The organism is Micromonospora sp. PRAS1, from assembly GCF_059553435.1.
The window spans coordinates 1-57671 of the sequence record NZ_JCANNB010000031.1; the positions used below are offsets into that span (position 1 = coordinate 1).

Sequence of the window (57671 nt, forward strand, 5' to 3'; positions counted from 1 at the left end):
CCGGGCTCGGCGGAGTACAACCTGCCGGCGCCGGGGCGGTGGACCGGGGAACTCCGGGTGGACGCCCTGGAGACCGCGCTCGGCACCGTGGTCGCCCGGCACGAGGTGCTGCGGACCCGGCTCGTCGCCGACGCCGACGGCGTCCCGGCGCAGGTGATCGACCCGCCGGGCGCGTTCCGGCTGCCGGTCATCGACGTCAGCGGCGCGGCGGACCCGGCCCTGGCCGCCCGGACGCTTGTCGCCGCCGACGCGGCCCGGCCGTTCGACCTTGCCACGGGCCCGCTCATCCGGGCCACACTGGTGCGGCTGGCCCCCGACGACCACGTGCTCGCGCTCGTGACGCACCACGTCGTTTCCGACCAGTGGTCGACCGGGATCCTGCGACGGGAGCTGGCGGCGCTGTACCGCGGCGACGCGTGTCCGGAACTGCCGGTGCAGTACGCCGACTTCGCCGTCTGGCAGCGGAACTGGCTCACCGGTGGCGTGCTCGAGGACCAACTGGCCTACTGGCGGGCCCAGCTCGCCGGGCTGCCAGCCCTGGAGCTGCCGACCGACCGGCCGCGGCCGCCGGTACGGTCCACGGCGGGCGCGGTGACCCGGTTCGCGGTGCCCGGACCGGTCGCCGCCGGGCTGCGGTCGCTGACCCGCGAGGCCGGTGCGACGATGTCGATGACGCTGCTGGCCGCCTTCTCGATGCTGCTCGGCGCCTACGGCGACACCGAGGACGTCGTGGTCGGCACCCCGGTCGCCAACCGCAACCGAGCCGAGATCGAGGGCCTCATCGGGTTCTTCGTCAACACGCTGGTGATGCGGACCGACCTGTCCGGCGACCCGTCGTTCGCCGAGCTGCTCGGCCGGGTGCGGGCGACCGCCCTGGCCGCGTACGCGCACCAGGATCTGCCATTCGAGCAGGTGGTCGACGCGCTCGTCACCGACCGGGACCGGTCGCGTACGCCGCTGTTCCAGGTGTCCTTCGACTACACCGAGCAGGACGGGCCGGCGGCGCCGCCGGACGAGCGGGACCAGCGCGACGCTGGCGTGCCGGTGAAGTTCGACCTGTCAGCGACCTTCGGGCCGGACGGGGACGGGCTCGCGGGGGAGCTGCGGTACAGCACCGCGCTCTTCGACGCGGCCACGGTCGAGGGGCTCGGCGATCGGCTGGTCGCGCTGCTCGAGCTCGTGGCGGCCGACCCGGCGCGGCGGCTGTCCCGGCTGCCGGTCGGCCCCGTCGACCCGGGTGCCGTCACCGGTTCGGTGCCCGTCGCCGCCGGCGTGCATGAGTTGATCGCCCGGCGGGCCGCCGTGGCCCCCGACGCGCTGGCCGTCGTCGGCGGTGGCCGGTCGCTGAGCTACGGCGGGCTGCTTGCCCGGGCCAACCGCTTGGCCCACCATCTGTGCGCCGCCGGCGTCGGCCCGGAGACGGTCGTCGGTCTGTCGCTGGACCGCGGCGTGGACCTCGCCGTGGCGATCCTCGCCGTCTGGCAGACCGGGGCCGCCTATCTGCCGCTCGACCCGGACTACCCGCCGGAGCGGCTGATGTTCATGGTCGCTGACAGCGGTGTGCGCGTGCTGCTCACCCGCCGGTCCATCGCCGCCAGCCTGGGCACCGGCGCGCCGCCGACGGTCGTGCCGATCGACGACCCGGCCGTCCTCGACGCCCTGCGCGGAGAGCGGACGACCACGCCGGCCGCAGCGGCGGCGGGCGGCCTGGCGTACGTCATCTACACGTCGGGCTCGACCGGCCGGCCCAAGGGCGTGCACGTCGCCCATGACAGCCTGCTGAACCTGGCGGCCGCGATGGACCCGCTGCTCGGGACCGGCACGGCGACGCGTGGGTTGCTCTTCGCCGCGCTGAGCTTCGACGCCTCGGTGTGGGAGCTCGTCATGGCGCTGGCCGCCGGGGGGACCCTCGTCGTGGCCACCGACCGCGAGCGCGCCGAGCCCGGGGCGTTGTCCCGGTTGGTCGCCGCGGCCGGGGTGACGTCGGCGTTCGTGCCGCCCGCGCTGCTGCGGGCGATGCACCCCGGCGAGCTGGCCGGCCTCGGCACCCTGCTGACCGGCGCCGAGCGGGTCGATGCCGCGCTGGCCGACGCGTGGGGCGGGCGGCACCGGCTGCTCAACGCCTACGGCCCGACGGAGGCGACCGTGTGCGCCACGATCGCCGAGCTCGAGCCGGGAGCCGCCGACGCGCCACCGATCGGCAGCCCGCTGCCCAACACCCGGGTCTACGTGCTGGACCGCCGGCTCAACTCGGTGCCCCCCGGCGCGCCGGGGGAGCTGTGGATCGGCGGCGCCGGTGTCGCCCGCGGCTACGGCGGCCGGGCCGCGCTGACCGCCGAGCGGTTCGTCGCCGACCCGTTCGCAGGCACCGGCGCGCGTATGTACCGTACCGGCGACCGGGCACGGTGGCGCCCCGACGGCCGGCTGGACTTCCTCGGCCGCGCCGACGACCAGGTGAAGGTGCGCGGCCTGCGTATCGAGCCGGGCGAGATCCGCGCCGCCCTCATCGCGCACCCCGAGGTGGCCGACGCGGTCGTCACGGTGACCGGCGCGGGCGCGCAGGCGCGCCTGGTCGCCTACGCCGTCCCGACCGACCGGGGCGCCGGGTTGCCCGCGGCCGCGCACCTGCGGGAGCACCTGCGCCTCGGCCTGCCCGAATTCATGGTGCCGTCCCTGTACGTCGAGCTGTCCGTCATCCCGTTGCTGGCCAACGGCAAGCTCGACCGGGCCGCCCTGCCCGAGCCCGACCGGGCGGCGCTCGGGCCGGCCGCGTACGTGCTGCCGTCCGGCCCCGAGGAGCAGCTGCTCGCCGGCATCTGGCGCGAGGTTCTCGGCGCGGACCGGATCGGCGCCGAGGACGATTTCTTTCAGCTGGGCGGGCACTCGATCCTGGTGACCCAGATCGTCGCCCGGGTCCGGGCGGCCGGATACGACCTGAGCGTCGGCGACCTGTACGAGCACCCGACCGTCGCCGGCCTCGCCGGGCTGCTGCGCACACAGGACACCGGTGCGCAGCTCCGCTCGGCCGTGCGGATCCGGGCGGGGCGCACGACCCCGGCGATCTTCGCTGTGCACACCATCACCGGCGAAGTCGCCGCCTACGCCGCACTGGCCGGCGCGCTGCCGGCCGGCGTGCAGTTCTGGGCGTTCCAGGCACGCGGCATCACCGGCGAGGACCGGCCGCTGCGGTCGGTGCCGGAGATGGCCGCCGCCTACGTCGAGGAGATGCTCCAGCTGCAGCCGGAAGGACCCTACCTGCTGGTCGCCCAGTCCGGGGGGTCCTACGTGGCGCTGGAGATGGCCCGCCGCCTCGCCGAACTCGGCCGGGAGGTCGGCGGCGTGCACCTGCTGGGCCCGGCCCGCCAGCGGTTCACGCCCTGGCTGCTCAAGCCGCTGAACCGGGTCGAGCGCACCATCCTGCGCCACCTCGACGAGACCATCGACGCGGCCCCCGGCACGCTGCTGCCCGGGCGCACGCTGCGGCGGCTCCTGCGGTACGGGGCGGCTGCGGACGACCGGCTCGTGGACGGCGTCCGCGAAGGCGACAAGCACGCCCTGCGCATCGTCCGGGGGGTCGCGACCAACGGGCTGGCCTACGCGCATCACGGCAACCTGCTGCACCACCGGCCGAACCCGTACGACGGCCCGGTCGTGCTCTACATGCCGCGCGACGACCCGGAGCAGGACCGGCGCGACACGCTGCGACAGTGGCGGCCCGTGCTGCGCCGGCCGCCGGTCATCGTCGACGTGCCGGGCACCCACGGCACTGTCCTGGAGGGAGCAGCCGCGCGGGCGATCGCAGCATCGCTGACCGAGGGAGGTCACCGTTGACAAGGCATCCGGCGTCTTTCCGAGGCAATTCACGGATGCCTGTGCAACTGTGCGGCGTGCGCAGTTGAACAGGCGCGGTGCCCAGGGCGCGCACCGGCCTCTCGCGCTGCTCGGGCACCACCTGACGACGTTGCCGGGGCCGCATTGCCGGCCGGCCACCTGCTGAAAATTGATCAGTTCTGCAAAACTTGCCGAGATTTCAGGCATCGCCGCGAGCAGGGGTTTTGCGGAAGATCCGCGATCATGGTCCGGCATTTGCCCCAATACTGCAGTCTTGGGCGGTGGTCCACATCGCAGGGCGTGGCTACCATGCACATGGACACCGATCATTCTGACTGTCATCCCGGCGTGTCACGCTGGGCCTGCACGGCCAAGGGCTAGAACTTCGGGGAGTTGCCTTGGAAAGAATGCATGTCTCATTTGCGATGCCCGAACACACAGATGCTCCCAATTGGGAGAATCCAACCACGCCACTCGCTCTGACGCATGATTCGCAGGAGACAGGGTGGGTGCCGGTGCGGTCGCTCTTACCGGCCGACTCGCCTCGCCAGACCATTGAAGATCTCGAACATACCAGAATGCTCGCGAAGATCGACGGCCGGCTCCCGCCGATCATCGTGCACCGGTCGACCATGCGGGTCATCGACGGCACCCACCGCCTCGGAGCCGCACTCCTGCGCGGCGACGAACTCATTGAGGTCAAGTTCTTCGACGGCACCGAGCAGGAAGCCTTCGTGCTCGCCGTGGAGACCAACATCACCCACGGGCTGCCGCTGTCGCTGGCAGACCGCACCCGGGCCGCCGAGCGCATCATCGCGTCGTACCCCAACTGGTCGGACCGCGCGATCGCTGCGGCGGCCGGTCTCGGTGCCCGGACCGTCGGCCACGTCCGCCGCCGGCTGCAGATCGGTGCCGACGCCGCCGAGGTCCGGGCCCGGACCGGGCGCGACGGGCGGGTCCGCCCGGTCGACAATGCCGAGGGGCGCCTGAAGGCGTCGGCGCTCATCAAGGAGCGGCCGGAGGCGTCGCTGCGCGAGATCGCGCGCGAGGTCGGTGTCTCACCCTCCACCGTCCGCGACGTCCGCCGGCGGATCGAGCGGGGCGAGGACCCAGTGCCGGACGTCCGCCGCCGCGCGGCCAAGCACGGCGCCGACGCCGGCGCTGGACCACCGAAAGGCCCCGGGCTGGCGCTCATGCTGCAGGGTCTGCAGACCGACCCGTCGCTTCGGTTCAACGAATCCGGCCGGAACCTGCTGCGCTGGATATTCACCCGGGCCATTCGCTCGCAGGAACGCGTCGACGTCGCCGATAAGGTGCCTCCGCACTGCACATACATTGTGGCAAACGTCGCCCGCGCCTGCGCCGACGAATGGCTCCGGCTCGCCGACGAACTCGAGCAGCGCGGCATCAGCTCCGCCTGAATCCGCGGGTTGGGAGCGATACTGGCCAAGCCCGGAGGATTTTTCATGAAAGGTGGCTGGAGCATCTTGGATCTCAAGTGATGTGGCCGGTGCGTAGCGCTCGTGGGGGAGCGGCGGTAGCCGGTCTTGAGGATTTTCCATCTCTTGAGGCGAGCGGTGGAGCGTTCGACAGCGGCTCGGGTGCGCCTCCGGGCCACCTCGACAATCGCCCGGCGGCCTCGACTGATCGGGATCAACACTGTCAACGGCGTCCTGAAAACGCCTCATGGTGTTTTTTGCCGCATTGACACCTGATGACGGCTAGACTCTGCCACATGACGTCCTCCGACTCCTCGTCAGAAACGAAGAACAGGTCTGTTGTCCTCATTGTCCTCGGAATTGTCGCGGCCGTGGTGGTGCTGCTGGCCGTCGTTTTCGCATTTTCCACCGGCGGCAATCATTCCCAGGTGCCGGGAACGGGCGAGGGCACGGTGACGGCCACGTAGCTGGCACCAGCGCTCCCGGGACGGCCGCCGGCTCGCCCGGCGCCGGCGCCACCAGGGTATGCAGCCGTCCGGCATCCGGTGTGCGACCGGCGGTCGGCACCGCGTAGGCGTGCAGCCGAGGTGGTCGGCGGGGGTCGCCCCGGCCAGCGCCTCCTCTCGGGCCAGCAGCAGGGCGTGCACGCCGTGCCGCCGGGCATCAGCCGGCTCCGTTCTCGTCGTGCCGGGCCGAGCGCCGCAGTTGGACGTGGCTCGCCCCGCCGCCCGAGCGCACCTATTGTCGACCTCATAAGGTGATCATGTCTTAACGGGGTGTGACGAATGGAATTCACGGTTCTCGGCCCGGTGGGCGCCCGGCTTCACGGCCGCGAGGTGGATCTGCCAGCCCCCAAGCTACGTACCGTCCTGGCCGCGCTGCTGCTGGCACGTGGCCGAACCGTAGCCGACGCCGTGCTGGCCGAGCTGCTCTGGGGCGGGCGGGCACCAAGGACGGTCAGCGCCCAGCTCTACACCTACGTCTCCCGGCTGCGGACCAGGCTGGGCCAACCGGTGCGAATCGATCGAGAGGCGGGCGGATACCGGCTGCGGATTGTGGACGGACGACTCGACATTGACGAGTTCACCCGGCTGGCCGCGCGTGGCCGCAACGATCTGCGCATCGGCTGGCCCGAGGCGGGGGCGTGGTCGCTGCGGGCCGCTCTGGCGCTGTGGCGCGAACCGGCGCTCGGCGGCGTGACCGTCCAACTGCGGCAGGCCGAACTCCCGTGGTTGACCGAGGCGCGGATGGCGGCCCTGGAGGACCGGATCGACGCCGACCTCGCGCTCGGTGAGCATCGCGAACTGGTGCCGGAACTCACCGAGCTGGTGACCGGACACCCGCTGCGCGAACGCCTGCGGGCGCAGTGGATGACCGCGCTGTACCGGTGTGGGCGGCAGGCGGACGCGCTGGCCGCGTACCGCGCCGGGCGGGACCTGTTGACCCGCGAGGCCGGCCTCGAGCCGGGACCGATCTTGCGGGCCACCCACCTGGCCGCGCTCAACGGCACCCTCTGAGCGCGCCACCTACTTCGCCTGCAGCGGGTACCCGTAACGCAGCAGCAGCGGCCAGGTGATCGAGGTGACCAGCCGGCGGTCGCGGGACGGCAGCGCCGACCGCCACGCCAGATCCGCGCGGATCGGGATCCGGCCGGTCTGGAACCGCATCGGGTTGCCGGCCACTGTGTGCGCGGCCGGCAGCTCCATGTAGCCGTCCCCGACGAAGTCGAGCGCCTCGGCGGTGGACGGCACCCCGAGGAACTCCGCCAGCCGCCGGGTGGTGCCGGCAGGGTCGGCGGTGAGGTCCTCGTAGCGCATCCGGAGCACCGGCACCCGCTGCCGGCGCAGCAGCTCGGTGCCGACATTGAAGGCGTTCCAGCGCATTGCCATGGTGTGCGGGCGAAACCGCGGCATGTACGAGGTCTTGCCTGGATCGTCCGGGCGGAGCACGGTCTTGGTCCAGGCGTGGCAGACCGCCCGGGCATCCCGGACGCAGTGCAGCACGCGCAGGTCCACGTCGTCGCGCTGGGCAAGGATGTGTCCGAGCGAGGCGTGCTTACTGGAGTCGACCACCACCTGGGCGTCGGCGGCGGCGGCCGCTGCGCGGTAGACGGCCGCGTAGTGGTCGCCGTAGTCGCGCATGGCTTGTGACATCGGGTCGTCGCCGCGCGCGGCCAGCGGCCGCGGCGCACGCCGGGACCGGCGCATCAGCGGCGGGATGTGCCAGACCCGATCGACTTGCCTGGCCAGCCGCAGCATCCGGTCCGGGTCCACACCCGACCAGCCGCCGAAGGCCCGCTCACCGACCTCGGCCCAGAACTGGCAGGCGGAGAAGGCGAGACCGCAGCCGCACCGCTCGTCGAGCTCGATTCCGCGATGCCACAGGTGATTCACCTCGCCGAGCCCGGTCGTCCCGGGCAGGGCCGACATGATCCGGTCGGCCAGCGTGGACCCGCTGCGTCCGATGCCAGCCACCAGCACCACTCGTACCGTCATTTGCTCTTCTCCCGCCGTTGGCGTCGGCGGGCGGTCACGCCACACCGACCAGTTGTTGCAGGGCCTCGGCGATCCGGTGCGCGCCGTCGGTGGCCAGCGCCGCGTTCCGGTCGATCCGCAGGTGAGGGGTGACCGAGCCGGCGCCGGTCTCGGTGGCGTGCCGGGCCCGGCCGCCACCGGTCACGTTGAGCAGCACCCGGTCGGTACGCCGGATCCGCCCGGCGGCCACCGCCTGGCGCAGTACGGCGATCGCCACCGCTGGCGCCGGCTCGATGTCGATGCCCTCCAGCTGCTCGAAGCCCGCCCGCGCCCGGGCCGCATCCGCCGCACCGGCCACCAGCACGTCACCGCGACTGGCGGTCAGGCAGTCGCGGACCCCGCCGGTCACCGCGAACGGGGGGATCCGGTTGGTCAGCTCGGGCGCGAAGACGTCGCGCGTGGCGGCCGTGTCCCATGGGTCAGCCGGGGCGCCGGGGGAGTGCCAGGCCCGGTGCAGCGGGGCGAAGGACGCGTTCTGCGCCAGCAGCAGCCGGGGCGGATCCGTGCCCGCATCGGCAGCCAGCAGGCGCATCGCCGCCTCGTGCGTGGCGACGGCCCCGGTGCCGCTGCCGACCGCCTGGACATAGTGGTCGGGCAGCGTGCCCATCGCCTCGAACGCGGCGAGCAGCACGGTGCCCAGGCCATCGCGCCGGGCCACATTGAGAATGCCGCCCTCACCGTAGAAACCGGGCAGCGCGGAGAGGGCGCCGGCCAGGCGGATGCAATCCGAGTATTCGGCGTGGGTGACCACGATCACGCGTACCGCAGGGTCACCGGTGGCCGGTCCGAGTGCGGCAAGACCGGATTCAGGGATTATCAGTACGGCGGGGGTTCCGCTGCCTGAGCAGCTGGCCAGGAACGCGGACGCGGTATTTCCGGCAGATGCTACGACCAGGTTTCCGAATGATTCGGGAAGTCGGGCCGCGACGGTTCGCGCCTCAAATTCCTTGAACGTTCCGGAGGTGGTGAATGCGCCTTTCTCTGGCCAGTAGCCGCTGAATGCGATCCATAGGTCGGACAGGCCGATATCGAATGCCAGTCGTTCACTGTGAAAGACGACAGGGCGGCCTGTGCCATGTGGAGAGCGGGCCACCGGGAGCCACTTCGCATACCGGCCGATGCCCTCGGCGGCCGGGTCAACGGTGAAACCTTGGTGCGCGTAGTCAGTGTGCAGCAGCGCCGGTGGATGAGTGTCTGGGCAGCTCAGGAGCAGTCCGTCGTCGGCCTGGCGGTGGCCGCAGCCGGCGCAGAGCAGCGTGTAATGGGTTCTGTCCCCCATAGTCTCGTCTCCGCCTGTCGGTTGGAAGAACAGACTCCCGGGCGGGTGTCGAACGGATTTCCGTCGATGGTTCCGCCTTGCGGACGGCCGGGATCCCCGGCCGTCCGGCGACCGATCCCGGGTGCGCCGTCATCGACGTTAGAACTCCGGTGACGTTGTTGTCCACCCTTTCAGTCCAGATTCCATTTGTTTCCCGGCTGTTCGGCAGGTGAGCGTAAAACGGTCGAATCGGGCATCTCCTGACTGTTTCTGCGCGTCGGTTGGACAGTGCAGCACCAGTGACGGGCGAATATAGATTTCTTGGAGGTTGAGTGTGTTCAAGTGACGATGCAATCCATTGACTGGGATCTTTCACGTTGATACGCTCGCTCCGCCAATCAGCCAGGTGAGCCCGACGAGGGAGGATTTCACGTGGCGTTCTTCGGCGGATCTCGTAGCGATCTGCGCGCTCAATATCTGTTGGTCCGGAACCGTTTGGCTATGCGGGCCCAGGCAAGCCGCGGCGACGTCGCCGCCCGCATTCTGGCCCGCCCGCTGACCAGCGATCCGTACCCGCTGTACGAGCAGGCACGCGAGCACGGCGTGGTGAGCCGCAGCAGTCTAGGCCCGCTGTACGTCACCGCCAGCCACCGGGAGGTGAGTCGAGCACTGCGCGATCCGCGGCTCGGGGTGCTGACCTTCCCGTTCCGGCTCACCGACACGGTGCAACCGGTCGAGGACTCGTTCCTGATGAAGAACCCGCCGGACCACACCCGGCTGCGTCGGCTGGTCGCGCCCTGGTTCACCGGGCGTGCGATTCAGCAGCGCCGCGCGGACGTGGCTCGGGTGGTCGACCGTACCCTCGACGAGTTGGCCGGCCGGGACTCGCTCGACGTGGTCCAGGACTTCGCCCTCCCGGTGGCGGTCCGGGTGATCTGCGACCTGATCGGGCTGCCGGAAGGCGAGGAGAAGCGGCTGGCCGGGTGGGGCGCGATGCTTTCGCTCTCCCTGGACCGGGTGCGTACGCTGCGCCAGCGTCGCCGAATGCAGGAGTCGCTGGCCGACCTGGACCGGTTCTTTGCCGAGGTGATCGACTCCGGTCGGGCGCCGGCCGGGTCGGTGCTGGCCGCACTTGTCGAAGCCGCCGGTGACCCGCAGCAGCTGACCCGCCGCGACGTGGTGGCGACCAGCGGCCTGCTGCTGCTCGCCGGCTTCGAGACCGTGGTCGGGCTGATCGGCAGCGCCGCGCTGCGCCTGCTGCGCGAACCCGAACTGCGGCAGCGGGCACTGGCGGATTCGGCCGTGATGACCGGCGTCGTCGAGGAGACCCTGCGCCTGGAGCCGCCCATCCAGTACACGCTCCGGCGGATCAACGAGCCGTACGAGATCGACGGCACCGTGCTGGCGCCCAACACTCAGATCCTGCTGCTGCTTGCCGGTGCCTGCCGAGATCCGGAAAAGTTCGAGCAGCCGCAGCTGTTCCGGGCGGACCGCTCGAACAGCCGCGACCACCTGGCCTTCTCCGGCGGTGTCCACTACTGCATCGGTGCCGGGCTGGCCCGCGTCGAGGCCGAGGTGGCGCTCAGCGGCCTGTTTCACCGCCTGCCGGGACTGCGCCTGGGCAGTGCGCCTGGCTGGTACCCGCTGCGGAACCTGCGCAGCCTACGGACCCTGCCGGTCACCCGGGACGCCGCCGGCCGCCCTGGCGCCCCGCTGGCCACCGCCGGCGAATCGGCGTGACTCCGACAGCACCGAGCCCACGACCGAAGCCCGACGAGAGGGAGATCCTGATGTCCCGTGCCCGGCACCGTACGCCTGTCCACACCGCCGGGAGGCCGGCGTGAAGGTCGACGGAATCTCGCTGGAAGCGGTCGGCAGCTACCTGCCTCCCGCCACACAGCTTTCCGATGTGGTCGAGGCCGGGCTCTTCGAACGCTCGGCGGCGGCCGAGAGCGGCCAGATCAGCGTGCTCATCGCGGGCGACGAGGCGGCACCGGACATGGCTGTCGCTGCCGCCCGGGTAGCGCTGCGGCGGGCGGGCCGTGAGCCGCACGAGGTGGACGCACTGATCCACTGCTCGGTGTTCCAGCAGGGCCCGGAGATGTGGACGCCGCCCGGCTACATCCTGCGTGTGCTCGCCGCCCGCGACATCCCCGCCTTCGAGCTGCGGCAGGGCTGCAACGGCATGCTCGCCGCGCTGGAGACGGCCGTGTTCCGGCTGGTCGCCGACGAGCGCTGCGGCTCGGTCCTGCTGACCACCGCGGAGAACCTCAACTCCCCGCTACTTGACCGCTGGCGGGGCGGGATCATCGGCCTGTTCGGCGCGGACGGCGCTGCCGCGGCGGTGGTCGTCGCCGGGCCGGGATTCGCCTCCGTCGACGCGATCAACTCCGCGGTGTTCAACGAGATCGAGGAGATGGCCCGTGGGGCGGAACCGCTCTTTCCGCCCGGCTCTGCGACCGCCCAGCCGTTCGACTTGGTCGACCGGACCGTGCACTTCGCCCAGACGGTACGCCCGCTGTCGGAGACCGTCGAGGTGATCCGCAAGGGCCAGCTCGCCCTGGCCGAGCAGACCCTGGCCGAGGCGGGTGCCGAGCTGGCCGACATGCGCTGGGTGATCTACGTCAACGGCGCGCGCTGGCTGATGCAGCGCAACCTCACCGAGCCGTTCGGCATCCCGTTTGAGCGCACCTCCTGGGAGATCGGCCGCACGATCGGTCACATGGGCGCCGGAGACCACATGGCGTCGCTGGAACGCCTGGTACTGGACGGGCGGCTCGACGTGGGGGACCGGGTCCTGATCGTCGGCGGCGCGCCCGGCTGGTCGGTCACCACGACCGTGCTCACCATCACCGACGTGCCCGGCTGGGGGGCCGGTCCGTCCGGTCCGCCCGCCGGGCAGCGCTGAGAACGGGGAGACGATGCCGAACGTAGCCACCGAGCCGATCGCGGTGATCGGCATGTCCTGCCGCTTCCCCGGCTCCCCGGACGTCGACGCGTTCTGGGCGGCACTGGTCGCCGGCACCGACGAGGTCACCGAGGTCCCGCCCAGCCGCTTCGACATCGACGCCGTGCACGACCCGCGGCCCGGCACCCCCGGCCGTCTCCTCTCCCGGTACGGCGGCTTCCTGGACGGCGTGGACCGGTTCGACGCGGCGTTCTTCGGTGTCTCCCCGCACGAGGCCGCCCGAATGGACCCGCAGCAGCGGCTGTTGCTGGAGGTGGGCTGGGAGGCGATCGAGGACTCCGGCTTGGGCCCGGCGCAGCTGAGCACGCGGCCCACAGGCGTCTTCGTCGGACAGCTGACCACCAATTACTGGGAATTGCTCAACCGCGCCGGAATCCTCGACATCTACGCCAACCTGGGTACCGCCCGCAGCGCCCTCTCGGGACGGCTGTCGTACGCCTTCGACCTGCACGGCCCCAGCGTCTCGATCGATTCCGCCTGCTCGTCCTCGCTCACCGCGGTGCACCTGGCCTGTCGCAGCCTGGCCGCTGGCGACTGCGACACCGCGCTGGCCGCGGCGGTCAACCTGATTCTGCTGCCCGAGGAGAGCATCACCTTCTCCTCGGCGAACATGCTCGCCGCCGACGGCCGGTGCAAGTTCGCCACCGCGGCCGCCGACGGGTACGTACGCAGCGAGGGGGTGGCCGCGCTAGTGCTCAAGCCGTTGGCCCGCGCGATGGCCGACGGCGACCCGATCCACGCCGTGCTCCGCGGTTCGGCGGTCACCAACGACGGCCGCAGCGGTGGCACCATGATGAGCCCCGGCCGCGAGGGGCAGATCCGGACCCTGCGGGCCGCGTACGCCGACGCTGGCATGTCGCCCGACGAGATCGGATACGTGGAGGCGCACGGCACCGGCACCGCCGCAGGCGACCCGGTCGAGCTGGGCAGTCTCACCGAGGTGTTCGGCACGCCGAGCCGCGCCCGGCCGCTGCTGATCGGCTCGGTCAAGACCAACATCGGGCACACCGAGGCGGCCGCCGGGATGGCCGGCCTGATCAAGGCGATCCTCAGCGTCAAGCACCGGCTCGTCCCGGCCACCCTGCACGACGGCACCCCGACACCGGCGGTGGACTGGGCGAACACGCCGCTCGAGGTGGTCCGCACGACGACCCCCTGGCCGGGCCCGGACGACAAACCGGCCTGCATCGGGGTCAACTCGTTCGGCATCTCCGGCACGAACGCGCACGTCATCGTCGCCGAGCACCGGCCCGCCCCGGCACCGCGTCCGGCGGCTGGCGCCTTCACCGCCGACCCCGATCTCCCGCAGTTGCTGGCGCTCTCCGCGTCCGGCCCGCAGGCCTTGCGCGACACGGCCACGGCCTGGGCGGAGTGCCTTACCGGCGACACGGGCGGTGCCGCGTTCGGCGCGGTCTGCCGCGGTGCGGCCCGCCGGCATCGGCTGGACAGCCGGCTGACCGTGGTGGCCGACTCGGCTGGCGAGGCGGCTGCCGCGCTGCGTGCCTGGACAGCCGATCCGGAGGCCGCAGAGACGGACGTCGAGTCGGCCGAGGACGTCGCCGACCGGCCGCTGCGACCCGTCTTCGTCTTTCCCGGTCAGGGCTCCCAGTGGGCGGGCATGGGGCTGGAGCTCTACGAGTCGTCACCGGCCTTTCGCGACGCGATGGACGAGTGCGACGCCGCCGTCCGTGCCGAAACCGGCTGGTCGGTGCTGGATCGGCTACGTGATCCGGCCGGGCTCAGCGGCATCGATCGGGTGCAGCCCGCGCTCTGGGCGGTCCAGGTCTCGCTCGCCGCGCTCTGGCGAGCCCTCGGTGTGCAACCGGCCGCCGTGGTCGGGCACAGCATGGGTGAGGTCGCCGCTGCCCACGTCGCCGGCCTGCTCGATCTCGCCGACGCCGCCGCGGTGATCTGCCGGCGTAGCGCCCTGATGCGCGGCATCGCCGGCCGGGGCGAGATGGCAAGCGTCGAACTGGCCGCGGACGACGTCGCGAGAGTCCTCGCCGAGCTGGGCGTGCCGGCCGGGATCGCGGTCGAGAACGCGCCCGACCTGACCGTCGTCGCAGGTGACGGCGACGGAGTGCGCCGGGCGATCGAGCGGTTCACCGCCGACGGGGTCTTCGCCCGCCTGGTCAACGTCGACGTCGCCTCGCACAGCCCGGCCGTGGACCCGCTGCTTGACGAGCTCAGGACGGTGCTGGGGACGCTGCGCCCGCACCCGGGGGAGGTCCGGATGGTCTCCACGGTGACCGGTGCCGACGTCGCCGGGCCGGAACTGGGCGCCGGATACTGGGCGGACAACCTGCGCCAGCCGGTCCGGTTCGCCCCGGTGATCGGTGACCTGCTGGCCGCAGGCCACGACACGATCATCGAGGTCAGCCCGCATCCGGTGCTGGTCTCCGCCGCCGGGCGGTGTGCGGCGGCCGGCCGGAGCCGGCCGTTGGTGCTGCCGACGCTGCGCCGCGAGGAGCCGGAACGCCGTACTGTGCTGGAAGGGCTGGGCACGCTCTTCCGGGCTGGCCGGGACGTGCCGCTGGAGGCAGCGACCGGGGACGCCGGGCCCGCGGTCCGGCTGCCCCGGTACCGGTGGCAGCGCCAGAGCCACTGGCTGCCCGCGTCGCCCCGGCAGCCGGCCTCCCGCGACACCGCCGACCACCCGCTACTCGGCGTCGAGACCGGAACCGGTGACCGGGTCTGGACCGGGCGGCTGGACCTGCGGCGCAACGCGTACCTGCTGGACCACCGGGTACAGGGGCACGCGGTGCTGCCGGGGACGGCGTACCTGGAACTGGTCCGCGCCGCGCTTGTGGACGCCGGACTGCGCGACCACACCCTGCGCGACGTCCGCTACCTGCGCGGGCTCTACCTCTCCGCGAGCGAGCGGCCGCAGCTGCGGGTCACCCTCGCCGACGGCCCGGACGGTACCCGGACGGTGCGGGTGCACAGCCGGGTCGAGGCCGAGGAGCCGTGGCTGCTGCACGTCACCGCGGTCGCCGAGGCCGCTGGACCCGCGATGCCCCGGCCGGGGCGCGACGAGGCCCTGGCGAACTGCCCGCAGCAGGGTGGCAGCGAAGAGTTCTACAACCGCTTCGCGGCCTCCGGCAACGTCTGGCGCGGTGCGTTCCGCGCCATCACGCAGCTGCGTGTCGGCGACGACCGGGCAGTGGGCCGGGTCGAGGCCGGACCCGGCGTACGCCCGGACCACCAGCACTTCCACCCCGCCCTGCTGGACGGCTGCGGGCAGGTGCTGGCCGCGACCCTGCCGGACGCCGCACCGGCAGCGCCGTTCATGCTCGACTCGATCGAGCGGATGACCTGGCACCGCGAGCCCACCGGCCCGATGTGGAGCCTGGTCACCCGCCGCCCCGGCACCGCGCCCGGCCTGCTCACCGGCGACGTGCACATCGTCGACGAGGGCGGCCCGCTCGCCGAGTTGACCGGCCTGACGCTGCGCTTCATCGAGGAACCAGCAGCGGTCGCGGCCACTATCGACAGGTACACCGTCGAGTGGCTGCCCGCCCCGCCCGTCACCGCCAACGCCTCCGGCGACCTGGTGATCTTCACCGACCGCCAGGGCATCGGTGTCGACCTGGCCGCCCAGTGGCCCGGCCGGGTGGTGACCGTCCGCGCCGGCCTGGGCTTCCGCCGCCTCGGCCCGGACCGTTACGAGGTCGCTGCCCGTTCCCGCGAGGACCACCAACGGCTGATCCGGGAGATCGCCGCGGACACCACCGCGACCTGGGCAGGGCTCGTACACCTGTGGAGCCTCGACGCACCGCCCGACGACGCCGCGGCACCCGCGCCGGACCCCGCGCTGTCCGGCGCGGTCGGCCTGATCCGGGCGCTCGCCGAACAGGGGCTGCCCGGAGCACCGGCGCTCTGGCTTGTCACCCGGGACGCCCAGCGCGTCGTGGACGGTGACCGGGTCAGCGCCGTGCGGGCCGCCGCCCTCTGGGGGCTGGGCCGTGCGGTGACCATCGAGCATCCCGGGTTGCGTACCCGGCTGCTTGACCTGCCGGTGACCGGGCTCGCCGCCGGCGCCCTGGTGGGCGAGCTGGCCTCGAACGACGACGGCGAGAACCAGGTGGCGTTGCGCGGAGCCAACCGCTACGTCGCCCGGCTGCGTCGCTGCCCTGCGATCACCCGGGTCGATCCGCCGCAGTCGGCCGCCACCGAGGGCGCTGCCCCGACCGAGCCGGGCCAGGTGGCGATCCGGGTCGAGCACGCCGGCCTCAACTTCCGGGACGTGCTGATTCGCAACGGCGTCTACCCCGGGCCGGTTCAGGGCGGCCCGATCGGCTGGGAGTGCGCCGGCACGGTCACCGCCACCGGCCCCGGCGTCACCAAAGCGGCCGTGGGTGACCGGGTGCTGGCCTTCGTCCCGCACAGCATGACCGGCCAGGTCGTCGCCGACGCCAGGCTGGTGTTCCCGATCCCTGCCGGGCTCAGCACCGCCGAGGCGGCCACCCTCCCGATCGCGTACCTGACCGCCTGGCACGGCCTCTGCGAACTGGCCCGACTGGAGCCCGGCGAACGGGTGCTGATCCACAGCGGCACCGGCGGCGTCGGGATGGCGGCGATCCAGGTGGCCCGCGCCCGTGGCGCGGAGGTGTACGCCACCGCCGGCACCCCTGAACGCCGCGCGTTGCTGCGGATGCTCGGTGTCGCGGGTGTCGCCGACTCGCGAGGCGGCCGGTTTGCCGCCGACATCCGGGCGGCGACCCACGGTGCCGGGGTGGACGTGGTGCTCGGCGCGCTGCCCGGTGACGGGATGCAGGCGAGCCTGTCGGTGCTGGCGCCGTACGGGCGGTACGTCGACATCGGCAAGCAGAGCGGGCCTGTCGGTGTGCTCGGTGACAACGTGGCGTACCTGACGCTCGACGTGACCGACATGATCCTGCGCCGGCCCGAGGCCGTGGTTCGGACGTTCAACCGGGTACTGCGGGCGGTCGCGGCCGGGACGCTCACGTCGCTGCCGTACGAGAACGTGCCGGCCGACCGGGCTGACGAGGCCTTCGAGCGGATGGCCCGGGCCCGGCACGTGGGCAAGCTGGTGATCGACTACGGCGCCGGGACACCGGCAGCGGCTCCCGCGGCTGCTCGGCCGGCGGTGATGCTGCGTGGCGACGCGACGTACCTGGTCACCGGCGGCCTCGGTGATCTCGGCCTGCATGTGGCCGGCTGGCTGGCCAAGCACGGCGCCGGACACCTGGTGCTACTCGGCCGCACGGCACCGCCGCCGCGGGACCGGTGGGATGCCCTCGAAGCCGGCGACCCCTGGTTCGAGAAGGTCCGGCTGCTGCGCGGCATCACCGGCGCCACCGTGACCGTGGAGGCGGTCGACGTCGCCGACGAGGCCGCGGTGGCCGCGCTGCTGCGTCGCCGGGAGGCCGCCGCCGAGCCTCCGGTACGCGGCGTGATCCACGCGGCAGGCGTGCTCGGGTACGGCCCGGTGACCGACCTGGGCAACGACGACCTCGCCGCCGTGCTCGGCCCCAAGGCTGCTGGCGCCGCCGTGCTGCATCGCCTCCTCGCCGATCGGCCGCTCGACTTCTTCCTGCTGTTCTCCTCGGCCTCGGGGGTGCTCGCCTCGCCGATGCTCGGCTCGTACGCCGCGGCCAACGCGACCCTCGACGCGCTCGCCCACCACCGCCGGGCGCGCGGACTGCCCGCCACCTCCGTCGACTGGGGCTTCTGGGACGGTGCCGGGATGGCGGCCCGGATCGGCCGCGACCGCGGGCGGTCGCTGAACCCGCAGGGCATGCGGCCGTTCAGCGTCGCCGAGGGACTGGCGACGCTGGGCGCCCTGCTCGCCGGGGAGAGCCCGCAGACCGTGGTCCTGCCGGTGGACTGGGCGGCGTGGCAGCGGGCGTACCCCCAGGCGGCGCTCTCGCCCCTGCTGCGCGAGCTCCTCGGTGGCCCGGCGCTCCCGACGGTCCCGGCGCTCCCAACGGTCCCGGCGCTCCCAACGGTCCCGGCGCTCCCGACGGTCCCGGCGTTCCCGATTGTCCCGGCGCCTCCGACCGTCCCGGCGACGGAGGTCTCGTCCTCCGCCCCGGCGGCGGCCGAGCCGCAACCGGTGTTGGCGACCGTGCCCGAAACCGCCGCGACCGGCCAGGGGCCCGATGCCTTCCTGCGCGAATACCTCGGCGATGTCCTCGGACTACCGCCCGACGGCCTCAACCCGCACCGCCCGCTGAGCCGGCTGGGCCTGGATTCGCTGATGGCGGCCCAGGTGCGCAGCGCTGTCCACCAGCGGTACGGCGTGCTCATCCCGATCACCCGACTGCTCAGCGGTGCCAGCCTGACCGATCTGGTGGCCGACCTGGACGCCGGCACCCGCGGCGACCGACCCGAGACCGCCACGCGATGACCGATACGGAGGAGACGTTGTTCCGGGAAATGCTCAGATCCAAGATTCATCGTGCCACGGTGACGCAGGCAGACCTGCACTACGTCGGCTCCATCACGATCGACCGCACCCTGCTCGACGTGGCCGACCTGCTGCCCGGCGAGAAAGTCGACGTGCTTGACGTGGACAACGGAGCCCGGCTGTCGACGTACGTCCTGGAGGGTCCGCGGGACAGCGGCCTCATCGGGATCAACGGCGCCGCCGCCCACCTGATCTCCCCGGGGCATCTCGTGATCATCGTGGCCTACGCGGTGCTGGCCGATGAGGCGGCGCGGCGGCTGCAACCGCGGATCGTCTTCGTCGACGGCGACAACCGGCTGGTCCAGGCCGGCACCGACCCGGCAAAAGTGCCGGACGGGTACGGACTGCTCCGGGGTGACCTGACTGCCAGCGGTTCGGTGGGTGAGTCGGCATGGCAGTGACCACCGACCCCGGCATGCTGGTCGACCTCGGGGCCGCCGAGCGCACCACCGCCCTGTTCGACTACTTCAGCGCCCGGTTCGCGGAGCGGATCGGCGCCGGCTCGCAGCCCGGTGTCGTCGAGGTCTTCGGATACGACGAGGCGGTCCGCGTCCTCAACGACCACCACACCTTCTCCAACGACTTCTCCGGCCTGATCCCGCCGAACGAGGCCCAGCTGGCCCTCGTCGCTCGGGGCAACCTGGCCGGCACCGACCCGCCCCGGCACGCCCTGCTGCGCGCCCTGGTCAACCAGGCATTCACGCCGCGGATGATCGCGCGCCTGGAGCCGTGGATCGCCGGCCTCGCCGGCGACCTGGTCGACCGGGCGCTGGCCACCGCCGCCGACGGCACGACCGTGGACCTGATCCGGGACGTCGCCAGCCCGCTGAGTGCCACCGTGATCGCCGAGCTGTTCGGGGTGCCCCGCGAGGAACAGCGGATGTTCTGGGGCTGGTCGGACCAACTGCTCGGGGCGCGCCCGGACGGTGCGCTGGGCGTACCGGACGAGGAGGCGATCCGCCGTCGCGCCGCCCTGGTCCAGGAGGCCGGGGGATACCTGCTCGCGCACATTCGCGGTAAGCGGCAGCACGGCGGCGACGACCTGACCACCGCACTGACCAAGGCCGAGGTCGACGGGCAGGCGCTCACCGACGAGGAGATCATGGGGGTGATCGGCATGTTCCTGATCGCCGGGCACCTGCCCACCTCGCTGCTGATCGGCAACACCGTCACCTGCCTGGACGAGCACCCGGAGGCAGCCGCCGCGCTGCGCGCTGACCCGGCCGGGCTGGACACCGCGATCGACGAGGTGCTGCGCTGGCGGCCACCGCTCGTGCGTGACCAGCGGATCACCCGGACCGAGACGAAACTCGGCGACCAACTGGTGCCGCCCCGGACGATGGTGGTGGTCTGGGTGGCTTCGGCCAATCGCGACCCGGAGCACTTCACCGAACCGGCCCGGTTCGATCCGTCCCGCCGCCCGAACCGGCACCTCACCTTCGGTCGCGGTATCCACTTCTGTATCGGCGCGCCGCTGGCCCGGCTGGAGACCTTGATCGCCCTGCGTGCCCTGCTGGAACGCACCGGCGAGATCACCGTCGAGCGTGACGGTGTACGGCTGCACCGGTCGATCGGCATGCTCGGCCCGGTCCGCCTGCCGGTTCGACTGACCGCCGCCACCGGGAAGGCCGCCCCATGAGGATCCTGTCGATGGCGGCTCCGGCCTCCGGCATGTACCTACCGACCGTGCCGCTGGCCTGGGCCCTGCGCGCGTCCGGGCACCAGGTGCTGATGGCCAACAACGGCGACGCCGCGGCCACCACCGCCCGGGCCGGGCTCCCGGTAGTCGCGGTCTGCCCGGACCGGGACGTGTTCACCGAGTTCCTCGCCGCCGGCCCGCCCGCCGGCCCACCCGGCTTCAACCTCGGCCTCTTCGGCGAGGCCATGCTCGAGGACCTGCTCCGGCATGCCCGTGCGTTCCGACCGGACGTGGTCCTGGCCACCCTGGAACAGGGTGCTGGCCCGCTGGTGGCGGCTGCGCTCGGGGTGCCGCTGGTGGAGCAGAGCGTCCGGCTGGCCTGGGCCGGTCCGGACGAGCAGGCCGTCCAGTACCGGGCCGGGGCAGCCGCGCGGCTGGAGCCGGTACGGCGGCGACTCGGGCTGCCCGAGCCGGCCGAGGCGAGCGCGGTCGTCGACGTACGCCCGCCCAGCCTCGGTGGCCGCGACGAGCCGGGCGTGTGGCCGATGCGGTACGTGCCGTACAACCACGGCCTGGTCCTGCCGGAGTGGCTGGCCGAGCCGCCGGTTCGCCCGCGGATCTGCGTCACGCTCGGCAGTTTCCTGCCCGGCCCGGCCGCTGCTCGGCTCGGCGAGCTGATCACAGCTCTGTCCACTCTGGACGCCGAGATCGTGCTGGCCCTCGGCGATGCCGACCTCTCCGCGCTGGGGCGGCTGCCGCCCTCGGTCCGGCCGGCTGGCTGGGTACCGCTCGACGCGCTGCTGCCGTCCTGCGCCGCGATCGTGCACCACGGCGGCGCGGGCACCTCGTTCGCCGCGCTGGTTGCCGGGGTGCCGCAACTGGTGCTGCCGCGCGGCGCCGACCAGCCGGCCAACGCCGCGGTGGTCGACCGGCGTGGGGTCGGTGTGGCGCTCGACCCGCGTACCGCCGACGGCGCCGAGCTGTTGCGTGCCGCGCGTCGCACCCTGGTCGACCCGGACCTGCGCGCGGTCGCTGCCGAGGTGGCCGCCGAGATCGCAGCGCTTCCCTCGCCGGCCTCGGTCGCCTCCCGGATCGCTGGCCTCGGCACGGGGCACCCCTCCGAGGCGGTCGTCACCGTCGCTGGGTGAACGCGCCTCGCACCCGAATCCGCCGTCTCCCGGAACCCCGATTGTGGTGATCTTGATGGTTCAGTCGACCAGCCGCCGTCCCCTGACCGCCGGGCAGTCCGGCATGTGGTTCTTGCAGCAACGGGATCCGCAGAACCCGGTCTTCGTTGGTGGGCAGTACCTCGAGATCGAGGGCGCCGTCCGATCCGATCTGCTGGACGCCGCCGTCGAGCGGGTCGTCGCGGAGAGCGGCGCCCTGCGGTTGCTGTTCGTTGTGGACGGCGACGAGCCGTACCAGGAGGTGGTGGAGCGACCGTGGATCCGCCAGCCGGTGGTCGACCTGAGCGGCCGGCCGGACCCGTGGGCCGAGGCGCGGCGCTGGATGGACGCCGAGATGGCCCGCCCGATCCGGCTGGACCGGGACCGGCTGTTCTTCTCCGCACAGCTGATCCTGGCCCCGGACCGGCACCTGTGGTTCCAGCGTGGTCACCACATCGCCGTGGACGGGTATTCGTCGGCGCTGCTGGCCGGCCGGGTCGCGGAGATCTACACCGCGCTGATCGAGGGGCGACCGGTGGAGGAAGGCAGCCTCGGCAGTTTCGACTGCGTCCTGGAGGACGACGAGGCGTACCGGGCAGCGCCGCAGCGCGAGCAGGACCGCGAGTACTGGCTCGACGTGCTGCGGGACCGTCCCGACGCCCCGGCACTGGGCGGCCCCGTGATCACCCCGTCCCGGACCTTCCACCGGGTCCAACTGGACGTGCCGCAGGAGACCGTCGACGGGCTGACCGGACTGGCCCGCGCGGTACGCACCGGCGCCCCAGCGGCGGCCGGCGCCGCCCTGGCGCTCTACACCTCCCGGGTGACCGGCCTGGACGACGTGCTGCTCGGGCTGCCGGTGGCGGCCCGCAACGGCAAACAGATCCGGCGAACCACCGGGATGTTGGCGAACGTGCTGCCGCTGCGGCTGGCCGTCACCCCCGGCATGCCACTGGGCGACCTGGTCCGCGCGACCGCGGAGCGGATCCGGCTGGCACTGCGGCACCAGCGGTACCGGTTCGAGGACCTGCGCCGCGACCTGCGGCTGCCGATGGGCCAACGGCTGTTCGGGCCGTCGCTGGACATCCTGCGCTTCCAGGACGACCTGCGGTTCGGCCCGCACCGCGCCACCGTGCACATCCTCTCCAACGGCCCAGTCGACGACCTGAACGTCTCGGTCTACAGCGGCGCCCACATCGACGGCTGGCGGGTCTGCCTGGACGCCGACTCGGATGCCTATCGACTCGGCGACGTGCGGATCCACGCCGAGCGGTTGGGCCGGGTGCTCACCGCGATGGCCGAGGCGCAGCCGCAGACCCCGCTCGCCGCGATCGAGTTGACCTCTGCGCAGGAGCGGCAATCGCTCTTCGCGGCCGGGACCGGACCGCGCCGGGCGGTCGACGAGACCGGTGTGGTGGGCATGTTCGAACGGCAGGTGCGGCGCACACCGGAGGCGCCGGCTGTCTCCGCCGACGGCACCACCCTGACGTACGCCCAGCTCAACGCCCGGGCGAACCGGCTGGCCCGCTGGCTGGTGGCCGCTGGCGCAGAACCGGAGCGCTACGTCGCGCTGTCGCTGCCGCGCACCACCGACCTGATGACCGGACTGCTCGGGGTGCTCAAATCGGGTGCCGCGTTTCTGCCGCTCGACCCGGAGCACCCGGCAGACCGGACCAGATACATGTTGGAGCTGGCCGACCCGATTCAGACGCTGACCGAGGAGGTGATCGCCGAGGCGATCGGCGGGGACACACCGGACAGCGATCTGATCGACGCGCAGCGGCGCGCTCCGCTGCGACCGCAACATCCGGCGTACGCGATCTTCACCTCCGGATCCACCGGGCGCCCGAAGGGCGTCGTGGTGCACCACCATGGCCTCGCCGACTTCCTCCAGTGGGCGGTCGGCTTCGTCGGCCCGGCCGACCTGGCCAGGATGCTGGCCAGCACGTCGACCACCTTCGACCCGTGCATCCTGGAGCTGTTCGCCCCGCTGGTCTGCGGCGGCCACGTGGAGCTGCTGTCCGGCCCGCTGGCGCTCGGCGACGCGCCCCGCTCCGGCACGTACGCCACCATCGTCCCCTCGGTCTTCACCGCGCTCACCCGCGACCGTGATCTGGACCTGCGGGTACACACCGTCGGCTCGGTCGGCGAGGTGCTGCCCGCCGAGGTGGTACAGCGGCTGCGCGAGCTGATTCCCGGCTGCCGGGTCGCCAACCTGTACGGCCCGACCGAGTCCACCGTGTACGCCACCGCAGCCGTGAGCGCCGACGGCGTCCCCGGCATCGGCGAACCGCTGCCGAACCTGGACGTCTATGTGCTCGACGGCCACCTACGCCCGGCCCCGCCCGGCGTCGTCGGCGAGCTCTACGTGAGCGGCGACGGTCTGGCCCGCGGCTACCTGAACCGTGTGGGGCTGACCGCGGAGCGCTTCGTGGCCTGCCCGTTCGGCGAACCGGGCCGCCGCATGTACCGCACCGGCGACCAGGCCCGGTGGACCCCGGACGGCCGTTACGAGTACATCGGCCGAGTCGACGACCAGGTGAAGGTCCGCGGCTTCCGGGTCGAGCCCGGCGAGGTCGAGGCGGTGCTGGCCGCCGTGCCCGGGGTCGCCCGCGCGGTGGCCGTGCTCCGCCGCCGCCAACTGGTCGGATACGTCGTGCCCGGGCCCGGCGCGGTCCTCGACCCGGTGGCCGTGCGTGAGCAGGCCGCCCGGCGGCTACCCGGTTACATGGTCCCGGCCGTGGTGACCGTCCTGGACGAACTGCCACTGACCGCCAGCGGCAAGCTGAACCGCCGGCTGCTGCCCGACCCCACCCCGCTCGGCGGCCGTGAGCCGGCCACCGAGCCGGAACGACAGCTCTGCGCCCTGGTCGCCGAGGTGCTGGAGCTGGACCGGGTCGGCGTCGACGACGACTTCTTCGCGCTCGGCGGTAACTCGCTGCTCGCGCTGCGGGTGGTGAACCGGGCCCGGGTGCTGCTCGGTGTCGACATCGAGATGAGCGAAATCTTCGACACCCCGACCGTCGCGGCGCTCGCGGCGACCGCCGCGACGTCCGCCCCGACGCGACCGCGGTTGCGCCGCCGGACGACCACCGCCGAGGAGATCCTCAATTGATCCCGCTCTCCTACGCCCAGCGCCAGCTGTGGTTCGTCAACCGGCTCGGACAGGATGGGGCGGCGTACCACGTCCCGGTGGCGGTGCGGCTCTCCGGCACGCTGCACCGGGAGGCGCTGCGCGAGGCCGTACGGGACCTGGCCGACCGCCACGAGGTGTTGCGGACCGTGCTGCCGGAGCGGGACGGGGTGCCGTACCAGCGGGTGACCACGGCCGACGCGATCGAGGTCCGTGCGGCCACGGTCACCGAGCCCGACCTGGCCGCGGCGATCGACGCCGAGGTGTCCAGGCCGTTCGACCTGACCGCCGAGCTGCCGGCCCGGGCGGTCCTGTTCACCCTCGCCGACGCCGATCATCTGCTGCTGTTCGTGGTGCACCACGCGGCCGCCGACGGCTGGTCGATGGGTCCGTTGGCCCGCGACTTCGCCACCGCGTACGCGGCCCGCGCCGCTGGCACCGACCCGACCTGGCACGAGCTGCCCGTCCAGTACGCCGACTACACCCTCTGGCAGCGTGAGCTGCTCGGCGACCCAGCGGACCCGGCCTCGCGACTGGCCCGGCAGTTGGCGTTCTGGCGCGCCACGCTGACCGGCGCTCCGGTCGAACTGGAGCTGCCCACCGACCGACAGCGCGGCCGGCAACCGTCCGGCGCCGGCGGCTCCGTCCCGCTGCGGATCGGCGCCGACCTGCACCGTGCCCTGGCCGAGCTGGCCCGCCGGCACCGGGCGACCACGTTCATGGTGCTACAGGCGGCGCTCGCCGCGCTGCTGACCCGGCACGGTGCCGGGCCGGACATTGTGCTCGGCAGCCCGATCGCCGGCCGCGTCGACGACGCGCTGCACGACCTGGTCGGCCACTTCGTCAACACGCTGGTGTTCCGGATATCCACCGACGGCGAGCCCAGCTTCGGCGAGTTGCTGGACCGGGTACGCGACGTGGACCGCGCCGTCTACGCCCACGCCGATGTGCCTTTCGAGCTGCTGGTCGAGGAGCTGAACCCGCCGCGCTCGCTCGACCGGCATCCGCTGTTTCAGGTGATGCTGGCGGTGCAGGACCGTGCCGAACACCGCCTCGACCTGCCCGGTGCCACCGGGACCGCGTGGCTGGTCGACACCGGCGCGCTGCCGTACGACCTGGCGATCAACCTCGACGAGTCCTGGTCGCCTGGCCGGGTGCCGGCCGGGATCGAGGGCCGGCTGCGCTACTCGGCGGCGCTCTTCGACGAGCAGACCGCAGCTGCGCTGGCCGGCCGCCTCGTCCGGATGCTGGAGCAGGTGGCCGCCGACCCCGGCCACCGAGTCGGTGAGCTGGACCTGCTCACCGACGCCGAGCGCCGACAGTTGCAGGACTGGCACGGGCCGGTCTCGGACGGGCCGGCGCCGACCGTGGTCGAACTCTTCGCCGCGCAGGCCGTGCGTACCCCCGACGCGGTGGCGGTGCAACACGAGGGCGAGACGCTTACCTACGCTGAGCTGGACGCGTGCTCGGACCGGCTGGCTCGGATACTGGCCGGGTACGGCGCGGGGCCGGAGCGGTTCGTGGCGGTGGCCCTGCCGCGCTCGCCGGACCTGGTGGTGGCGCTGCTGGCGGTACTCAAGTCGGGGGCGGCGTACGTGCCGATCGACCCGGACTACCCCGCCGACCGGGTCGCCTACATGCTCGCCGATTCGGCTCCGCTACTGCTGGTAACCACCGGCGACGCGGTCCCCGGCGCCGGAGTACCCACGCTGCGGATGGAGGCGCTGCCCGAGGCCGGTCCGGTCGCGCTGCCCGCTGTCGGGCCGCAGCACCCGGCGTACGTCATCTACACCTCCGGTAGCACCGGCCGCCCGAAGGGGGTGGTGATCGAGCACCGAGCGCTCGCCGTCTACCTGCGGCACGCCGGGCGGGCGTACCCGGCCGCGTCCGGCATCACTCTGTTCCACGCGTCGGTCTCCTTCGACGCCTCGGTCACCACGCTGTTCACCCCGCTGACCCGAGGGGGCCGGGTTCGGCTGGTCCGCCTGGACGACGGCACCGCCAGGCTGGGGGAGCCGCCTACCTTCGCGAAGATCACCCCGAGCCACCTGCCGCTGCTGGAGGCGCTGCCCGCCACCGCGTCGCCGACCGAACTGCTGATCGTCGGCGGTGAGGCGCTCACCGGTGCGGCGATCGGTCGCTGGCGCGGCGCGCATCCAGGGGTGGTGGTGGTCAACTCGTACGGACCGACCGAGACCACGGTGAACTGCGTCGAGCACCGGCTGGAGCCCGGCGACCCGCTGCCGGACGGCCCGGTGCCGATCGGCCGTCCCTTCCCGGACACCCGCGTGCACGTCCTCGACGAGCACCTGCGACCGGTGCCGCCGGGTGTGCCCGGCGAGCTGTACGTCGGTGGCGCGCTGGTCGCCCGCGGCTACCTGTACGCCCCGAGCCGCACCGCCGAGCGGTTTGTCGCCGATCCGTACGGACCGCCCGGCACACGTATGTACCGCACCGGTGACGTGGTCCGCCGCGACCGCGACGGGGTCCTGGTGTGCGTCGGCCGAGCCGACGAGCAGGTCAAGATCCGTGGCTTCCGGATCGAGCCGGGCGAGATCCGGGCGGCGCTGCTTGCCTGTCCGGGCGTGGCGCACGCCGTCGTCCGGGTCCGGGTGCCCGAGGGAATCCGGGCCGGTGAGGGCCAGATCCTGGCGTACGCCGTGGCCGAGAACGGCACCCCGCTCGACGGGGCGGCACTGCGCGAGCGGCTCGCCGGCACCCTACCGGCGTACATGGTCCCGGCCGTGGTGCTGCCGATCCCCGAACTGCCCCGAACCCCCAGCGGAAAGCTGGATGTGGCCGCGCTGCCGGAACCGGACTTCGCGGTGGCCCGCGGATCGGACCGCCCGTCCGGGCCGGACGAGACGATCGTCGCCGGCATGTTCGGCGACCTGCTCGGGGCTACCGAGGTTGGAGCGGAGGCCGACTTCTTCGCCCTGGGCGGACACTCCCTGCTCGCCACCCGGTTGGTCAACCAGATCCGCGAGGTGCTGCGGGTCGAGCTGCCCCTGCGCGCGGTGTTCGAGGCGCCGACCGTACGCGCGCTGGCCCGCCGCATCACCCGAGCGCCCGGCGCCCGGCCCCCGCTGACCGCCGAGGCCGGTCGCGGTGACAGCGCGCCACTCTCCTTCGCCCAGCAGCGGCTCTGGTTCCTGAGCCGGATGGACGCCGGAAACACCGCCTACAACGTGACCCGGGTGCTGCGGCTGGCCGGGCACGTCGACCCGGCCGCGCTGGCCGCTGCGGTCACTGACGTGGTGGCCCGGCACGAGGCGCTGCGCACTGTCTTCCCGGAGCGGGACGGCACCCCCGTGCAACGGGTGCTGCCGGTCGCCGAGGCGGTGGTCCGGCCGGTGCTCGCCGACACCACGCCCGGGGAACTGCCTGCGGTGCTGACGGCGGCCGCGCGCGTGCCGTTCGACCTGACCGGTGAGGTGCCGCTGCGGGTCCACCTGTTCACCCATGGGCCGGACGAGCACACGCTGCTGCTGATGATGCACCACATCGCCGGGGACGGCTGGTCGATGGCGCCGCTTGCGCGCGATCTGGGCACCGCGTACGCCGCCCGGCTCGACGGTCGGGACCCGGACTGGGCGCCGCTGCCGGTCCAGTACGCCGACTACGCGATCTGGCAGCGCCGCCTGCTCGGCAACGAGGACGACCCGGACAGCGCGATGGCCCGCCAGATCGCACACTGGCGGCGCGCCCTGGACGGCATCCCCGAGGAGCTGACCCTTCCGGCCGACCGGGCGCGGACCGCCGCCGCCACCTTCACCGGCGGCGCCGTCGAGTTCAGCACCGGTCCGGACCTGCACGCCGGCCTGCTTGCCCTGACCCGGCAGCGGCGCGTGAGTCTGTTCATGGTGCTTCAGGCGGCGGTTGCGGGCCTGCTCACCCGGCTGGGGGCGGGTACCGACATTCCGGTCGGCACCCCGGTCGCCGGCCGGACCGACGAGGCGCTCAAGGATCTGGTGGGGTTCTTCGTCAACACGCTTGTGATGCGCACCGACACCGGTGGCGACCCGCGCTTCACCGAGCTGCTGGACCGGGTCCGGGACACCGCCCTGGCCGCGTACGCCAACCAGGACCTGCCGTTCGAGCGGCTGGTGGAGGTGCTCAACCCGGCCCGGCTGCTCTCCCGGCATCCGCTGTTCCAGGTGTTTCTGGCCCTCCAGAACAACGTCACAGCGGACCTGGATTTCCCCGGCCTGACCGTGACACCGGAACCGGACGTGACCGGCACCGCAAAGTTCGACCTGGCGTTCAATCTGCACGAACGGTTCGGCCCGGACGGTGCGCCGGCCGGCCTCGGCGGCTGGGTCGAGTACGGCGACGACCGCTTCGACCGGGCCACCGCCGAGATCCTCGTGCAGCGCCTGACCCGCCTGCTGGCTGCGGTGGTCGCCGACCCCGGGGCCCGGCTGGGTGCACTCGACGTGTTCACTGCGGCCGAGCACACCTGGCTGCCCGGCGTCGCGGCGCCCAGCGGCGCGGTCACCCGTCCCGGCGAGACGCTGACCGCCAGGTTCGCAGCCCGGGTGGACGCTGCCCCGGACGCGGTGGTGGTGCGTTGCGGCGACGAGGCACTGACCGGCCGTGAGCTGTCGACCCGGTCCGCCCGGCTGGCCCTGCTGCTGACCGGTGCCGGTGTCGGCCCGCGCGACCGGGTCGCGGTGTTGGTCGACCGCTCGGTGGACCTGCCGGTGGCGATCCTGGCCGTGCTCAAGGCCGGGGCGACGTACGTACCGCTGCACGAGGCCCACCCGCCGGACCGGCTGCGCTGGGTGCTCGCCGACTCGGGCGCGGTGGCGCTGATCGCCGACCCGGTGAACCGGCGGCGGCTGGGCGACACCGACCTGCCCACGCTGGACCCGACCGAGGCCCACGCCAGCCTGCCCACCGCCCCGGACGTGCCGGTCCACCCGGAGGATCTCGCCTACGTCATGTACACCTCCGGCTCGACGGGCGGTCCCAAGGGCATCGGGGTCCCGCACGCCGAGGTCGTCCGGCTCGCCACCGACCCGTGCTGGCGTCCCGGCCACCACGACCGGGTGCTGATGCACGCCCCCTACGCCTTCGACATCGCCAACTACGAGTTCTGGGTGCCGCTGCTCGGCGGCGGTGAGGTCGTCCTCGCCCCGCCCGGCCGCCTCGACCTGGCCGGCCTCGGCGACCTGATCAGCCGGTACGGTCTGACCTCCGCCCACTTCACCGCCGGCCTGTTCCGGGTCGTCGCCGACGAGAACCCGGCCGGGCTGTCCGGTCTGCGCGAGGTGCTGACCGGCGGCGACGTGGTCTCCCCGGCAGCCGTCGCCCGGGTCCTGGACGCGGTTCCCGGCGTGATCATCCGTCACCTGTACGGCCCGACCGAGGCCACCCTGTGCGCCACCCAGCACGAGGTTCGTGCCCCGTGGACGCCGGACCGGCTGCTGCCGATCGGCCGCCCGCTGACCGACCGCCGCTTCTACCTGCTCGACGCGGCCCTGCGCCCGGTGCCGGTCGGCACGCTCGGCGAGGTCTACCTGGGCGGCACCGGCCTGGCCCGCGGGTACGACGGCCGCCCCGTCGCCACCGCGCAGCATTTCGTCGCCGACCCGTACGCCAGCCCGGGTGCTCGGATGTACCGCACCGGCGACCTTGCCCGCTGGAACCGCGACGGCGTGCTTGAGTTCCACGGCCGCGCCGATGACCAGGTGAAGATCCGCGGATTCCGGGTGGAACCGGCTGAGGTCGCCGCGGTGATCGCCCGGCACCCGGCCGTCGCCGAGGTGGAGGTGGTCACCCGCGTCGACGCGGACGGCGACCGTTACCTGGCCGGCTACGTCGTCCCGGCGGTCGCCGCGGTCGCCGGCGACCGCGGCGAGCGGCGCGTCGCCGAGTGGCGCCAGCTCTACCAGGTGATGTACGACAGCACCGGGCAGGTCCCGTTCGGCGAGGACTTCTCCGGCTGGAACGACAGCTACCGTGGTGGTCCGTTGCCCCTCGACGAGCTGCGAGAATGGCGCGATGCCACGGTCGGGCGGCTGGCCGGGCTGCGCCCGCGCAGGGTGCTGGAGATCGGCGCCGGCAACGGCCTGATTCTTTCGCGGCTGTCGCCGGGTACGGAGACGTACTGGGCGACCGACTTCTCCGCAGCCGCGGTGGACGCCCTGCGCGCCGGCACCGCCGGCGCCGAGCCCGGCCGGTTCGAGCTGCGGGTCCAGGCCGCAGACGACTTCCGCGGGCTGCCGCGTGACCATTTCGACCTGGTCGTGCTCAACTCCGTTACGCAGTACTTTCCGGATGCCGCGTACCTGCGCCGGGTCCTCGACGGTGCGCTCGATGCGCTCGCCCCGGGCGGCGCGCTCTTCGTCGGCGACGTGCGGAACCGAACCTTGGCCCGGACCTTCCACTGCGCGGTGGAGTTGTCCCGGTCGGCGCCCGGCCGGGATCCGGCGGAGCTGCGTCGGGCCGCCGACCGGCGGCTGCTGCGCGACAAGGAGCTGCTGGTCGCGCCGGAGTTCTTCGCTGCCTACGCGGCCGAGGTGGGGGTGAGCGCCGATCTGCGAATCAAGCCGGGCCGGGCGCACAACGAGATGACCCGGCACCGGTACGACGTCCTGCTGCGCCCGACCGCCCCGCCCGTGGGCGAGGCCGCGACCCACGCCTGGGACACGCTGCGCGACGGCCTCGCCGAGGTGCCCGCGCTGCTAACCGCCACCGACGGGCCGCTGCGGCTGACCGGTGTGCCCAACGCCCGGCTCGCCGCCGAACTGGCCGCCGCCCGTGCGCTCGCCGACGGGCGGCCCACGGTCGAGGCGCTGGAGGCGCTGGAGGTCGCACCGTCCGCCCCGGAGCCCGCGCTCTTCCAGGAACTTGCCACGCAACACGGGATGAACGCCCTGGTCACCTACACCTCCGGTGCACCGGACGGCCGTCTCGACGTGGTGTTCACCGCCGGACCGACGCAGGCGGGCGCGTTCGGTCCGTCCGTCCGCCTGGCCCGGGCCGAGACGTACGTCAGCGACCCGGCCCTGCTCGCCGAGGCCGACGACCTGCTCGCCGAAGTGCGTAGCGACCTGCGCGACCGGCTGCCCGACTACATGGTTCCGGCAGCCCTGGCCGCCCTGGACCGGCTGCCGCTGACCCCGAACGGCAAGCTCGACCGGGCCGCCCTGCCGATGCCCGAGTTCACCGCACCCACCGCAGGCCGGGACGCCGCCGACGCCGCCGAGGAGATCCTCTGCGGACTCTTCGCCGACCTCCTCGGCCTTCCCCGGGTCGGCCCGGACGACGATTTCTTCGCCCTCGGCGGCCATTCGCTGCTGGCCACCCGGCTGGTCAACGCGATCCGCGCCGGCCTGGGCGCTGAAGTCCCGCTGCAGGCGGTCTTCGAGGCGCCCACCGCCGCCGGCCTGGCCCGGCACCTGGGTGGCGATGCCTCGGCCCGCGCGCCGCTGGCCCCGGCGCCGCGCCCGGCGTCGATCCCGCTCTCCTACGCGCAGCGGCGCATGTGGTTCCTCAACCTGTTGGAGGGCGCCACCGGTAGCTACCACATCCCGATCGCCGTGCGACTGCGCGGACCACTCGACCCGGCTGCGCTCGCCGCGTCGGTCACCGACCTGGTCGCCCGACACGAGGTGCTCCGGACCGTCTATCCGGACCAGGACGGCGAGCCGACCCAGAAGATCCTGGACCCCGCCCAGGCGCGGGTCGAGGTGCCGGTGTGCGCGGTACCGGAGAACGAGTTGGCCGAGACCGTACGGGCGGTGGCCCGGACGCCGTTCGACCTCACCGTGGACCTGCCGCTGCGGGCCGCCTGCCTGCGTGTGGGCGCGTGCGACCACGTCCTGCTGCTGGTCCTGCACCACATCGCCGGCGACGGTTGGTCGGTCGCCCCGTTGGTACGCGACCTCGGACTCGCCTACGCGGCCCGTGCCGCTGGCCACCCGCCCCGGCTGTCACCGCTGCCGGTCCAGTATGCCGACTACACCCTGTGGCAGCGGCGGACCCTCGGCGACGAGGCCGACCCGGGCAGTCTCGCCGCCCGCCAGCTGGCCCGGTGGGCCGAGCGTCTGGCCGGGCTGCCCGAGGAGATCGCGGCCCCCCGGGACCGGCCCCGTCCAGCCCAGCCCAGCTTCGCCGGCGAGGCGGTGACGTTCCAACTCGGCGCGCCCGAGCATGCCACCCTGCTCCGGCTGGCCCGGGAGACCCGGACGACGCTGTTCATGGTCGCCCACGCCGGTCTGGTCACCCTGCTGCACCGGCTCGGGGCGGGCACCGACATCCCGCTCGGCACCCCGGTCGCCGGTCGGCTCAGCGGCAGCCTCGACGGCCTGGTCGGCTTCTTCGTCAACACCCTGGTCCTCCGGGTCGACCTGGGCGGCGACCCGACCGTGGCGCAGCTGCTGGACCGGATTCGGGCCATTGACCTGGAAGCGTACGCCAACCAGGACGTGCCGTTCGAGCGCCTGGTCGAGCTGCTCAATCCGCCCCGATCACTGGCCCGGCACCCACTGTTCCAGGTGATGCTGGCGCTGCAGAACGGACCGGACGCGGGCGGTTCGATGGCCGGCTCCGCCTGGCAGGCGCTGCGGCTGCCCGATGTCGAGGCCGTACCGCTCCCGGTTGAGCTTGGCCGCGCCAAGTTCGACCTCAATCTGAGCCTCGCTGAGGAGTTCGACGAGCACGGCACGCCGGCCGGGGTGGCCGGACGGTTGGAATACAGCACCGAGCTGTTCGACCGGGCCACCGCCGAGCGCCTGGCGGCACGCTTCGTGGCGGTGCTCACCCAGCTGGCGGCTGCCCCGGACCGCCGCATCAGCGAGATCGACGTGCTCGGCGCGGCCGAACGGGAGTTGGTGCTGGCCCTGTCCCGAGGGCCAGCGAGACCGGTCGAGCCGGGCGACGTCGCCACCCGGGTGGCCGAGCACGCCGCGGCCAGCCCGGACGCGGTGGCGGTATGCAGCGGCGGCGAGCGGCTGACGTACGCCGAACTCGACCACCGCGCCACACGACTCGCCCATCACCTGCGGGGGCGCGGCGCGGCACCGGAACGGTTCGTGGCCCTGGCCCTGACCCGCTCGACCGCTACCGTGGTGGCCCTGCTCGCGGTGCTGCGCAGCGGTGCCGCCTACCTGCCGCTGGACGTCTCCTATCCGCCCGAGCGGCTGGAGTTCATGCTGCGCGACGCCGCGCCCGCGCTGGTGGTCACCGACCGGGGCGCCGTCGGCGGTCTGCCGCCGGTGACCGTGCCGGTGCTGGTCCTGGACGAGCCCGGGACGCACGCCGCGATCGCGGCCGAGCCGGCGACGCCGCTGCCCCCGGTGGACCTCGCGCACGCCGCATACGCCATCTACACCTCCGGCTCCACCGGCACCCCCAAGGGGGTTGTGCTCTCCCGCCGCAACCTGGCCGACCACATCGCCTGGGCGGTCGGCGAACTCACCCCGGCCGGCCTGGCGCGGGTGCTCGCCTCCACCTCGCTCAGCTTCGACGTCTCGGTGTTCGAGCTGTTCGCGCCGCTGGCCGCCGGCGGCACCGTGGAGGTGGTCAGCGACCTGCTGGAACTGGCGGACCGCGGGTTCCGCGGCACGCTGATCAGTGGCGTCCCGTCGGTCCTCGCCCGGCTGGCCGAGGCCGGCGAACTCGACATCCGGGCCGACCTGGTGGCGTTCGCCGGCGAGGCGCTGACCGGCACGGTGGCCGAGCGGGTGCGCGCTGCGGTGCCCGGTGCCCGGATCGGCAACTTCTACGGCCCCACCGAGGCGACCGTGTACGCCACCGCCGCGGTGGCGACGGCCGGCGAGGTACCGGGCATCGGCCGGCCGCTCACCAACACCGAGGCTTACGTGCTGGACGAAATACTGCGTCCGGCCCCGGTCGGCGTGGTCGGCGAGCTGTATCTGGCCGGTACGGGGGTGGCCCGCGGTTACCTGGGTCGGCCAGGTCTGACCGCACACCGCTTCGTGGCCTGTCCGTACGGCCCACCGGGCCGACGCATGTACCGCACCGGCGACCTGGTCCGCTGGACCAGCGGGGGCGAGTTGGAGTATCTGGGCCGTGCCGACGACCAGGTCAAGGTCCGCGGTTTCCGGGTGGAGTTGGGCGAGGTCGAGTCGGTGCTGGCCGCCGCGCCCGGCGTGGCCCGGGCTGTGGTCGTGCTACGCGACCAGCGGCTGGTCGGTTATCTGGTGCCGGAACGCGGTGCCCGGCCGGAACCGGCGCAGGTGCGGGCGGTGGCCGCGGCCCGCCTGCCGGGCTACATGTTGCCGGCGATCCTGCTGGTCTTGGACGAGCTGCCGCTCACCCCGACCGGCAAGCTGGACCGGCGCACCTTGCCCGACCCAGCGATGACGGCGCCCGGCACCGCCCGCCGGGCGCCGGCCACGGCCCGGCAGGAGCTGCTGTGCCGCATCTTCGCGGAGACCGCCGGAGTGCCCGAGGTCGGCGTCGACGACAACTTCTTCGAGCTCGGCGGGCACTCGCTGCTGGCCGTCCGGCTGGTCAGCCGGATCCGCGCGGAACTGGGCGTGGAGCTGCCGATCCGGGCGTTCTTCGAGTCGCCGACCGTGGGTGCGCTGGAGCGGGCGCTCACCGTGGCCGACCCCGGGTTGCCGCCGCTGCGCCCGGCCGCGCGTCCGCAGTACCCGCCGCTGTCGTACGCCCAGTGGCGGATGTGGTTCGGTAACCGGTTCGGGCGGGAGGGTGCGGCATACCACCTGCCGGTCGCTGTGCGGTTGACCGGCACGGTGGACCGGGAGGCGCTAGCCGCGGCGGTGCGGGACGTGGCGGGACGCCACGAGGTGCTGCGGACCGTGCTGCCCCAGCACGGCGGTGTGCCGTACCAGCGGGTGCTGAGCCCGGACGCGGTCGGCCTGCGGGTGGTCGAGGTCGGTGCCGGCGGCCTGCTGCCCGCGGTGCGGGCTGCGGTCGGAGAGAGTTTCGATCTGCGTACGGACGTACCGCTGCGCGTGTCGCTGTTCACGGTCACTCCGCAGGACGCGGTCCTGGTGCTGGTCGTGCACCACGTCGCCATGGACGGCTGGTCGGCGGGTCCGCTGGCGCGGGATCTCGCCGAGGCGTACGCGGCCCGCCGCGACGGCCGGTCACCCGCCTGGCAGCCGCTGCCGGTGCAGTACGCCGACTTCGCGCTCTGGCAGCGCGGCCTGCTGGGCGAGGCCGAGGATCCCGGCTCGCGCCTGTCGCGGCAGTTGGACCACTGGCGGCGGGCCCTGGACGGGCTGCCAGCCGACCTGAACCTGCCAGCCGACCGGCCCCGACCAGCGGTGGCCGACGGCCTCGGCGGCACCCTGCAACTGACGATCGGCGCCGACGTGCACCGCCGGCTCACCACGCTGGGCAGGGCCGAGGAAGTCACCGTCTTCATGGCCCTGCATGCGGCGCTTGCCGCCCTGCTCACCCGGCACGGCGCGGGCACCGACATCGTGCTCGGCAGCCCGGTGGCCGGTCGCGCCGACCGCCGCTTGGAAGACCTGGTCGGCCTCTTCGTCAACACCCTGGTGCTGCGAGTCGACACCGCTGGCAACCCGACCTTCCGGGAACTGCTGCGCCGGGTCCGCGACGCTGACCTGGCCGCGTACGCCCACCCCGACCTGCCGTTCGAACGCCTGGTCGAGGAGCTGAACCCGGTCCGGTCCCTGGGTCGACACCCGTTGTTTCAGGTCATGTTCGCCATGCAGGGCGGCGAGCCGGAGCCGCTGGAACTGGCCGGGCTCACCGTGGCCCCGCTGGAGCTGAATCTGGGCGCCGCCAAGTTCGACCTGGAGTTCAACCTGACCGAACGTTTCACCGCCGGTCGGGAACCGGCCGGTATCACCGGCGTGGTCGTCTACCGGACCGACATGTTCACCCGGGCGACGGTGTGCGGGCTGCTGGACCGGTTGGTGCTGCTGCTCGACGGGTGTACCACCGATCCGGGCGTATCGATCGGGAACCTGGACCTGATCACCAGGGCTGACCGGGAGATCCTGGCCGGGGCCCGCGCTGCCGGCGGCGCGGCCGCGCCCGTCGCGCGGACCCTGCCGGAGCTGTTCGCACAGCAGGTCGCCGCGACACCGGACCGGATCGCGCTGCGCTTTCCGGGTGGCACCATGACCTACCGCGCGCTGGACCGGCGAGCCACCCGGCTGGCCAGGGAACTGGTCCGCCGGGGCGCCGGCCCGGAACAGGTGGTTGCGGTGGCCCTGCCGCGCTCGCCGGAGTTCGTGGTCGCCGTGCTCGGCGTGGTCCGCAGCGGCGCCGCCTACCTGCCACTGGATCCGGACTATCCCGGCGAACGCATCACCATGATGTGGAACGACTCGGGGGCGCGACTGGCGGTGGCCGACGCGCAGACCCGCGACGCCCTACCGGCCGACGCGCAGGTGGTGATCGGCGAGCCCGTCGGCGACCCGGACGGGGCCACGCTGCCCGGCCCGCTGCCGGACCATCCGGCGTACGTCATCTACACCTCCGGATCGACCGGGCGCCCCTCCGGCGTCCAGGTAACCCACAGCGGTCTGGCCGCTCTGGCCGCCGGACAGATCGACCGGTTCCAGGTCACCCCGGACAGCCGGGTGTTGCAGTTCGCCTCGCCGAGCTTCGACGCCTCGCTCTCCGAGATCTGCATGGCGTTGCTGGCCGGCGCCACCTTGGTGCTGGCCCCGGCGGAGCGGTTGCGTCCCGGCGCGCCGCTCGCGGCGTTGGCCGAGCGGGAGGGAATCACCCACCTGACGCTGCCGCCCGCCGCGCTCGCGGTGATGCGGCCGCCGATGCTGGCCGGCGTGCGCACCCTGGTCACGGCGGGGGAGCAGGTCGACGCGGAGTTGGTGCGCCGGTGGGCGCCGGGGCGTCGCCTGATCAACGCGTACGGCCCGACCGAGACGACGGTCTGCGCCACCATGAGCGGCCCGCTCGACCCGGACGGCGGCGGGCCGATCGGCACCCCGATCACCGGCACCAGTGTGCACGTCCTGGATGCCCGACTAGGCCCGGTCCCGCCCGGAGTCGTCGGCGAGCTGTACGTCGCCGGCCCCGGCCTGGCCCGTGGTTACCTGAACCGTCCCGCGCGCACCGCGGCCCGCTTCGTCGCCGACCCGTACGGTGCCCTGGGCAGCCGCCTGTACCGCACCGGCGACCTGGTTCGCTGGGACCGCGACGGCCGGCTGCACTTCGTGGGGCGCACCGACGATCAGGTGAAACTGCGCGGGTTCCGGGTGGAGCCGGGTGAGGTGGCGGCCGTGCTCGGCACCCACCCACAGGTGCGCCTGGCCGCCGCTGTGGTCCGCCACGACCGTGCCGGCGATCCCCGGCTGGTCGCGTACGCCGAGCCGCACCCCGACGTCACACCCAGCCCCGACCTGCTGCGCGCCTTCCTGGCCGAGCGCCTGCCGGGCCACCTCGTGCCGGCGTTCGTGGTGCCGGTGACGCGGATCCCGCGTACCCCGAACGGCAAGCTGGACCGGCGCGCACTACCCGCACCCCTGGTGTCCGGAAAGGATGCCGGTCGCTTGCCCCGCACCGAGCGGGAGAGGCTGCTCAGCGCAGCGTTCAGCGAGATTCTCGGCGAGCCGGTGACCGACATTGACGCTTCCTTCTTCGACCTCGGCGGGCACTCGCTGGCTGCCACCCGGCTGGTCGACCACCTGCGTGAGACTGCGGGCCTGGAGATCGGGCTGCCGCTGCTGTTCGAGCAGCCGACCGTGGCCGGGCTGGCCGCGCGGCTGGACGACGGCACGGCAGTGGACCCGTTCCGGGTGGTGGTGCCGCTGCGCGCCACCGGTCGGGCTCGTCCGCTGTTCTGCCTGCCGCCGGCGATCGGGGTGGGCTGGGCGTTCCGCACGCTGCCCGCGCTGCTCGACGAGGACCAGCCGGTGTACGCCCTGCAGGCCGCCGGCCTGGTCGCCGCACCGGGCGGGCTGCCGGAGTTGATGGAGGGGATCGCCGAGGCGTACCTGGAGCACATCCGGGCGGTACAGCCTTCCGGGCCGTACCGGCTGCTCGGCTGGTCGGCCGGTGGGCTCGCAGCGCACGCCGTGGCGCAGCGCCTACAGGCCGCCGGCGAGCGGGTCGAACTGCTGGCGATCCTGGACGCCTATCCGCTGGCCGGTGCCACCACGCCGGTCGACGCCGATCCGGGCGACTGGGCGGTCCGCTTCCGCCGTGAGTTGGAGACGGCGGGGCCCGGTGCCCGGGAGCAGCTGGCCCGGCTCGGCTTCGTCTACCGCGCTCAGGTGGACGCCGCCCGGCGCTTCGTACCGGGCCTGGTCACCGGCCCGGTGTTGCACGTCGCCGCAGCCAAGACCAGGGCTGACGGCCTACTGCGGGCCGACAGTTGGCTGCCGTACGTGGCCGGCGAGATCGAGTTCTGCGAGATACCCGGCGGCCACGAGGAACTGCTCGAACTGCCCTCGGTAGCCGACCTCGCCGCCCTGCTCGCCGCACGGCTGCGCATCGCTGCGGAGCACACCACTGATGCACAGCGTGCGGACCATCTCACTGAAGAAAGTGGCGACGCATGACCAACCCGTTCGAGGACCCGGACGGCACCTACCTGGTGCTCTGCAACGACGAGGAGCAGTACTCGCTCTGGCCGGTCTTCGCCGAGGTGCCCGACGGCTGGCGGCCGGTACACGGCGAGGACAGCCGGGAGAACTGCCTGCAGTTCATCGAAACCACCTGGACCGACATGCGGCCGCGGAGCCTGCGCCTGACCACCGACGCGCCGTAACCCGTCTCGCAACCGGAGGATATCCGTGTCTTACACCCTCGACCACATCCGGCTCTACTCGGAGGATCTGGCCGGTCAGCGTGACCGGCTGACCGGCGCGTTGGGATTCACTGTGCACGCGGTCGGCGGCGTGCCGGACGGCACTGCGGAAACCCACTCGGTGGCGTTGCGCGCCGGCGACATCCGGCTGGTGGTCACCGAGGTGCTGGCGGAAGACCACCCCGGGTACGCGTACCTGCAGGCGCACGGATCGGGCGTGGCCGATATCGCGCTGGCCACCCCGGACGTGGCGGCGGCCTTCGCGGATGCGGTCGGCCGCGGCGCCCGGCCGGTGGACCCGCCACACGAGCAGGACGGCCTGGTCACCGCCGTGATCGGCGGCGTCGGCGACGTCGTGCACACGCTCGTGCAGCGGCCCGGCGGGCGGCCGGGGGACCTGCTGCCCGGCCTGGTGCCGGTCGCCGAACCGGTGGCGCCAGTCGGCGACGCCGGGCTGACGAAGCTCGATCACCTCGCGGTCTGCCTGGAACCGGGCCAGCTCGAACCCACCGTGGAGCAGTACGAGCGGACCTTGGGCTTCGCGTCGGTCTTCGCCGAGAAGATCGAGGTGGGCACCCAGGCGATGAACTCGACGGTGGTGCAGAGCCCGGACGGCACGGTGACGCTCACGCTGATCGAGCCGGACGCCCAGCGCGCCCCGGGGCAGATCGACGAGTTCCTGAAGAACCACGGCGGGGCGGGCGTGCAGCACGTCGCGTTCAGCACCGACGACATCGTGCGGGCCGTGTCCGGGATGGCTGAGCGCGGCGTGGAGTTCCTGCGTACCCCGGGCGCGTACTACGACCTGCTTACCGAGCGGCTGACCCCGCGCCGGCACAGTGTGTCGGTGCTGCGCGAGCGTCACATCCTGGTCGACCAGGACCACGACGGGCAGCTGTACCAGATCTTCGCCCGGTCGGTGCACTCACGCGGCACGCTCTTCTTCGAGGCGATCGAGCGAGTTGGCGCGCGTACCTTCGGCAGCCGCAACATTCACGCTCTCTACGAGGCGGTGGAGCGCGAGCGGATCCAGTAAGCGTTCCGCGCGGCACCGCAAAGCCCGTCGCGCGCCGCGCGACGGGCTTTGCGGTGCCTACTCCTGACGCCTGGCCAGCACATAGGTGGCGAACGAACTGGCCGCCAGCAGGCCGACCGCGAGCGCCCCGAACGCGGCGATCAGCGGCAACATGTCCCCGGCGGTCCGGTCGCTGCTGAGTAGCACCATCATCGGGGCGACCGGCGGCACGTTGGGTATCAGCACCAGCACACCGATCAGGCCCAGGCCCAGGAAGACCGCGTAACCGGCTCGGCGAACCACCATCCGCGAGCAGAGCATGCCGGCCGCGATGCCGGTGATGCCGCAGACCAGCTGCGAGGAGACACCGACCGCGATGTCGGCCGCGGTGATGACCGGGTGCTCGCCGGCGTAAATCGGGTAGATCGTGCCGACCATGGTCAGCGCCACGCAGATCACCAGGCAGGCGAGTAGGTTCGCGGCGAGCACCCGGTGCTCGCCGCCGGCCGCGACCGCGGTCATCGCCCGCTGGGCGCGATCCTCGGTGTTGATCAATGCGGCGGTCATCCACAGCATGCAGATGAAGATGGTCATCACGCACGCCGAGTAGACCTGAGTCAGCGGACCCAGGTCGTTGGTGGTCAGCACCACGATCGCGGAGGCGTACAGCACGAACGGCGCGATGTAGGCCTGGTTGCGGACCAGCATGGACAGGTCGTAGCGGACCAGCGCGGTCATCATGCTTCCCCTCGCCACTGGCTGGCCCCGCCCACCGGGTTGCGGCGGACGCTCTCCACCGACCAACCGTTCTTGATCGCGTCGACGAGTAGCGCGTCGCAGCGCTCACCGTCGATCCGGATGACCACCGAGTCGCGGTCGTGCCAGGCGTCGCGTACCCCGGGCAGGCGCAGCCAGTCCGGCTGGTCAGCGCTCTGGGCCAGCGGGACCAGCTCCACCTCGGCGAGGTCGTGGCCCGGCTGGTGGCCGGTCGGCGGTCGGGGCTCGTGCTCGGCGGCGAGGTTGCCGGCGGTGATCCGGTAGACGGTGGTGGCGTTGGCGCCGACGATCGCCTCCCGGTGATCTGTGAAGATCACTGCGCCGCCGTTGCGGGCCGACTCGTCGATCAGGTCCACCAGCACCTCGTGCGCGTCCGCGTCGAGACCAGACCATGGCTCGTCGAGCACCAGTAGTTGTGGTGGGATCAACAGGGCCTGAGTCAGCGCCACCTTCTGCGCGTTGCCTTTGGAGAGTCGCCGCAACTGGGTGTACGGGCCGCCGACCAGCGACAGCCGTTCGAGTAGGACGCGGGCGCGTCGCTCGGCGTCGCCGGTGCGCAGGCCGCGGATCCGGCCCATGTGCTTGAGGTAGGAGAGCGCGGAGATCCGGCCAGCGGTAGGGAAGCGTTCGGGCACGTATCCGATCACGTCCGGCCGGCCGGAGACGGTGCCGCGGGTCGGGGCGGTCAGCCCCACGGCGATCTTGAGGAGGGTGGACTTCCCGGAGCCGTTGCCGCCCACGACGCCCACCACCTCGCCCGGGTCGACTTCCAGGTCGACCTGTTGCAGCACGAGGCGGCCGGCGCCGTAACGCTTGCTGACGTGGTGCAGTTTGAGGCCGTTCATGAGTCCTCCATCATGCGGACCCTTGCCGGTCCTGGTCGTACGGGGTGGTGCTCGCCGGGCACCTGCTCCGGCTCGGCGGGGTCCGGGTGGGTGGACTCGCGCAGGCCGTACCGGTCGTGCAGGCGACGCAACGGGCCCGGTGCCCACCAGGCGTATCGGCCGAGGACTGCCATGCTTGCCGGAACCAGCAGCATCCGTACGACGGTCGCGTCGATGAGCACGGCCAGCGCCAGACCCAGACCGATTTGCTGGACCGGCGCGAAACCGCCGGTCATGAACGCGGCGAAGACCACGATGATCAGCAGCGCCGCCGAGGTCACCACCCGGCCGGTCAGCTGTAGACCATCAACGATCGCCTTGCGGTGGTCACCAGTGGCCACCCAGCGGTCCCGCATCCGGGCCAGGATGAAGATCTCGTAGTCCATCGCCAGGCCGAACGCGAGGCCGATGACCAGTGGCGGGACGATCACGTTGAGCGCGCCCTGGCCCTCGGTGCCGAGCAGGCCGGCGAAGTGGCCCTCCTGTAGCACGAAGACCACGCCGCCGATCGCGGCGCCTAGGCTGAGCAGGGTGGTCAGCACGGTCCGGATCGGGATCAGCACCGAACCGCTGAACGCGAAGAGCAGCAGCAGGATGGTCACCAGGACCACCGCCAGGGCGATCGGGGTGTACTTGGCCAGCATGTCTTCGTAGTCCAACAGGCTTGCGGCCGCGCCGGTCACCAGAACCGGGGTCGGACCCCGGGCGTCGCGTACGTCGCGCACCAGTTGTAGGGCCTCCTCGCCGTCGGTGGTGCCCGCCGGGGTCAGCCGCAGGATGGTCGAGCCGTCGGTCGCCTGCTGCGGCTGCGCGGCCGACTGTACGCCGGGCAGCTCGGCCAAGCTCCGGGTGAGGCCGGCGTCGGCGCCGGGCGGCAGAATGACGGTGACCGGCTCGCTGGCGGCACCGCTGGGGAAGTGGGCGCTGAGCGTCTCGAAGAACTGCCGGGACTCGGCCGCGGGCGGCAGCGAGCGGGCGTCCCCGCCGGTGAGCCGCATGTTCAGGGCGGGCGTAGCGAAGACCAGCAGCAGCGCGCCGATCACCACCATCACAGTGACCGGAGCGCGGCAGGCGGCGCGTGCCAGCGCGGCGAACGGGCGTCCCTCCCGGGTGCCGGGCTTGGGCAGCTTGACCCGATGGCCCCATCGGGCTAGCAGCGCCGGGATCAGAGTGATCGAGGCGAGCATGTCGACAAGCACCACCACCGCGGCGGCCAGGCCGAGGCTGCGCAGGAACGGGCTCGGGAAGATCAGGATGCCGGCGAGGCTGACCGCCACGGTCAGACCGGAGAAGAAGACGGTACGCCCGGCGCCCTCCACGGTGCGCAGGATCGCCTCGTCCATGTTGTCGCCCGGCAGGGCGCGGCGTTCCTCCCGGAACCGGGTCACCATCAGCAGCCCGTAGTCGACCGCGAGACCGAGGCCCAGCATGGTCGGTACCTGGACGGCGTAGACGGAGATCTCCGTGCCCAGGCTGAACAGGTAGAGCACGAGCAAGGTGGAAGCGGCGCCGACCACGGCGACGACCAGCGGGAGGCTGCCGGCGAGCACGCCGCTGAAGATCACCACGAGCAGAATCAGGATGATCGGCAGAGAGATCAGCTCGGCGCGCTGGACGTCGCGCTCTGCCTGCCGGTTGAGTTCGCCGTTGAGCAGCCGGGTGCCGCTGACGCTCACGTCCGGCGCATCGATCTCACGCAGTCGCTGGGACGCCTCCCTGATGCACGGGGCGAGGGCCGCGTTGTCCAGTCCGGTCTTGAAGGTGACCGGAATGAGCAGCGCCTGCTTGTCCTGCGCGATCTGACCCTGGCCGGAGTAGGGGTCGGCGACCCGCTGCACGCAGCTGAGGGCGGAGACGTCGGTGACTGCCTGGGTGACGGCACTGTGGATGCCGGCGGCGGTGACATCCGTCCCGGCGACCACGCCGGTGATCGTCTCCGGCTGCGGCGATATCTTTCGGAGCAGGTCGCTGCCGTGTTGCGACTCACTGCCCTGCACGGCGCGTACGGACGGGGTGAGCCGGTCGAACAGTCCGATGCCCAGGCCCGCACCGAGGCAGACGACCACGAGCCAGAGGGCAATCACGACCCGGGACCGGCGCGTGGCGAAGCCGGCGATCATGCGAAACAAGAATGTCTCCCTCACGCTTCTCCGGTGCGGGTAAAGCAGGCACCCCGACGCACCGCTCCCTACCTGCGTACTTCTTCTGCACTCCCGATGACTTTCGCGTCGCGATCCGCGGAATGTGATCGAGACCGGCGCTGCGGCTGGCAGTTTATCCAACGGATCTGTGCGGTGGTTGTCGGGATGTCTGAGGTGAGCGATTTTTTCGTAAAGGTCACCTCATCACTACTGTTACCTTATGCGGTGTTCAATTTGTCAGATATGCGGCTGGGTGTCGACCTTGCTAGACCGCTTGTGGCGTGGTAAGGGTGGCTGTCTTCTGTGTGCTGTGGCATGTCGGCCTGTCCGAGTAGCATCGACGCGAACTCACGTTTGTCGATCATCTGGAACGCGGGTGGGCGCCTTGAATTCAGTTGTTCTTAATGTTGTCACTGCTCCCACGATCTATCGGCTCGCCGCGATGCATGAAGACGGATGTCAATGTGTCCGGGAGTCGGCGTGACGGCCGCGATGCAGGCCCGTGGCCTGGTCGTCGCCTTCGACGACAAGATCGCCGTGGACGGCTTGGACCTGACCGTCGAGGCTGGCGAGGTCTTCGGTGTGCTCGGCCCCAACGGTGCTGGTAAGACCACGACGATGCGGGTGATCACCGGTCTGCTCCCGGTCACCGCCGGCGAGATCTCGGTCTTCGGGGTGCCAGCGGGCCGCCGGCCGATGGCGGTACGTCGCCTGGTCGGCTACGTCCCGCAGATGCTCTCCCTGGACGGCGGCCTGACCGGCCGGGAGAACGTCGCGCTCTTCGCGCGGCTCTTCGACGTGCCGCGCCGGCAACGGTCCGCCCGGGTCGCCGAGGCGATCGAGTCGGTCGGCCTGACCGCAGTCGCCGACCGGTTGGCCAAGAGTTACTCCGGCGGCATGGCCCGCCGGATGGAACTAGCCCAGGCGCTGGTCAGCGGTCCGCGGCTGTTGATCCTGGACGAGCCCACCACCGGGCTGGACCCGGTGGCCCGGGAGGCGGTCTGGGAGCGCATCGGGCTGGTCCGCCGGGAACGCGCGATGACCGTCATGGTCACCACCCACAACATGGAGGAGGCCCAGACGGTCTGCGACCGCGTCGCCCTGATGCGGGCGGGCCGGGTCCGTGCCATCGGCACTCCGGCCGAGCTGATCAGCGCGCTGGGCCGGCCCGGCAGCCTGGACGACGTGTTCCGGGAACACGCGATGGCCGACTCCGCCCACGCTGCCTTGGGCGGCGAACTTGAGAAGGGATCCCTGCGCGATGTTCACGCCGCCCGCCGCGCTGCCCGGCGAATGCAGTGACGCCACCCCGGTGCCCGGTGCCCTACGGACGCTGCTGTCCCGGATCGTCGCCCTGTGCCTGGTCGAGATCCAGCGGGTCCGGCACGACCGCTGGGAAGTGCTGATCCGGGCCGTCCAGCCGGCTCTCTGGCTGGTTGTCTTCGGCAGTACCTTCTCCCGGATACCGGACCTGCCCATCGGCGATGTGACATACCTGCAGTTCCTGGTACCCGGTATCCTCGCGCAGGCTGCTCTGTTCACCTCGATCTTCTACGGCGTGCAGTTGGTCTGGGAACGCGACGCCGGTCTGCTCACCAAGCTCATGGTGACCCCGACGCCGGCGGTGGCGGTGGTCGCCGGCAAGACGTTCTCCGCGGGGATCCGGGCGCTCAGCCAGACCGTTGTGGTTTTTGTCGTCGGGCTACTCATCGGCGCTGGGCTCACCACGAACCCGTTGCGCCTGGCCGGCGCGGCGCTGGTGATCCTCGCCGGGTCGGCGCTGTTCTCCGCGCTGTCGGTCGTGGTGGCCGGGCTGGTGCTGGCCCGCGACCGGGTGATGGGGATCAGCCAGGGCCTGATGATGCCGCTGTTCCTCGGATCGAACGCGCTGTATCCGGCGGAGATGATGCCCGAGTGGCTGCGCTGGATCAATCACGTCAACCCGGTCAGTTACCAGGTCGAGGCGCTGCGCGGGCTGCTGGTCGGTACGCCCGCCCGGTACGCCCTCGACCTGGGTGTCCTGTTGCTGGCCCTGGTTCTGGCGATCAGTGCCGCGTCGGCGCTGATGGGCCGACTCAGCCGCTGACCGGTCCCGCCCGACCCGATGTCCAACCGCCTCGCTGACGCGGTTGGACATCGGTTTCCAAGCGTCCGGGACTGCAGTTTCGAGCGCGCATTCGTCCTGTCTGCTCGATCCTCGGAGTCAGGACCGTCGGGTCCGATCCCCGGCCCAGGCCGCTTCGAGGATCGCGGTCAGGCTGGCGGTGTCGGTCGGGCCCGGATGGTTCTGGATCAAGCGGGTGACGCCACTTGCCATTTCCGCGAAACGCGGCAGGTCGGCGCGTGCCACGCCGATGTCCGCCAAGGTGGGCGGGATGCCGATGTCGGCAAGGAGCCCGTCGAGCCAGGTGAGGAACGTCTCCGCGGCCTCGGCAGCCGAGGCGTCGGTCACGTCGAGCCCGCACACCCCGGCGAGGATGGCCAGCCGGTCGCCGATGGCATCCCTGGCCGCGTCCAGCGCGTAGGGCAGTAGCAACCCGACGCCCAGGCCGTGCGGCGTGTGCGTGGCTGCGCCGATGGGGTATTGGAGAGCGTGCGGGGCCGCGTTGCCCGCGTGGGAAAAGGCGAGCCCGGCGAGCATGGACCCGTAGGACATGTCCGCGCGCGCGTCAGTGTCGCCGCCGTCCCTGACCGCACGACGCAAGCTACGGGCGATCCGTTCCGCGGCCAGGAGCGCGTAATGGTCGGTGACCGGGTTGCGGCCGAGGAAGACCTGCTCCACCGGGTCGCGCGGTCCGTGGGCCCGGGGTCGCGCGGTGTAGCTCTCCACCGCGTGACAAAACGCGTCGATGCCGGAGTGGGCGGTGACGGTCGCAGGGCAGGTGTAGGTGAGTTCGGGGTCGACGATGGCGAAGTCGGGCACGATGTGGACGCTGGAGACCCCCACCTTCAGCTCGCGGTCCGGGTCGGTCAACACCGAGACGGGTGTGAGTTCGGAGCCGGTGCCTGACGTCGTCGGGACCGCGACGAGAGGAAACGTCGGCCCCGGCACCTTCGACTCGCCGTAGAAGTCGCGGGGCGTGCCACCGTGGCGCCGGATGACGCCGACGATTTTGGCGAGGTCGATCACCGTGCCGCCCCCGATGGCGAGGATCACGTCGGCGTCCACCTCGGCGGCGACCGAGACGGCCAGGGCGACATCGGCGAGTGGCACGTCTGGAGTCGCGTCGGAGAACACCTCGAGGACCTCGACCTTCTCCCGCACGGCGGCCACGATCTCGGCCACGCGCGGCTGCCCCAGAAGCACCTGGTCGGTCACGATGAGGACTCGTGAGCCACTCTCGGCCACCACTCGTGGGATGTTCTGCGCGACCCCTTCGCCCACTATCAGCTGGCGTGGTCCGCGGACGGTCTCAAGCATGTCAGTGCCTCTCCGCAACGTCGGCGGCGATCTGCTGGGCGGACGTCCAGGTCACGGTAGGTCGATCGCCGCGTACGTCAGGTCGAGGTACTCAAGGATGCCCTCGTGCGACCCCTCCCTGCCGATCCCGGACTGCTTCACGCCTCCGAACGGAGCCGACGGGTCCGATATCAGACCACGGTTGATGCCGAGCATCCCGGTGTCCAGCCCCTCGGTGAACCGGAGCGCCCGCTGCAGGTCACGGGTGAAGACGTATCCGACCAGGCCGTGTTCGGTGTCGTTGGCCTTCGCCAGCACCTCGTCGTCGGACGTGAACGAGATGATCGGCGCCACCGGGCCGAAGATCTCCGCGTCCAGCATCCGCGCATCTTCGGGCACGTCGACGAGGACCGTAGGCGGATAGAAGTGGCCCGGCCCATCCGGACGCGCGCCGCCCACCAGGACCCGGGCGCCGCGGTCGACCGCGTCGGCGACGAGCTCGTCGATCCTGGTGACCGAGGCGTCGTCGATCAACGCCCCGACGTCCACGCCGTCGTCGAGGCCATGGCCCACCGAAAGCGCGCCCATCCGCTCGGCGAAGCGCGCCGTGAACTCCTCGCGCACCGGCTCCTCGACGTAGATCCGGTTGGCCGCGATGCAGGACTCCCCGATGTTGCGCATCTTGGCCACCATCGCACCGTCGAGCGCGACGTCCAGGTCAGCGTCGGCACACACGATCAAGGCCGCGTTGCCGCCCAGCTCCATGGAGGTACGCAGCACGTTGTCCGCAGCCTGTCGTAGCAGCACGCGCCCGACCTCGGTCGACCCGGTGAACGAAAGCTTGCGGGTCCGACCGTCGGCTAGCAGCGCTGAGACCACCTCGCCGGAACGCCTGGTGGTCACCACGTTGACGACGCCCGGGGGAACGCCGACCTCCTCCATGATGCGGGCCAGGAACAGCATGGTGAGCGGCGTCTGGGCGGCTGGCTTGGTGATCGTCGTGCAGCCCGCCGCCAGCGCAGGAGCGATCTTGCGAGCGCCCATGGCCAACGGAAAGTTCCAGGGCGTCACGAAGACGCATGGTCCGACCGGCTTCGGCACGGTGAGGATGCGATATCCACCTGCGGGAGCGGTGCTGTAGCGCCCCTCGACGCGTACCGCCTCCTCGGCGAACCAACGGAAGAACTCGGCACCGTAGGCCACCTCTGCCCGAGCCTCGGCGAGCGGCTTGCCCATCTCGAGCGTTATCAGCCGGGCGACCTCCTCGGACCGCTCGGTCAGTGCCCGGTATGTCGCGGTCAACAACTCCGACCGTCTGCGCGGCGGGGTCACCGCCCACCGCGCCATCGCCTTGCTCGCCGCGTCCAGAGCGGCGAGCCCGTCCACGACGCCGGCGTCCGCCACCTCGGCGATCGTCTTGCCGGTGGCCGGGTCCTCGACGGCAAAGGTGGCTCCGCTTGCGGCCTCGCGCCAGGCGTCGCCGATCCGGAGCCGCCGGTGCTCGGGGGCCAGGACGTTCATCGGGTCACTCACTGCGTCATCTCCTCCGCCGAGACTCGATTGCCGTGTGCGGGCGCATGGTGCCGTCGCCGCCCGGCGCGCTTACCGCCCGGCCTCGGACAGCGAGAGCCCGGTGCCCGCATCGAACAGGTGCGCACGGTCCAGGTCGACCGTGACGAGCAGCCGCTCGCCGGGCGTACCGGTGACGGTGGGTCGTGCCTTGACCTTGACGATCTCCGTCCCCACTAGGACGTCGACCACCGTTCGGTCACCGAGCGGCTCAAGCCCGTAGAGCTCCCCCGACAACGACGCGTTTCCACGCTGCTCGACGGAGAGGTCCTCCGCGCGCAGACCCAGCAGCAGCGCACGACCGTCCTCAGCCGTGGTCCAGCGGGGACGCGGCAGCGTCCATCCCTGCGCACCGACCAGACGATCTCCCTCGGCGCGGCAGGCGAGCAGGCTGATCGGCGGGCTCCCGACGAATCCTGCGACCCACTGGTTGGCTGGACGCTCGTACACCTCGGTCGGCGTGCCAACCTGTTGCACCTTCCCCTCCTTGAGGACCGCGACCTGGTCGGCCATGGACAGGGCCTCAACCTGGTCGTTTGTCACGTAGACGAATGTGGCTCCGAGGCTCCGGTGGATGCGGGTGAGTTCGGTGCGCATCTCGACGCGGAGCTTGAGGTCGAGATTTGTCAGCGGCTCGTCCATGAGAAACGCGCGCGGACGACGGACCAGCGCCCGGGCCAGGGCGACACGCTGCATCTCACCGCCCGACAACTGCGCGGGACGACGCTGCAACAGACGTTCGATGTGCAGCAGGCTCGACATCCGCTTGACGGCAGCGGCGATCTCGCTCGACGAACAGCGGCGTGCCCGCAGCGGCGAAGCGATGTTCTCGTACGCCGTGTGTCGCGGGTAGAGGGCGTAGTTCTGGAAGACCATGGCCAGGTCGCGTGCGGCCGGTGAGTCACCGGTCGCGTCCCTTCCGTCCAGATGCACCGACCCGGCGTCGAGCTTCTCAAGGCCGGCGATCGCCCGCAGGGTCGTCGTCTTGCCGGCCCCGGAGGGTCCGAGCACGACGAAGAACGAGCCGTCCGGCACGTCCAGCGTCACCCCGTCGAGGGCCTGGACCTTGCCGAAGGACTTGCACAGCCCGTGCACTGCCACGGTTCCCATCAGGCCACCAGCTCTTCCGTGCGCACGTCGTAGACGGCCGGTGCACCGCCGGTGTGCCGCAGCCCGACCGGTGCGTCAGCGGCGAAACGGAGCGTGGGCGGCATCCGAACCCGTACGTCGCGCTGGCCGCCGTGGTCAACCACGTAGATGATTTCGTCGCCCAGCCACTCTGCCGAGACCACGCGGGCCGGGACCGAACGTTCCGCTCCTGGTTCCGTGACTTCCAGCGCCTCCGGCCGGACGCCCGCGACCAGGCAACGGTCGCGCGGCAGGCCTGGCGGTGGGGTGAGGACCAGTCCGCCCTGACCGCGCAGCTTCCCGTCGGACACCTCCACCTCGATCAGGTTCATCGGCGGTGAGCCGATGAATGCGGCGCAGAAGAGACTCGCCGGACGGTCGTAGACCTCCAGCGGGGTGCCGATCTGCTCGACGCGGCCCTTGTTGAGGATGGCGATTCGGTGACCGAGCGACATCGCCTCGACCTGGTCGTGAGTGACGTAGACCATCGTCGACCCCAGTTCCCCCTGCAGGTGCTTGATCTCCGTGCGCATGTCCGCCCTCAGCTCCGCGTCCAGATTGGTGAGCGGTTCGTCCATGAGGAATGCGCGCGGTCGTCGCACCAGGGCGCGAGCGAGCGCGACGCGCTGCTGCTCTCCGCCGGAGAGCTGGCGCGGTCGCCGGTCCAGCAGCGGACCGAGCCGCATCAGCCGGGCGGCCTCGTCGACCCGCTTGTGCACCTCTGCCTTGGGCAGTCCCTCGGCCCGCAGTGGGAACGCCAGGTTGTCGCGGGTTTTCAGATGCGGGTAGAGAGCGTAGAACTGGAACACCATGGCGATGTCGCGCTCGGCCGGCGGCAGGTCGTTGACAAGCGTGTCGCCGATGCGGATGTCGCCCGTGCTCTGCCGCTCCAGGCCGGCGATGGCCCGCAGCGTGGTCGTCTTGCCGCAACCCGAAGGACCGAGCATCACGAACAGCTCGCCATCTTTGATGGACAGGTCCACGTGATCAACCGCGACCGTCCCGTCCGGGTAGCGCTTGTGCAGGGCGGTCACCTCGATGCCCGCCATCAGCGTCGCACCGCCCCGAGCGTCACACCGGCGACGAGGTGCTTGCGCACCAGGTAGGCGAAGACGAGCACCGGTAGGGCGAACACCACGGAGGCAGCGGCCACGAGACCCCAGTCCGTCGTGGTGCCACCGATGAGGCCGGCGATGGCGGGTGGGGCGGTCCGCACGCTGTCGCTGGAGGTGAGGAAGATGGCGAACACGAACTCGTTCCACGAGAAGATGAGCGCGAAGACCGCCGTTGCGGCGATGCCGGGTACGAGCAGGGGAAGGGTGAATCGTCGGAACGCCTGCAAACGGGTGTAGCCGTCGAGCATGGCCGCATCCTCGTACTCCGCGGGTACCTCGTCGACGAACCCCTTCATCATCCAGATCGTGAACGGGAGGTTGTACGCGGTGTAGATGAGGATCAGGCCGAGCTTGCTGTCGATGAGCCCGATCTGGCGGTACATGAGGAAAATCGGAATCACGACCACCACGGGCGGCATGAAGCGGGTGGACAGGATGAAGAACAGTTGGTCCTTCTTGGCTTTCACCGCGAAGCGTGAGTAGGCCCAGGCCGCCGGGACCCCCAGCAGGGTGGCCAGCACCGTGGAGGCCCCGGCGACCACTGCGGAGTTGAGGAACGCGACGGACAAGGCCGAGCGACCACCGTCGGGACCGACGAACACGTCCTTGAAGTGGTCCATGGTGACCGTGAAGCCGAAGAACTCGGCTGGAACGGCGTAGACGTCCCGATTTTCCTTGATTGACGTCTCGATCATCCACAGCACCGGAAAGAGCATCACGACGGCCAGCACGGTCAGCAGCGCGATCTCCAGCACGGAGCGGCCCCGGCCGCCCAGGCGGCGCGCGGGGGGCGTGCGATCCCGGGCCGGACCTGCGGACACGGCCTCGTCGACGGAGACGGCCATCAGCCCTCCTTGAGCTTGTTCAAGTAGCGCAGGTAGAACTGCGTGAGCACGATGACGACGAGGACCATGAGGATCCCGTACGCCGAGGCGGTTCCGGTGTTGAAGCCCAGGAACGCGACCTTGTAGACGTGGAACGACAACGTCTCGGTGGAGACACCCGGACCTCCGTTGGTGAGGATGTAGACGAGGTCGAACAGCCGGAAAGCCTCGATGGCCCGGAACAACACGGCAATGAGGAGCAGCGGCCACACCAGCGGAAGGGTGATGGTGCGGAACCGGAACCACTCGGACGCCCGGTCGATCGAGGCGGCCTCGTACAGGTACTTGGGAACCGCGGTGAGGCCCGCAAGTGCGATGAGCATGATGAACGGCGTCCATTGCCAGGTGTCGACCACGATCAGGGAGATCAGTGCCGTTCGCTGCCGGGTGAGCCACTCCACCTGGCCGAGGCCGAGCGAGCCGAGCATGCTGTTGATCACGCCGAACTGCGCGTCGAGCATGAAGCGCCAGAACAGCCCGACCACGACCGGCGACAGCATCATCGGGACCAGGAACAGAGTGGTCAGCACTCCTCGCCCGTGCGTGCGCCGGGAGATCAGGTAGGCGATGCCGAAACCGAGCACGGTCTGCAGGGTGACCGCGCCGACCACGTAGATCAACGTCGTCAGGGCCCTTTGGTGGACCTGCGCCGACGTCAGAATGGCGGTGTAGTTCGCGAACCCGATGAAATGGGCGGGCCCGCCGCGGGTGGCCGAGTAGTCGGTGAAAGACAGGTACAGCGCCCAGAGCAACGGGAACACCGACATCGCGAGCAACAGCAGCAGCGCGGGGGAGATGAAGGCGGCGGCGAGCCCGCGGTCGCTCAGCCGGCGGGACCGACCCGGTGCAGGTGGTGTCGCAGCCGCCACCTGCCCGGGGCGATCGGTCGTCAGCGGTACGGGGTCACTCACAGTCCGCCGCCACCCTTGCGGCTGCTGGAGTCGAGCACGCTCTGCTGCTCCCTGGCGATGTCGTCGAGCGCATCCTTCGGCTTCTTCGCGCCGTTCAGAGCCGCGTTCACGTTGGTGTTCTCAATGTCGACGAGGCGCGCGTACTCGGGCACGTTCCACATGTCCCGCATCCGGGGAACCGAGTCGGCGTACACCTGGTTGAACGGCCCGGCATTGAGGAACTCGGGTGACTCCAGGGCGTCCGTACGCGATGGCACCCCACCGGCCGCGGCCCACTTCTTCTGGATGTCGGCCCGCTCGAACCACTTCATGAAGTTCAGGGCCTCCGCCTGGTTCTCCTTGGCGGAATAGGCCGACACGTGCATCCCCATCCCGCCGAGCGGAACCAGGTTCGTCTTCTGGCTCGGCAGGGTGGCGAAACCCAGCTTGTCGAGAATCTGCTCCCGGGTGGTGCCGAGCGTCGACTGCTTCGGATCGAGCAGGCCGCCGCTCGCGGCGATCCAGTTGAACGCGATGCACGCCTTGCCCTGGGCGACCGCCGCGTTCACCTCGTCGATGAACCAGTTGCCGGAGCCCTTGGCGGTCAGCGGCTTCATCTTGTTGACCAGGACGTCCATCGCCTCCTGGCCGGCAGCGTCGTTGAGGACGCCCTCGATCTTGCGGGTCTTCGGGTCCCAGAGGTTGCCGCCGTAGACGCCGTTTACCGTGTTGTAGGTGACGGCTGCGGCGTCGGAGCCGTTGGCCTGGTGGAAAGCCAGCCCGCTGACGCCAGGATTGTCCGTCTGGCATCGCTCGGCGACTGAGATCATCTCGTCCCAGGTCTGCGGTGGCTTGTCGCCGATCAGGTCCTTGCGGTAGATCATCGTCCAGGTGTCGCCGAGCAGTGGCAGTCCGTACAGGCTGGCGTTCTCGTCGCGCTTGCCGGTCTCCGCCTGCGGGAACTGGCCGTACGCCGCCAGGAGGTACGGGTTGTAGGCCTCGACGTCGATGTTGTTCTTGACGAAGTCGGTGAGGTCGAGGATGTTGCCGTTCGTCACGGCCTCGCCGATGTGTTGCGAGTCCAGGATCGCGATGTCGAAGTCGGTCTTGCGCGCGGCGAACTGGGTGAACATCGCGTCGTGCCAGTTCGCGTTCGGCACGGTGTTGACCTTGATGGTCGCGTTCGGCCGCTCCTTCTTGTACTCCGCGTTCGCGAAGGCTTCCAGTGCCTGGGCGGGGGGCCAGTCGAACCAGATGAAGCTGAGGGTCAGCGGGTCCTTGGTGAGCTCCGGGACGGTCGCGGGTGCCTTGGGGGTGTCCGCCGTCGCGCCGTCGTCCCCGCCATCGCCGCAAGCCGCCACGGTCGTGGCCACCAGCAGCATGGCCGCCGTTGCCAGTTGCACCCTTCGCCCGGGAGCGGACGATCGTCCCATTCGCTTTGCATGCCGCATCTTCCTGCCTGCCTTCTGGGTTCGGACTTCTAGGGCCTCGCTTTGTGCTTCGCCGAGCAGTTGCTGGGTAGTTCAGGCGTGTTGCCGGGCTGTCGCGGAGGCCGACCTGCGGACCGGCGTCACGAGTGCGCTCAGGTGATCGAGTAGAGCGATGGTGGGCGGATGCAGGATCGCGAGCGCCCGCAACTTTTCCTATACGATCCAGTGGGGGCGTCAGCATGTCGCAGGATTGTGACCGATGTCAATAGGTCCCCGAAGGCGCAAGGAAGGACCTCACGTCACGATGGACGACGAAGCGATGATCGCGCGGGGCCGTAGGGCCGTGACGGGCGGAACGTCGTCGGGAAGAGCTGGCGGCCGGCTTGCCGACGAGGTGTACGACACGCTGCTCGGACAGCTGATGTCGCTACGGATCGAGCCTGGCTCCCGCGTCACGATCGACGTCCTGGCACGAGAGCTGGGGGTCTCGCAGACGCCGATCCGGGACGCGCTGAACCGCATGGAGGCCGAGGGCCTGGTCGTCCGGGTGCCCCATGCCGGTTACCGCATTCCTCCCCAGATCACCCGGCACCGATTCGAGGACATGCTCGAGGTCCGCCTGCTTCTCGAGCCGGCAGCGGCGCGCAGATCCGCCGAACGCGCATCCTTGGAGCAGGTGGCCGGTCTGCGACGAATGCTGGGGGAGATGGCGGAGCTGGAGGGGGGCAGCGGGCCCGCCGCCTATGGCGCCTTCGGTCTACGCGACGCCGCTTTTCACGATCTCGTCGCCCTGAGCGCGGAGAACCAGGTCATCCGGGAAGCGCTCGCTCGCCTGCACAGCCACGTACACCTCTTCCGGCTGCACCACGACGCTCAGGTCACTCACCTGGCCATGGCCGAGCACGAGGAAGTTGTGGCCGCGATCGCCGCGCGTGACCCCGACGCCGCCGCCTACGCGATGCGTCGGCACATCTTGCGGTCCGGCGAGCGTTTCCGACGACTGTTTGACGAAATCAAGGATGCGAATGGTGTGACGGTAGAGGCTTGACGGGTGGGCTGACCCGAGGAATGCTGACCCTACCGGATCGGATCGTATTGGATCTATCTCGCCCGCCCCCAGACGCGAGGAGAAGCAGGTGCCCAGAGCGCTGCTCCTGACCGGCGACGCCGCCGAGGAACTCGACACCATGTACCCCTACTACCGCGTGCAGGAGGGCGGCTGGGACGTTGACGTCTCGTCACGGACGCTGCGTGACGTGCAACTGGTCATCCACGAGTTTGACCCCAACTCCGACGCGTACGTGGAGAAGAACGGCCGGAAGCTGCCGGTCGACGTGCCCTGGTCCGAGGTCGACGTCGAACGCTATGACGCCCTCATCATCCCCGGGGGGCGTGCCCCCGAGTGGATCCGGGTCGACGCCGACGTCAGGCGCATCACCGAGCACTTCTTCGCGCGCAACCTCCCCATCGCGCTGGTGTGCCACGGCGCTCAGGTGCCAGCGGTGTACGGGCTACTGAAGGGTCGAAAGACGGCCTGCTTCCCTCCCATCACCGGTGACATGGAGAACGCGGGGGCGACGGTCATCGACGCCCCCGACGTCGTGGACGGCAACCTGGTCTCCTGCCGGGGGTGGCCCGACATGCCGCAGTTCGGCCGGGCGATGATGGAGGTCTTCTCGAAGTCCGTCAACCCCGCATCGGCTTGAGCGCAGCTGGCGTGCCCCGGTGACGGCACTTCGGACCGTTACGGTCGACGGTTCACCCGTCCACGTCCTGGAGAGTGGCACCGGGCCTGCGGTGCTGATGCTGCACGGCTCCGGACCCGGCACGACCGGGTCCGGAGCCTGGGCAACGACGGCGCAGGCGCTTGGCACGTCCTGGCACCTGGTGGCTCCTGATCAGGCGGGGTTCGGCCGTACACCTATTCCGGCAGGCTCCAGGGGCGGGCTCCGGCTGTGGACGGAGCAGGCCGCGGGTCTCATGGATGCTCTCGGTATCGAGCACTACGCCGTGGTGGGTCACTCCATGGGCGGTGCCGTGGCGCTGGCGTTGGCGGCCGCGCGTCCCCAGCAGGTCACCCGTGTCGTGGCGGTCTCGACGATGGGCGCCCCCGGGGCGCCGCTCTCCGCCGACCTCGACGCGATCTGGGCCGCTCCCGCTGGCCCGCTCGGAGCACGAGACATGCTGAGTCGCCTCGTCCTCGACCAGACGCTCGTGACCGACTCGGCCGTCGATGCCCGTGCAGCTGCGATGCGAGCGGGGGCGGCCGCATTCGCGTCGTTGTTCCCGCCACCCAGGGCACGATGGGTCGACGAGCTCACCCTCTCGGCGCAGACGCTGGCAGCGGTCCGCGCGCCCGTGCTGCTCGTGCACGGCGCCGAGGACCGCCTCACCCCGCTCGCGACGGCAACCCAGCCCCTGCTCGAACACCTGGCCGATGTCCGTCTGCACGTGTTCGGCCGATGCGGGCACGTGCCGGCGATCGAGCATCCGTACGAGTTCAGGAAACTGTTGTCGTGCTTTCTCTCGTTGCCGTGGTCCGCGAAATTGGAAGGCGGCGATGATCTTCGCTGGCCATACTGGTGCGCATGAAGCTTGCTGAGGCTCTTGCGCTGCGCGCGGATGCGACGCGGCGCGCCGAACAACTCCGTGCCCGCATCGCCGCAAGCGCTCGGTACCAGGAAGGTGAGACGCCTGCTGAGGACGCCGCGGCTCTCCTGGCGGAGGCCGGCGAGGTGCTCGGTGAGCTGGAGACGCTGATTCGGCGGATCAACCGCACCAATGCCGCCACCCCGGTTGACGGTGGCACCCTCACCGACGCGCTGGCACGCCGTGACGTGCTTCGTTTGCGGCACAGCGTGGTCACCTCTGCCGCCGACGCCGCTGCCGGTGAGGGCCAGCGAGGGTTTCGGCAGCTGCGGTCGGAGCTGAAGATGATTCCGGCGCTTCCGGTGGCGCAACTGCGCAGGCAGGCCGACGACCTCGCCCGGCAACTTCGCGAGGTCGACACGTTGATCCAGCGGATGAACTGGGAGGTCGATCTCCTGGACTGAGAGGTCGCGGAGCAGGTAGCCGACGTGGAGGCGTGCACGAACCCGAGATCCGGCGGGTAATCCGGGTCCCTCCTGGCACGCCGAGGGCAGGCGTAGGGGTTCGACTCCCCAGACACATCGCACGCCCAGCACAGCACACAGGTGACGGCGTACAGGGCACGGCACACTACCGGGTGCAGATCCACGATGGCGAGGGTGGGACAGGGGCCTTCCGCAACCCATACAGGTACAGCTC

General features: G+C 71.5%; 32 protein-coding genes. 20 read left to right on the plus strand and 12 right to left on the minus strand.

Going from position 1 to position 57671, the window contains the following annotated elements; all coding sequences use genetic code 11:
* The 4 genes from AC507J_RS24295 to AC507J_RS24310 all read left to right on the plus strand — a co-directional run.
* The coding region (locus tag AC507J_RS24295; RefSeq protein WP_496291503.1) for an amino acid adenylation domain-containing protein at positions 1-3831 on the plus strand (3831 nt) is incomplete at its 5' end.
* A gap of 509 nt (positions 3832-4340) precedes the next feature.
* Positions 4341-5252 carry a ParB/RepB/Spo0J family partition protein gene (locus AC507J_RS24300; protein ID WP_496291504.1) on the plus strand — a complete coding sequence of 304 codons (912 nt, stop codon included), beginning with the start codon at positions 4341-4343 and terminating at the stop codon, positions 5250-5252.
* 314 nt (positions 5253-5566) lie between these two features.
* Positions 5567-5737, plus strand: coding sequence for a hypothetical protein (locus AC507J_RS24305; RefSeq protein WP_496291505.1), 171 nt, complete (start codon positions 5567-5569; stop codon positions 5735-5737).
* Between the two features lie 318 nt (positions 5738-6055).
* Positions 6056-6787, plus strand: coding sequence for an AfsR/SARP family transcriptional regulator (locus AC507J_RS24310; RefSeq protein ID WP_496291506.1), 732 nt, complete (start codon positions 6056-6058; stop codon positions 6785-6787).
* 9 nt (positions 6788-6796) lie between these two features.
* Here AC507J_RS24310 and AC507J_RS24315 read toward each other — a convergent pair whose 3' ends face one another.
* Together AC507J_RS24315 and AC507J_RS24320 are read right to left on the minus strand one after the other, a co-directional pair.
* Positions 6797-7765 (minus strand): sulfotransferase, encoded by a 969-nt coding sequence (locus AC507J_RS24315; RefSeq protein WP_496291507.1) that lies wholly within the window; start codon positions 7763-7765, stop codon positions 6797-6799.
* A 34-nt stretch (positions 7766-7799) separates the two neighbouring features.
* Positions 7800-9083 carry a cysteate synthase gene (locus AC507J_RS24320; RefSeq protein ID WP_496291508.1) on the minus strand — a complete coding sequence of 428 codons (1284 nt, stop codon included), beginning with the start codon at positions 9081-9083 and terminating at the stop codon, positions 7800-7802.
* Positions 9084-9563: 480 nt separating this feature from the next.
* On the opposite strand from AC507J_RS24320, the gene AC507J_RS24325 reads away from it, so the two are divergent.
* The 10 genes from AC507J_RS24325 to hppD all read left to right on the plus strand — a co-directional run bounded on the left by AC507J_RS24325 (position 9564) and on the right by hppD (position 40186).
* The gene (locus AC507J_RS24325; RefSeq protein ID WP_496291509.1) at positions 9564-10802 is read left to right on the plus strand and encodes a cytochrome P450; all 1239 of its coding nucleotides are present in this window, start codon (positions 9564-9566) and stop codon (positions 10800-10802) included.
* 100 nt (positions 10803-10902) lie between these two features.
* The gene (locus AC507J_RS24330) at positions 10903-11970 is read left to right on the plus strand and encodes a 3-oxoacyl-[acyl-carrier-protein] synthase III C-terminal domain-containing protein (protein WP_496291510.1); all 1068 of its coding nucleotides are present in this window, start codon (positions 10903-10905) and stop codon (positions 11968-11970) included.
* Positions 11971-11983: 13 nt separating this feature from the next.
* A complete protein-coding gene (locus tag AC507J_RS24335) occupies positions 11984-18403 on the plus strand; it encodes an acyltransferase domain-containing protein (RefSeq protein ID WP_496291511.1) in 6420 nt (2139 codons plus the stop codon).
* A 17-nt stretch (positions 18404-18420) separates the two neighbouring features.
* Positions 18421-18864 (plus strand): aspartate 1-decarboxylase, encoded by a 444-nt coding sequence (gene panD, locus AC507J_RS24340; RefSeq protein WP_496291550.1) that lies wholly within the window; start codon positions 18421-18423, stop codon positions 18862-18864.
* Entirely contained in the window at positions 18855-20102 is a 1248-nt protein-coding gene (locus AC507J_RS24345) for a cytochrome P450 (RefSeq protein ID WP_496291512.1), read from the plus strand. The genes panD and AC507J_RS24345 overlap by 10 nt, the downstream gene beginning before the upstream one ends.
* Positions 20103-20113: 11 nt before the next feature.
* Positions 20114-21250 carry a nucleotide disphospho-sugar-binding domain-containing protein gene (locus AC507J_RS24350; RefSeq protein WP_496291513.1) on the plus strand — a complete coding sequence of 379 codons (1137 nt, stop codon included), beginning with the start codon at positions 20114-20116 and terminating at the stop codon, positions 21248-21250.
* Between the two features lie 55 nt (positions 21251-21305).
* Positions 21306-24383, plus strand: coding sequence for an amino acid adenylation domain-containing protein (locus AC507J_RS24355; RefSeq protein ID WP_496291514.1), 3078 nt, complete (start codon positions 21306-21308; stop codon positions 24381-24383).
* Positions 24380-38902 carry an amino acid adenylation domain-containing protein gene (locus AC507J_RS24360; RefSeq protein WP_496291515.1) on the plus strand — a complete coding sequence of 4841 codons (14523 nt, stop codon included), beginning with the start codon at positions 24380-24382 and terminating at the stop codon, positions 38900-38902. The genes AC507J_RS24355 and AC507J_RS24360 overlap by 4 nt, the downstream gene beginning before the upstream one ends.
* Positions 38899-39111 (plus strand): MbtH family protein, encoded by a 213-nt coding sequence (locus tag AC507J_RS24365; RefSeq protein WP_496291516.1) that lies wholly within the window; start codon positions 38899-38901, stop codon positions 39109-39111. Before AC507J_RS24360 ends, AC507J_RS24365 begins: the two co-directional genes overlap by 4 nt.
* Positions 39112-39136: 25 nt before the next feature.
* Positions 39137-40186: a 4-hydroxyphenylpyruvate dioxygenase gene (gene hppD, locus AC507J_RS24370; protein WP_496291517.1), complete on the plus strand. Its 1050-nt coding sequence runs from the start codon at positions 39137-39139 to the stop codon at positions 40184-40186.
* A gap of 57 nt (positions 40187-40243) precedes the next feature.
* Here hppD and AC507J_RS24375 read toward each other — a convergent pair whose 3' ends face one another.
* Genes AC507J_RS24375 through AC507J_RS24385 form a run of 3 tightly spaced genes read right to left on the minus strand, consistent with a single transcriptional unit; the run spans position 40244 to position 43946 of the window.
* Positions 40244-40903 carry a hypothetical protein gene (locus tag AC507J_RS24375; protein WP_496291518.1) on the minus strand — a complete coding sequence of 220 codons (660 nt, stop codon included), beginning with the start codon at positions 40901-40903 and terminating at the stop codon, positions 40244-40246.
* On the minus strand, positions 40903-41787 hold the full coding sequence (locus AC507J_RS24380; protein WP_496291519.1) for an ATP-binding cassette domain-containing protein: 885 nt from the start codon (positions 41785-41787) through the stop codon (positions 40903-40905). Before AC507J_RS24380 ends, AC507J_RS24375 begins: the two co-directional genes overlap by 1 nt.
* Positions 41784-43946, minus strand: coding sequence for an MMPL family transporter (locus tag AC507J_RS24385; RefSeq protein ID WP_496291551.1), 2163 nt, complete (start codon positions 43944-43946; stop codon positions 41784-41786). Before AC507J_RS24385 ends, AC507J_RS24380 begins: the two co-directional genes overlap by 4 nt.
* A 501-nt stretch (positions 43947-44447) precedes the next feature.
* Here AC507J_RS24385 and AC507J_RS24390 point away from each other — a divergent pair.
* Positions 44448-45269 (plus strand): ABC transporter ATP-binding protein, encoded by an 822-nt coding sequence (locus tag AC507J_RS24390; RefSeq protein WP_496291520.1) that lies wholly within the window; start codon positions 44448-44450, stop codon positions 45267-45269.
* Entirely contained in the window at positions 45229-46053 is an 825-nt protein-coding gene (locus AC507J_RS24395; RefSeq protein ID WP_496291521.1) for an ABC transporter permease, read from the plus strand. The genes AC507J_RS24390 and AC507J_RS24395 overlap by 41 nt, the downstream gene beginning before the upstream one ends.
* A gap of 117 nt (positions 46054-46170) precedes the next feature.
* Here AC507J_RS24395 and AC507J_RS24400 read toward each other — a convergent pair whose 3' ends face one another.
* The 7 genes from AC507J_RS24400 to AC507J_RS24430 all read right to left on the minus strand — a co-directional run bounded on the left by AC507J_RS24400 (position 46171) and on the right by AC507J_RS24430 (position 54386).
* Positions 46171-47388, minus strand: coding sequence for an iron-containing alcohol dehydrogenase (locus tag AC507J_RS24400; protein WP_496291522.1), 1218 nt, complete (start codon positions 47386-47388; stop codon positions 46171-46173).
* Positions 47389-47439: 51 nt separating this feature from the next.
* The gene (locus tag AC507J_RS24405; RefSeq protein ID WP_496291523.1) at positions 47440-48900 is read right to left on the minus strand and encodes an NAD-dependent succinate-semialdehyde dehydrogenase; all 1461 of its coding nucleotides are present in this window, start codon (positions 48898-48900) and stop codon (positions 47440-47442) included.
* A 69-nt stretch (positions 48901-48969) separates the two neighbouring features.
* On the minus strand, positions 48970-50046 hold the full coding sequence (locus tag AC507J_RS24410) for an ABC transporter ATP-binding protein (protein WP_496291524.1): 1077 nt from the start codon (positions 50044-50046) through the stop codon (positions 48970-48972).
* Positions 50046-51113, minus strand: a complete 1068-nt coding sequence (locus tag AC507J_RS24415) for an ABC transporter ATP-binding protein (protein ID WP_496291525.1) — start codon at positions 51111-51113, stop codon at positions 50046-50048. Before AC507J_RS24415 ends, AC507J_RS24410 begins: the two co-directional genes overlap by 1 nt.
* The gene (locus tag AC507J_RS24420) at positions 51113-52024 is read right to left on the minus strand and encodes a carbohydrate ABC transporter permease (protein WP_496291526.1); all 912 of its coding nucleotides are present in this window, start codon (positions 52022-52024) and stop codon (positions 51113-51115) included. Before AC507J_RS24420 ends, AC507J_RS24415 begins: the two co-directional genes overlap by 1 nt.
* A complete protein-coding gene (locus AC507J_RS24425; RefSeq protein WP_496291527.1) occupies positions 52024-52974 on the minus strand; it encodes a carbohydrate ABC transporter permease in 951 nt (316 codons plus the stop codon). The genes AC507J_RS24420 and AC507J_RS24425 overlap by 1 nt, the downstream gene beginning before the upstream one ends.
* The gene (locus AC507J_RS24430) at positions 52971-54386 is read right to left on the minus strand and encodes a sugar ABC transporter substrate-binding protein (protein ID WP_496291528.1); all 1416 of its coding nucleotides are present in this window, start codon (positions 54384-54386) and stop codon (positions 52971-52973) included. Before AC507J_RS24430 ends, AC507J_RS24425 begins: the two co-directional genes overlap by 4 nt.
* A 301-nt stretch (positions 54387-54687) precedes the next feature.
* Here AC507J_RS24430 and AC507J_RS24435 point away from each other — a divergent pair, with 301 nt between their 5' ends.
* From AC507J_RS24435 to AC507J_RS24450, 4 genes are all read left to right on the plus strand, one after another.
* Positions 54688-55431, plus strand: coding sequence for a GntR family transcriptional regulator (locus tag AC507J_RS24435; protein WP_496291529.1), 744 nt, complete (start codon positions 54688-54690; stop codon positions 55429-55431).
* A gap of 88 nt (positions 55432-55519) precedes the next feature.
* On the plus strand, positions 55520-56089 hold the full coding sequence (locus tag AC507J_RS24440) for a DJ-1/PfpI family protein (RefSeq protein ID WP_496291530.1): 570 nt from the start codon (positions 55520-55522) through the stop codon (positions 56087-56089).
* Positions 56090-56186: 97 nt separating this feature from the next.
* Positions 56187-56975 carry an alpha/beta fold hydrolase gene (locus AC507J_RS24445; protein WP_496291552.1) on the plus strand — a complete coding sequence of 263 codons (789 nt, stop codon included), beginning with the start codon at positions 56187-56189 and terminating at the stop codon, positions 56973-56975.
* Positions 56972-57436: a DIP1984 family protein gene (locus AC507J_RS24450; protein ID WP_496291553.1), complete on the plus strand. Its 465-nt coding sequence runs from the start codon at positions 56972-56974 to the stop codon at positions 57434-57436. The genes AC507J_RS24445 and AC507J_RS24450 overlap by 4 nt, the downstream gene beginning before the upstream one ends.
* Positions 57437-57671 lie beyond the last annotated feature (235 nt).

Bases quoted from the DNA above. Each gene is read 5' to 3' on its own strand.
- AC507J_RS24305 (WP_496291505.1), top strand. From the start codon at position 5,567: ATGACGTCCTCCGACTCCTCGTCAGAAACGAAGAACAGGTCTGTTGTC.
- AC507J_RS24325 (WP_496291509.1), top strand. From the start codon at position 9,564: ATGCGGGCCCAGGCAAGCCGCGGCGACGTCGCCGCCCGCATTCTGGCC.
- AC507J_RS24365 (WP_496291516.1), top strand. From the start codon at position 38,899: ATGACCAACCCGTTCGAGGACCCGGACGGCACCTACCTGGTGCTCTGC.
- AC507J_RS24375 (WP_496291518.1), bottom strand. From the start codon at position 40,903: ATGACCGCGCTGGTCCGCTACGACCTGTCCATGCTGGTCCGCAACCAG.
- AC507J_RS24420 (WP_496291526.1), bottom strand. From the start codon at position 52,024: ATGGCCGTCTCCGTCGACGAGGCCGTGTCCGCAGGTCCGGCCCGGGAT.
- AC507J_RS24450 (WP_496291553.1), top strand. From the start codon at position 56,972: ATGAAGCTTGCTGAGGCTCTTGCGCTGCGCGCGGATGCGACGCGGCGC.
- AC507J_RS24415 (WP_496291525.1), bottom strand. From the start codon at position 51,113: ATGGCGGGCATCGAGGTGACCGCCCTGCACAAGCGCTACCCGGACGGG.
- AC507J_RS24385 (WP_496291551.1), bottom strand. From the start codon at position 43,946: ATGATCGCCGGCTTCGCCACGCGCCGGTCCCGGGTCGTGATTGCCCTC.
- AC507J_RS24315 (WP_496291507.1), bottom strand. From the start codon at position 7,765: ATGACGGTACGAGTGGTGCTGGTGGCTGGCATCGGACGCAGCGGGTCC.
- AC507J_RS24400 (WP_496291522.1), bottom strand. From the start codon at position 47,388: ATGCTTGAGACCGTCCGCGGACCACGCCAGCTGATAGTGGGCGAAGGG.
- AC507J_RS24310 (WP_496291506.1), top strand. From the start codon at position 6,056: ATGGAATTCACGGTTCTCGGCCCGGTGGGCGCCCGGCTTCACGGCCGC.
- AC507J_RS24435 (WP_496291529.1), top strand. From the start codon at position 54,688: ATGGACGACGAAGCGATGATCGCGCGGGGCCGTAGGGCCGTGACGGGC.
- AC507J_RS24355 (WP_496291514.1), top strand. From the start codon at position 21,306: ATGGTTCAGTCGACCAGCCGCCGTCCCCTGACCGCCGGGCAGTCCGGC.
- AC507J_RS24380 (WP_496291519.1), bottom strand. From the start codon at position 41,787: ATGAACGGCCTCAAACTGCACCACGTCAGCAAGCGTTACGGCGCCGGC.
- AC507J_RS24410 (WP_496291524.1), bottom strand. From the start codon at position 50,046: ATGGGAACCGTGGCAGTGCACGGGCTGTGCAAGTCCTTCGGCAAGGTC.
- AC507J_RS24445 (WP_496291552.1), top strand. From the start codon at position 56,187: ATGCTGCACGGCTCCGGACCCGGCACGACCGGGTCCGGAGCCTGGGCA.
- AC507J_RS24350 (WP_496291513.1), top strand. From the start codon at position 20,114: ATGGCGGCTCCGGCCTCCGGCATGTACCTACCGACCGTGCCGCTGGCC.
- AC507J_RS24345 (WP_496291512.1), top strand. From the start codon at position 18,855: ATGGCAGTGACCACCGACCCCGGCATGCTGGTCGACCTCGGGGCCGCC.
- AC507J_RS24335 (WP_496291511.1), top strand. From the start codon at position 11,984: ATGCCGAACGTAGCCACCGAGCCGATCGCGGTGATCGGCATGTCCTGC.
- AC507J_RS24395 (WP_496291521.1), top strand. From the start codon at position 45,229: ATGTTCACGCCGCCCGCCGCGCTGCCCGGCGAATGCAGTGACGCCACC.
- AC507J_RS24430 (WP_496291528.1), bottom strand. From the start codon at position 54,386: ATGGGACGATCGTCCGCTCCCGGGCGAAGGGTGCAACTGGCAACGGCG.
- AC507J_RS24320 (WP_496291508.1), bottom strand. From the start codon at position 9,083: ATGGGGGACAGAACCCATTACACGCTGCTCTGCGCCGGCTGCGGCCAC.